At 52.5% G+C, this 57,671-nt stretch carries 54 protein-coding genes (2 of these 54 running past the window's edge); all 54 read right to left on the bottom strand.

Annotation, left to right across the window (positions count from 1 at the left end; all coding sequences use genetic code 11):
* Positions 1-521 carry the 5' portion of a dipeptidase gene (locus tag ACFVTB_RS16305; protein WP_387751061.1) on the bottom strand. Its footprint begins 424 nt before the window's first position, so only the first 521 of its 945 coding nucleotides appear in the window; its start codon is at positions 519-521; the stop codon falls past the left edge of the window.
* 177 nt (positions 522-698) lie between these two features.
* On the bottom strand, positions 699-959 hold the full coding sequence (locus ACFVTB_RS16310) for a stage V sporulation protein S (protein ID WP_005550495.1): 261 nt from the start codon (positions 957-959) through the stop codon (positions 699-701).
* Positions 960-1,127: 168 nt separating this feature from the next.
* Positions 1,128-1,925: a TIGR00282 family metallophosphoesterase gene (locus ACFVTB_RS16315; protein ID WP_387751064.1), complete on the bottom strand. Its 798-nt coding sequence runs from the start codon at positions 1,923-1,925 to the stop codon at positions 1,128-1,130.
* 107 nt (positions 1,926-2,032) lie between these two features.
* Complete coding sequence (gene rny / locus ACFVTB_RS16320) at positions 2,033-3,574, bottom strand: ribonuclease Y (protein ID WP_387751066.1); 1,542 nt, start codon at positions 3,572-3,574, stop codon at positions 2,033-2,035.
* A 185-nt stretch (positions 3,575-3,759) separates the two neighbouring features.
* On the bottom strand, positions 3,760-4,434 hold the full coding sequence (locus ACFVTB_RS16325) for a regulatory protein RecX (RefSeq protein WP_387751069.1): 675 nt from the start codon (positions 4,432-4,434) through the stop codon (positions 3,760-3,762).
* A 90-nt stretch (positions 4,435-4,524) separates the two neighbouring features.
* A complete protein-coding gene (gene recA / locus ACFVTB_RS16330; protein ID WP_387751072.1) occupies positions 4,525-5,580 on the bottom strand; it encodes a recombinase RecA in 1,056 nt (351 codons plus the stop codon).
* Between the two features lie 264 nt (positions 5,581-5,844).
* Positions 5,845-7,092, bottom strand: a complete 1,248-nt coding sequence (locus ACFVTB_RS16335; RefSeq protein ID WP_387751074.1) for a competence/damage-inducible protein A — start codon at positions 7,090-7,092, stop codon at positions 5,845-5,847.
* A 69-nt stretch (positions 7,093-7,161) separates the two neighbouring features.
* A complete protein-coding gene (gene pgsA, locus ACFVTB_RS16340; RefSeq protein ID WP_387751076.1) occupies positions 7,162-7,737 on the bottom strand; it encodes a CDP-diacylglycerol--glycerol-3-phosphate 3-phosphatidyltransferase in 576 nt (191 codons plus the stop codon).
* Positions 7,738-7,984: 247 nt separating this feature from the next.
* Complete coding sequence (locus ACFVTB_RS16345) at positions 7,985-8,476, bottom strand: YajQ family cyclic di-GMP-binding protein (RefSeq protein WP_387751079.1); 492 nt, start codon at positions 8,474-8,476, stop codon at positions 7,985-7,987.
* Positions 8,477-8,491: 15 nt separating this feature from the next.
* Entirely contained in the window at positions 8,492-9,403 is a 912-nt protein-coding gene (locus tag ACFVTB_RS16350) for a helix-turn-helix domain-containing protein (RefSeq protein ID WP_387751082.1), read from the bottom strand.
* Between the two features lie 19 nt (positions 9,404-9,422).
* Positions 9,423-10,190 carry a DUF3388 domain-containing protein gene (locus ACFVTB_RS16355; RefSeq protein ID WP_387751085.1) on the bottom strand — a complete coding sequence of 256 codons (768 nt, stop codon included), beginning with the start codon at positions 10,188-10,190 and terminating at the stop codon, positions 9,423-9,425.
* A gap of 184 nt (positions 10,191-10,374) precedes the next feature.
* Entirely contained in the window at positions 10,375-10,626 is a 252-nt protein-coding gene (locus ACFVTB_RS16360; protein WP_387751088.1) for a DUF3243 domain-containing protein, read from the bottom strand.
* 128 nt (positions 10,627-10,754) lie between these two features.
* Positions 10,755-11,501 (bottom strand): elongation factor P 5-aminopentanone reductase, encoded by a 747-nt coding sequence (ymfI, locus tag ACFVTB_RS16365; protein ID WP_387751090.1) that lies wholly within the window; start codon positions 11,499-11,501, stop codon positions 10,755-10,757.
* Complete coding sequence (gene yfmH, locus ACFVTB_RS16370; RefSeq protein WP_387751093.1) at positions 11,498-12,784, bottom strand: EF-P 5-aminopentanol modification-associated protein YfmH; 1,287 nt, start codon at positions 12,782-12,784, stop codon at positions 11,498-11,500. Before yfmH ends, ymfI begins: the two co-directional genes overlap by 4 nt.
* 7 nt (positions 12,785-12,791) lie before the next feature.
* Positions 12,792-14,066 carry an EF-P 5-aminopentanol modification-associated protein YfmF gene (yfmF, locus tag ACFVTB_RS16375; protein ID WP_387751096.1) on the bottom strand — a complete coding sequence of 425 codons (1,275 nt, stop codon included), beginning with the start codon at positions 14,064-14,066 and terminating at the stop codon, positions 12,792-12,794.
* A 157-nt stretch (positions 14,067-14,223) separates the two neighbouring features.
* A complete protein-coding gene (gene sleB, locus ACFVTB_RS16380) occupies positions 14,224-15,033 on the bottom strand; it encodes a spore cortex-lytic enzyme (protein ID WP_387751098.1) in 810 nt (269 codons plus the stop codon).
* Positions 15,034-15,232: 199 nt separating this feature from the next.
* A complete protein-coding gene (locus ACFVTB_RS16385; protein ID WP_483875113.1) occupies positions 15,233-17,992 on the bottom strand; it encodes a DNA translocase FtsK 4TM domain-containing protein in 2,760 nt (919 codons plus the stop codon).
* Positions 17,993-18,064: 72 nt separating this feature from the next.
* Positions 18,065-18,283 (bottom strand): YlzJ-like family protein, encoded by a 219-nt coding sequence (locus ACFVTB_RS16390; protein ID WP_387751101.1) that lies wholly within the window; start codon positions 18,281-18,283, stop codon positions 18,065-18,067.
* Entirely contained in the window at positions 18,283-19,047 is a 765-nt protein-coding gene (locus ACFVTB_RS16395; RefSeq protein ID WP_387751104.1) for a ClpP family protease, read from the bottom strand. The genes ACFVTB_RS16390 and ACFVTB_RS16395 overlap by 1 nt, the downstream gene beginning before the upstream one ends.
* Before the next feature lie 292 nt (positions 19,048-19,339).
* Complete coding sequence (locus tag ACFVTB_RS16400) at positions 19,340-21,019, bottom strand: ribonuclease J (RefSeq protein WP_387751107.1); 1,680 nt, start codon at positions 21,017-21,019, stop codon at positions 19,340-19,342.
* Between the two features lie 229 nt (positions 21,020-21,248).
* On the bottom strand, positions 21,249-22,124 hold the full coding sequence (dapA, locus tag ACFVTB_RS16405; RefSeq protein WP_387751110.1) for a 4-hydroxy-tetrahydrodipicolinate synthase: 876 nt from the start codon (positions 22,122-22,124) through the stop codon (positions 21,249-21,251).
* A 57-nt stretch (positions 22,125-22,181) separates the two neighbouring features.
* Positions 22,182-23,393, bottom strand: a complete 1,212-nt coding sequence (gene dapG, locus ACFVTB_RS16410; RefSeq protein ID WP_387751113.1) for an aspartate kinase — start codon at positions 23,391-23,393, stop codon at positions 22,182-22,184.
* Positions 23,394-23,531: 138 nt separating this feature from the next.
* Entirely contained in the window at positions 23,532-24,131 is a 600-nt protein-coding gene (locus tag ACFVTB_RS16415) for a dipicolinate synthase subunit B (RefSeq protein WP_387751116.1), read from the bottom strand.
* Positions 24,128-25,027 carry a dipicolinate synthase subunit DpsA gene (gene dpsA / locus ACFVTB_RS16420; RefSeq protein WP_387751118.1) on the bottom strand — a complete coding sequence of 300 codons (900 nt, stop codon included), beginning with the start codon at positions 25,025-25,027 and terminating at the stop codon, positions 24,128-24,130. Before dpsA ends, ACFVTB_RS16415 begins: the two co-directional genes overlap by 4 nt.
* An 850-nt stretch (positions 25,028-25,877) precedes the next feature.
* The gene (gene dut, locus ACFVTB_RS16425) at positions 25,878-26,321 is read right to left on the bottom strand and encodes a dUTP diphosphatase (protein WP_387751121.1); all 444 of its coding nucleotides are present in this window, start codon (positions 26,319-26,321) and stop codon (positions 25,878-25,880) included.
* Complete coding sequence (locus ACFVTB_RS16430; RefSeq protein WP_387751124.1) at positions 26,302-27,567, bottom strand: M16 family metallopeptidase; 1,266 nt, start codon at positions 27,565-27,567, stop codon at positions 26,302-26,304. Before ACFVTB_RS16430 ends, dut begins: the two co-directional genes overlap by 20 nt.
* A gap of 139 nt (positions 27,568-27,706) precedes the next feature.
* On the bottom strand, positions 27,707-28,717 hold the full coding sequence (locus ACFVTB_RS16435) for a polysaccharide deacetylase family protein (protein WP_387751127.1): 1,011 nt from the start codon (positions 28,715-28,717) through the stop codon (positions 27,707-27,709).
* 218 nt (positions 28,718-28,935) lie between these two features.
* On the bottom strand, positions 28,936-31,017 hold the full coding sequence (gene pnp, locus ACFVTB_RS16440) for a polyribonucleotide nucleotidyltransferase (protein ID WP_387751436.1): 2,082 nt from the start codon (positions 31,015-31,017) through the stop codon (positions 28,936-28,938).
* Positions 31,018-31,288: 271 nt separating this feature from the next.
* Positions 31,289-31,558, bottom strand: a complete 270-nt coding sequence (gene rpsO, locus ACFVTB_RS16445; RefSeq protein ID WP_042160574.1) for a 30S ribosomal protein S15 — start codon at positions 31,556-31,558, stop codon at positions 31,289-31,291.
* A 175-nt stretch (positions 31,559-31,733) separates the two neighbouring features.
* Positions 31,734-32,681, bottom strand: a complete 948-nt coding sequence (locus ACFVTB_RS16450; protein ID WP_387751131.1) for a bifunctional riboflavin kinase/FAD synthetase — start codon at positions 32,679-32,681, stop codon at positions 31,734-31,736.
* 92 nt (positions 32,682-32,773) lie between these two features.
* On the bottom strand, positions 32,774-33,676 hold the full coding sequence (gene truB / locus ACFVTB_RS16455) for a tRNA pseudouridine(55) synthase TruB (RefSeq protein ID WP_387751134.1): 903 nt from the start codon (positions 33,674-33,676) through the stop codon (positions 32,774-32,776).
* Positions 33,677-34,666, bottom strand: coding sequence for a DHH family phosphoesterase (locus ACFVTB_RS16460; protein ID WP_387751137.1), 990 nt, complete (start codon positions 34,664-34,666; stop codon positions 33,677-33,679).
* A complete protein-coding gene (gene rbfA / locus ACFVTB_RS16465) occupies positions 34,663-35,019 on the bottom strand; it encodes a 30S ribosome-binding factor RbfA (protein WP_387751140.1) in 357 nt (118 codons plus the stop codon). The genes ACFVTB_RS16460 and rbfA overlap by 4 nt, the downstream gene beginning before the upstream one ends.
* Positions 35,020-35,026: 7 nt before the next feature.
* Positions 35,027-37,762, bottom strand: coding sequence for a translation initiation factor IF-2 (gene infB / locus ACFVTB_RS16470; protein ID WP_387751143.1), 2,736 nt, complete (start codon positions 37,760-37,762; stop codon positions 35,027-35,029).
* Positions 37,731-38,084, bottom strand: a complete 354-nt coding sequence (locus ACFVTB_RS16475) for a L7Ae/L30e/S12e/Gadd45 family ribosomal protein (RefSeq protein ID WP_387751145.1) — start codon at positions 38,082-38,084, stop codon at positions 37,731-37,733. The genes infB and ACFVTB_RS16475 overlap by 32 nt, the downstream gene beginning before the upstream one ends.
* Entirely contained in the window at positions 38,071-38,385 is a 315-nt protein-coding gene (rnpM, locus tag ACFVTB_RS16480; protein ID WP_387751147.1) for an RNase P modulator RnpM, read from the bottom strand. The genes ACFVTB_RS16475 and rnpM overlap by 14 nt, the downstream gene beginning before the upstream one ends.
* 48 nt (positions 38,386-38,433) lie before the next feature.
* Positions 38,434-39,534, bottom strand: coding sequence for a transcription termination factor NusA (nusA, locus tag ACFVTB_RS16485; protein WP_387751149.1), 1,101 nt, complete (start codon positions 39,532-39,534; stop codon positions 38,434-38,436).
* A 39-nt stretch (positions 39,535-39,573) separates the two neighbouring features.
* Positions 39,574-40,035: a ribosome maturation factor RimP gene (gene rimP, locus ACFVTB_RS16490; protein ID WP_387751152.1), complete on the bottom strand. Its 462-nt coding sequence runs from the start codon at positions 40,033-40,035 to the stop codon at positions 39,574-39,576.
* A gap of 207 nt (positions 40,036-40,242) precedes the next feature.
* On the bottom strand, positions 40,243-44,559 hold the full coding sequence (locus ACFVTB_RS16495) for a PolC-type DNA polymerase III (protein WP_387751155.1): 4,317 nt from the start codon (positions 44,557-44,559) through the stop codon (positions 40,243-40,245).
* 59 nt (positions 44,560-44,618) lie between these two features.
* Positions 44,619-46,067, bottom strand: coding sequence for a proline--tRNA ligase (gene proS, locus ACFVTB_RS16500; protein ID WP_387751158.1), 1,449 nt, complete (start codon positions 46,065-46,067; stop codon positions 44,619-44,621).
* A 7-nt stretch (positions 46,068-46,074) separates the two neighbouring features.
* Complete coding sequence (rseP, locus tag ACFVTB_RS16505; protein WP_387751160.1) at positions 46,075-47,352, bottom strand: RIP metalloprotease RseP; 1,278 nt, start codon at positions 47,350-47,352, stop codon at positions 46,075-46,077.
* An 87-nt stretch (positions 47,353-47,439) separates the two neighbouring features.
* Positions 47,440-48,576, bottom strand: a complete 1,137-nt coding sequence (locus ACFVTB_RS16510; protein ID WP_387751163.1) for a 1-deoxy-D-xylulose-5-phosphate reductoisomerase — start codon at positions 48,574-48,576, stop codon at positions 47,440-47,442.
* 90 nt (positions 48,577-48,666) lie between these two features.
* Positions 48,667-49,458: a phosphatidate cytidylyltransferase gene (locus ACFVTB_RS16515; protein ID WP_387751166.1), complete on the bottom strand. Its 792-nt coding sequence runs from the start codon at positions 49,456-49,458 to the stop codon at positions 48,667-48,669.
* Between the two features lie 27 nt (positions 49,459-49,485).
* Entirely contained in the window at positions 49,486-50,250 is a 765-nt protein-coding gene (locus tag ACFVTB_RS16520; RefSeq protein ID WP_387751169.1) for an undecaprenyl pyrophosphate synthase, read from the bottom strand.
* Between the two features lie 91 nt (positions 50,251-50,341).
* The gene (gene frr, locus ACFVTB_RS16525; protein WP_387751171.1) at positions 50,342-50,896 is read right to left on the bottom strand and encodes a ribosome recycling factor; all 555 of its coding nucleotides are present in this window, start codon (positions 50,894-50,896) and stop codon (positions 50,342-50,344) included.
* Positions 50,896-51,624, bottom strand: a complete 729-nt coding sequence (pyrH, locus tag ACFVTB_RS16530) for a UMP kinase (protein ID WP_387751174.1) — start codon at positions 51,622-51,624, stop codon at positions 50,896-50,898. Before pyrH ends, frr begins: the two co-directional genes overlap by 1 nt.
* A gap of 158 nt (positions 51,625-51,782) precedes the next feature.
* Entirely contained in the window at positions 51,783-52,433 is a 651-nt protein-coding gene (tsf, locus tag ACFVTB_RS16535; RefSeq protein ID WP_387751176.1) for a translation elongation factor Ts, read from the bottom strand.
* A 197-nt stretch (positions 52,434-52,630) separates the two neighbouring features.
* Positions 52,631-53,329: a 30S ribosomal protein S2 gene (rpsB, locus tag ACFVTB_RS16540; RefSeq protein WP_387751179.1), complete on the bottom strand. Its 699-nt coding sequence runs from the start codon at positions 53,327-53,329 to the stop codon at positions 52,631-52,633.
* A gap of 184 nt (positions 53,330-53,513) precedes the next feature.
* On the bottom strand, positions 53,514-54,131 hold the full coding sequence (locus tag ACFVTB_RS16545; RefSeq protein ID WP_387751182.1) for an MltG/YceG/YrrL family protein: 618 nt from the start codon (positions 54,129-54,131) through the stop codon (positions 53,514-53,516).
* On the bottom strand, positions 54,124-54,726 hold the full coding sequence (locus tag ACFVTB_RS16550) for a DUF6115 domain-containing protein (RefSeq protein ID WP_387751184.1): 603 nt from the start codon (positions 54,724-54,726) through the stop codon (positions 54,124-54,126). Before ACFVTB_RS16550 ends, ACFVTB_RS16545 begins: the two co-directional genes overlap by 8 nt.
* 26 nt (positions 54,727-54,752) lie before the next feature.
* Positions 54,753-55,076, bottom strand: coding sequence for a hypothetical protein (locus ACFVTB_RS16555; protein ID WP_387751187.1), 324 nt, complete (start codon positions 55,074-55,076; stop codon positions 54,753-54,755).
* Between the two features lie 73 nt (positions 55,077-55,149).
* Entirely contained in the window at positions 55,150-56,556 is a 1,407-nt protein-coding gene (locus tag ACFVTB_RS16560; protein WP_387751190.1) for a flagellar assembly protein A, read from the bottom strand.
* Positions 56,557-56,571: 15 nt separating this feature from the next.
* Positions 56,572-57,342, bottom strand: a complete 771-nt coding sequence (locus ACFVTB_RS16565; RefSeq protein ID WP_387751193.1) for a FliA/WhiG family RNA polymerase sigma factor — start codon at positions 57,340-57,342, stop codon at positions 56,572-56,574.
* A gap of 4 nt (positions 57,343-57,346) precedes the next feature.
* Positions 57,347-57,671: the 3' portion of a hypothetical protein gene (locus ACFVTB_RS16570; RefSeq protein WP_387751196.1), read on the bottom strand. The gene runs 131 nt beyond the window's last position; the window shows 325 of its 456 coding nt (coding positions 132-456); its start codon lies beyond the right edge, outside the window; it ends in the stop codon at positions 57,347-57,349.

A 57,671-nucleotide genomic window follows, 5' to 3' on the forward strand; every position in this document is an offset into this window, starting at 1 on the left:
AGATGCGATACGTCGACAAGTATGCCTAAACGGTCGCATTCCGCTACCATCCTTTTGCCTTTCCCCGTCAAACCTCCGCCCCGCGGCTCCATGACGCCGTCCGCTGCCCAGTTGGTATAATTCCATGTCAGCCCGGCAGCTCGTACGCCAAGTTCATACATAATCTGTACCAGCGACAAATTCCCTTTTAATCCGTCTACCCCTTCCAGCGAAAGCATCGCGCCAATTTTGCCTTCGGACAAGCATTGGCGCAGATCGGATTTGCTCCGAACAAACAACATGTCCGGGCAAGCAAGCACATGCGAATGAAAACGGGATATGCTTTCTAATATAGGCTCGATCGGACCGTTCATCGATTCCGGCACGTATATTGCGAATACTTGCAACGCCGTTCCGGCTGCTTTCAAACGTTCATAGGTGACGTCCAGTTCTCCGTTGCTCGCGCCTTGAAAGGACAGATCGCCATTTAGCAGCAGCTTGCTAAGCGCGTCACAATGAAAGTCGACGACTCGTTTGTTCATCTTCCACACTCCTCTATTCTATGCGGCCGCTCTCCAAGCGGGGCCGAATCAAATGCCTATGCCGATTTCGCGGCTCACGCTGCCAGACCAAAGCAAAAAACCTGTTCACTGCGTAAACAGGTTTAACACCCTTAATAGGCAACCGCAACAGCTTTAACCTTCGTTAACGCGCTGCGCTTATCGGGGCTCGACAATCAATTTTATAGCAGTACGATCTTCTCCGTCGATGACAATATCCGTAAAGGCCGGCACACAAATCAAATCCACCCCGCTGGGAGCAACAAAACCGCGAGCGATCGCAACTGCTTTAATCGCCTGATTTAGTGCACCCGCCCCGATCGCTTGCAATTCAGCGGCGCCGCGTTCACGCAAAACTCCGGCTAGCGCACCTGCAACGGAATTTGGATTGGACTTTGCTGAAACTTTTAATACTTCCATGAAAAAGTACCTCCTCGGGAATATGGATGGATTCCACTATTAAATAGTATTCGAGAGAGGTTAAATAATTCCTCCTTTTATCGCTTGAATTTACCGATTGTTCTGAATTGCAAGACTTTTTGTCGATTGCTAGAATCGCAGCGAAAAAAAAAGGGCTGATCGCCCCTTTTACTGGAGCATCAGCCATTCGTCTTCCGTCAGTCTAATTTTCTCAATCTTTTTCGCTTTGCCTGTCGAATCGTCCAATTGGACGGAAACGGCGTGGAAATGCCAATCGCCTTCGTCAACAACGAACCTAGTCGGAAGCTGCGTCATGAACCGGTGAAGCACGGCGTTTCTTTCCATGCCCAAAACCCCGTCTCGCGGCCCGCACATGCCGACATCGGTCAAAAAGGCGGTGCCTTCCGGCAAAATCCGTTCATCGTTTGTTTGAACATGGGTATGCGTTCCGACGACGATCGAAGCGCGACCATCCAGATGCCAGCCCATCGCAATTTTCTCCGATGTCGCTTCTGCATGAAAATCGACTAAGATATGCTTCGTTTTTTCAGCAGCCTGCTCCGTTAACTCATCAGCCATACGGAACGGACAATCGATCGGCGGCAAAAAGGTCCTGCCTTGCAAATTGATGATCGCAAGCTGCTTTCCATTCGCTTTGATGAACGCCATTCCTTGACCGGGAGCTCCTTCCGGAAAATTAGCCGGCCGCACAAGCCGCGGCTCCTCGTCGATCCACTCGAATATATCTTTATTGTCCCACGTATGATTGCCCATCGTAATGCCGTGAATACCCCATTCGAAAAACTCCTTCGCAATGGAGGCCGTTATTCCCCGGCCGTGCGCAGCGTTTTCGCCGTTGGCAATAATAATGTGGGGATTGTATTTGCTCTTCAACGCGGGCAGCACCCGTTTAACCGCGGCGCGTCCAACGCTGCCAACGATATCGCCGATAAATAATACGTTCATTTCAGTTGTCCACTTCCTTCTATCCTTGCTAAAGGGCCATGCAGACGGAAAAGTGGCTGACAAGCAGCCACTTTTCGTAAGTCTTGCATATGCGTTTATTTGAGATGCTATTTCGCGTATTCAACCGCGCGAGTTTCACGAATGACCGTAACTTTAATATGTCCCGGATAATCGAGTTCGCTCTCGATTTTTTTCGTAATATCGCGCGCGAGGCGAAAGGCTTCCGTATCGTCAATCTTCTCCGGCTGCACCATTACGCGAACTTCGCGGCCGGCCTGAATGGCGTACGACTTCTCAACGCCTTCAAACGACTCCGAAATGTCTTCCAGTTTTTCAAGCCGTTTGATGTAAGTCTCGAGCGTCTCGCGACGGGCTCCCGGACGGGCTGCCGACAAGGCATCCGCGGCTCCGACCAGCATCGCGATAACGGAAGTCGCTTCAACATCCCCGTGATGGGATGCGATACTGTTAATAACAACAGGGTGCTCTTTGTATTTCTTGGCCAATTCAACGCCGATTTCAACGTGCGAGCCTTCGACCTCATGATCGAGCGCTTTACCGATATCATGCAGCAAGCCAGCCCGTTTCGCGAGCGTAACTTCCTCGCCGAGCTCCGCTGCCATCAAACCGGTCAAGTACGCAACCTCCATCGAATGCTTCAGCACATTCTGACCGTAACTTGTCCGATACTTGAGTCTTCCCAAAATCTTAATCAAGTCCGGATGCAAGCCGTGAACGCCAACTTCGAAAGTAGCCTGCTCCCCGTATTCACGGATCCGTTCATCGACTTCTTTACGAGACTTCTCGACCATTTCTTCGATGCGCGCCGGATGAATACGTCCGTCAGCCACAAGCTTTTCAAGAGAAGTGCGGGCAATTTCCCTGCGAATCGGGTCGAAGCCGGATAGAATGACCGCTTCCGGTGTATCGTCGATAATGAGATCGATACCGGTCAATGTTTCCAATGCGCGGATATTCCGTCCTTCGCGTCCGATGATACGACCTTTCATTTCTTCGTTCGGCAGAGCAACGACCGAAACCGTCGTCTCTGCTACGTGATCGGCCGCACAACGCTGGATAGCCAGGGAAATAATATTACGCGCCTTTTTGTCGGCTTCTTCTTTCGCTTGCTGCTCCATCTCTTTAATCATTTGAGCCGTCTCTTGACGTACTTCCTGCTCAACATTCGACAAAATAATCGACTTTGCATCCTCCATCGTCAAGCTGGAGATGCGTTCCAACTCGCTAAGCTGCTGCTTATAAATGGAGTCAATTTGTTCTTGCGTCTCGTCGATCCGTTTCTCTTTGTTGGCAACTAACTCTTCTTTGCGTTCTAGTGTTTCTAATTTTTTATCCAGCGACTCCTCTTTTTGGAGCAAGCGTCTTTCCTGACGCTGCGTTTCATTACGCCGCTCACGAATGTCTTTTTCAGCTTCCGTACGGAGCTTGTGGACTTCGTCTTTCGCTTCCAGAACGGTTTCCTTCTTCTGCGCTTCCGCTTCTTTCTTTGCATTTTCTACAATCTGAACAGCGGCTTGCTCAGCGCTGGAAATTTTCGCTTCAGCAATCGACTTTCGAGTGAAATAACCAATCCCAAAGAAAATAACGCCAACAACGAGACAGATCAACACAGTCAAGATAGGGTGCATCTTGTTCACCTCCTCGTTGCATACACCAAGGCAAATGCTTGGGATGATATTAAGTTGTTTAAGCCGGTTTTCATACCGATTAATCTTCTAACAAATTGACGAAAATGATCGGTTCAAATCAACTTTTGGAAGGAAAATTGATTTGAATGTGAACGAATACATGTTCATTTTATCTTTTGACAAATTCAATTGTCAAGCATTTGACCATCGTCTTCCTCGTCTTCCGTCATTTCCGATTCGCGGACTGCTGCTTGAACCGCCTCGCGAGCGACACTTCCGGGAAAACCCCGCCTCAACAAAAAGGCGGTTAGCTTTCGCTTGCGATCATAGTCCTCGCCTTTTAGCGTCCGCCATTTTTTTCTAGCGGCGCTTAACGCTGCATCCAGCTCCGATTCCTTGTCGATCGATTCGGCCGCTTGCGCAGCCGCCTGCTTGGACACGCCCCGCTGCTGCAGCTCTTGCTTTATCCATAAACGTCCTTTTTGAGAGTAGCGGATCTTTTGCATTGCGAATTGTTTCGCATACTCTTCATCATCCACAATATGTTCCGTTTCTAAACGTTCCAATACGTATTGAATCGAATCCGCTTCCAGCTCCTTGCGCTGCAAATATTGTTCGATTTGTCGTCTGGTGCGCGCTTTCATGCCAAGATACGCGACGGCGAGCGCGTATGCGCGGTACCTCTCGTTCTCGGCGCCAATATCGTCCAGCTCCGAGCGGGTCAGGACGCGCCCCTTCAGCAAACGATGCCTGACCAGCAAATCCTCGTGAACGGTCAGCACCGGCTCCTCTTCCCCGTACACATAGAGGATATAGCTTTTGCGATCGTCCTTATCCTGCTCAACCGCTCTAATTTCCATGAGCGCTTCCCTCCGTTACTGCATCCCTCTTTTGCAAACAACATCGCCGTCCTCTGTCAGAGGACGGCGATAAGCGTCAAGCTATTCGGTTTAGTCCAGCTCGGACTCGTCGAAATCGTCGTCGTCATCCGTCGAGAGCGATTCCACCGGCTGCGCCGTCGTAGACAAATTGCTCGCATCGCGAATTTGTTTCTCGATGACAGCAGCCATTTCTGGATGATCCTTCAGAAACTGCTTCGCATTTTCCCGGCCTTGGCCTAAGCGGTCGCCGCTATAAGAGAACCACGCGCCGCTCTTCTGAACGATATCCATCTCTGTACCGATATCGACCAGACTGCCTTCTCTCGAAATGCCTTCGCCGTACATAATGTCGATCTCGGCTTGTTTGAACGGAGGCGCCACTTTGTTCTTCACGACTTTGATCCGCGTACGGTTGCCGACCATATCATTGCCCTGCTTGATCGTCTCAATGCGACGCACTTCAAGCCGCACGCTCGAGTAGAACTTCAACGCTCGTCCGCCTGGCGTTGTCTCCGGGTTGCCGAACATCACGCCGACTTTCTCACGCAACTGGTTGATGAAGATCGCAATCGTCTTCGACTTGCTGATCGCACCGGAAAGCTTACGCAATGCCTGCGACATCAGCCTTGCTTGCAAACCGACGTGGGAGTCGCCCATGTCGCCTTCGATCTCGGCCTTCGGCACGAGCGCCGCGACGGAGTCAATGACGATGATGTCGACCGCGCCGCTGCGCACGAGCGCTTCAGCGATTTCCAGCGCCTGCTCGCCCGTATCCGGCTGGGACAGCAGCAGCTCGTCGATATTGACGCCCAGCTTGCTCGCATAAAGCGGGTCAAGCGCGTGCTCAGCATCGATGAAAGCGGCTTGTCCGCCGACGCGCTGCACTTCGGCGATCGCATGCAGGGCGACCGTCGTTTTACCGGATGATTCCGGCCCGTAAACTTCGATAACGCGTCCTCTTGGCAAACCGCCGATGCCAAGAGCGATATCTAAAGCAAGCGAACCGCTCGGCACGATTTCCACTTGCATATGTGTCGATTCTCCCAATTTCATGATGGAGCCTTTACCAAATTGTTTCTCAATTTGACGTAAAGCCATCTCTAAAGCAGCTTTGCGATCCGACAATCAACTCACATCCTTCATTATTTATAATGTAATGATAACTCTTTTTCTATCGGTTGCCAAGTGTTTTTTCGAACATACATTCGTCTTTTTTTTGTAACATCCCTCCAATTAACCTTTTGCCGGGCATAAAAAAACCGCAGCAAAGTAATCTTCGCCACGGTTCTTCCGTCTACGGACTATTATAGACAAGCGCGTCTTTTTACGCAACCCTTATTTCGGGCCGTTTCAGGCATTTTCGGGCGGCGCAATTCACACCCAGCATTTTTATTTCGTCAGCGCTTGCCATAGCCGGTACAGCAGCGATTTAACGGCACGCACGCGGATAATGGTCCGGCTGCCGCTCAGGTTCGTCGTATACACGACCGTTTCCTTTCCCCGCTCGGCAATACCGAGATAAACGAGGCCTACCGGCTTGCCCTCTGACTCGGCCGGTCCCGCCACGCCGGTCACCGAAACGCCGAAATCGCTATCCGCCAATTCCCGTACCCGTTCCGCCATCATCGCCGCCGTCGATTCGCTGACGGCTCCTGGCGCGCCAATGCCCTCCAGTTGGGACATCGGAATGCCGAGCAGCTTATGTTTCATTTCGTTCGTATAGGTAACGACGCCGCCCGTGAACTCGCCGCTGCTGCCAGGCACGCTTGTAATAAGCTCGGCGAACAAGCCGCCGCTTGCGCTCTCTGCGCTCGCCAGCTTCCGTCTCGACGCCCGGAGCAGGCGGACGACCTCCTCTTCCAGCGTTGCGTCTTGCTGGGCGTACAGAAACGTTCCGACGCGCTCCTTGATTCGTTCCACCGTCGCGTCGATTTTCCGGTTCGCCTCGCTTTCGGTCGGCGCCTTCGTCGAAACGCGAATCGCCACCTCGCCTTCCTTCGCATACGGGGCGATGGTTGGATCGCTCTGACCTTCAATTAAATCAATCAGTTGTGCTTCCAAATTCGATTCTCCGATACCCGCAAACTTGAGCAGCCGCGAATAAAGCGGATCGGAATGCCCCAGCACGGAACGGAGCCATTCCTTGCCCGGCCCCTCCATCATCGGCTTCATCTCGCGAGGCGGTCCCGGCAAGAGCAAATAGTGAGTGCCGTCCTCGGACAATCCATTCCCAACGGCCAGCCCGGCCTCGTTGAATAATGGAACCGCTCCATCGATCGTATGCGCCTGGCGAATATTGCTTTCAACCATATGAATGCCGCGCGAGCTGAATAAGGTTTCAATCTTTTCCATCGAAGGCTTGTCGATCGAGATGCCGCGATTCAAATATGCAGCCAGCACATCCTTGGTTAAGTCGTCCTGAGTCGGCCCAAGTCCTCCTGTAAATACAAGCAAATCGGCTCTTGCTCTCGCAGTCTTAATCGCACTGCGAATTCGGTCCGGATTGTCGCCTACAACCGTCTGGAAGTAGACGTCTATACCAAGCGCCGCCAGCTCCTGCGAAAGGAACTGCGCATTCGTGTTCACGATTTGGCCGAGCAGAAGCTCGGTGCCGACGGCGATAATTTCTGCTTTCATGATTCATTCCTCCTGCTAATATGAATGGAAAAGCATCCCTCCATATTCGGAAAGATGCTTTCTAAATCCTTATTCAATCGGGATAAGATGTTTGTTTTTCAAGAAATAATCAAGGCCGGAATAGATCGTAATCGCCACTGCAATCCAGCTAATAACCGCATCGAATGGGAAAGCGATAAAATGGAACGGAAAATTGTTCAGCAGCAGCGAAATGATCATGGTGATCTGTATCGCCGTTTTCCATTTCCCCCATTTGCTCGCCGCCATGACGCTTCCTTCGAGAAGCGCAACTTGACGAAGGCCGGTTACCGCAAACTCGCGGCTGATAATAACGATTGCCATCCAGGCGTCCAGCTTATCCATCTGCACAAGCGAAATGAGCACGGCTGCGACAAGAAGCTTGTCTGCGAGCGGATCGAGCAGCTTGCCCAAATTGGTAACTATCTTGTTCTTCCTTGCGATGTACCCGTCCAGCCCGTCCGTGCTTGCCGCAATGATGAATATAAGTGCCGCAATGATCTGATTGTATGTAATGGAATAACCGCTGAATTCAAGCGGCGCTACATTGATATTGACAAGTAGCACGACCATAATTATCGGCACTAAAATAATTCTGACCAGCGTAATTTTATTTGCCAGGTTCATCTGCTTGCCTCCCCTGCCAAATCCCGGCTGTTCGCTGAAACCGTTCTCTGCCCGTTGTTTGCTACCCATTCCGTCATCTGTAAGTCCCCCAGATCTCTGTACACCGTTTCCTACTGGCCTTCCGGCTATCCTCAAGTATAATACATGGCCCATGCCCTGTCAAAATAACGGATAACGGGAAAATGCCCACTCGAAACGGGAAAATGCAAAGGCTGCATTTCCGCCTCGAGCGGGCTGAATGTCTGCTCTATCGATAGTTCAAAAATTGCAATTCGACTTTAAGATCGGCGCCGCGCAGCAAGCTGATAACGGCTTGCAGATCGTCGCGGCTCTTGCCGGTTACGCGAATTTGATCGCCTTGAATTTGGCTTTTCACCTTGAGCTTCGAATCGCGGATTAAAATATTGATTTTTTTCGCATGCTCCTGGTCGATGCCTTGACGAAGCTTGACGCGCTGGCGAACCGTATGGGCCGACGCTGACTCAATTTTGCCATAGTCCAAATTTTTAATCGGCACGCCTCGTTTCATCATTTTCGATTGCAATATATCGATTACGCTGTTCAGCTTGAAATCGTCGTCGGAGACAATGACAAGCTCCTCTTTTTCGAGCGCAATGCTGCTTTTGCTGCCCTTGAAATCAAAGCGCGTTTCGATCTCTCGCTCCGCTTGCTGAATCGCGTTGTTCAACTCCTGCATATCCACTTTCGATACAATATCAAATGAACTTTCCGAACTCATCGTCCAATCTCCTTCCTATTGCTGTGCGCCTTCGTCTCCGCCAGCGGCGTCGCCTGCGTTCCCGCCGGCCGTATCTTCAACCTTCACCGGGTTAAGCTGCACTTTTTTGGATCTTGCCAGATCTCCGTCGTTTACGACGATGCCATCGACCGAAATAACCGTCAAATCGGCACGTCCGACGTTGACGTAAAGCGGCTCTGTAATGTCATAGGATTTTGTTTCGCCATCCTGAATCGTACCCGAATACAGCTTTTCACCGGTCGAACCGCCTTTCCGAACCTCCGTCCAGCTCGGTCCTCCCGACACTTTTATTTCCAGCTTATGCGGTACGTTTGCCGGAGCTACATCATAATGGTCGACTTTGCCCTGCTTGGTTGTAAACGTGAGCGTCGTTTCGGCTGCTGGAGGCGGCGTTGACGGAGGCGGCGTAGTGCTGCCCCCCGCACTGTTCGGATCTGGGGTAGAGGCTGGAGCCTGCGAAGCCCGATCCGTCATTTTTGTGTCGTCGATCTGCTTGGAATCGTCGCCTTTTTGATTGACAAAATAAATCCATACGACAACGACGATCAGAATGAGGAACAGCCACATCAGCAGATTGAACCCCAGTCTGCCAAAGCGCTCAGAAGAACGCGATTGCACTCTGCGCGGCGCTCTGGCCGCTACCGGCTCGACATTGTTCTGTTCCGCAACGACGGCCGGCACTTCATGTTGGTATAAACGGAGCACTTCATCAGGATCAAGCCCCACGGCTTCACAGTAGTTTTTGACAAAAGCCCTCAAATAGAAAGAGCCGGGCAAAATGCTGTGATCGCCGCTTTCGATCGCTTCCAAATAACGTTTCCGTATTTTTGTTGTTTCCTGTATGTCTTCTAGCGAAAGCCCATGTTCCTCTCTCGCTTTCCGAAGCAATGCTCCCAAATCCGACATCTAAGCGTTCTCCTCTCTTTTAAAAATCGTCCGAATAATTGGCCGTAAACGATTCGTACGAAATTTCTTCATCCGGCGTATTGCGAAGCTCGATAATCATATCGAAATGGCTGTAATCGTATTGCGACTCGCGAATAAAAATATCCGGGTGCTCGATCACCTTCGTGGAAGGCATCGCCATAATTTCCTGAAGCAAGGCGTAATGCTTTTCATTGGAACGAATGGTACTTACGATTCCGTCAATAATAAAAATGTTGTTCTCGCTCGTTTCATCCTCGGAAAGCTGACTGCGTACCGTTTGGCGAAGCAGCGTTGAGGATACGAACGTCCATCGCTTATTGGAGCACACGCTTCCCGCGATAATGGATTCCGTCTTGCCGACGCGGGGCATACCTCGCAGACCGATAACTTGATTGCCCTCCCGCTTGAACACTTCTCCCAGGAAGTCAACCAAAAGGCCCAGCTCGTCGCGCGTAAAACGGAACGTTTTGCGATCGTCGGAATCGCGTTCGATGTACCTTCCGTGCCGAACAGCCAAAATATCGACAATCGTCGGTGTTCTGAGCTTGTTTACCGTTATATTGTCGACCTTTTGCAGCATTTTACCGAGCAAAACGATTTTCTCCTCGTCGTCGGTCTGGAGTAGCATTCCCCTTGTCCGGTCTTCTACGCCGTTGATGGTCATAATGTTAACTTCCAGCATACCGAGCAGTGAAGCAATATCGCCTAGCAGTCCGGGCCTGTTTTTATGTATTTTGTATTCCATATAATATTGTTTGATTTCCATTAAATGGTCACCGCCCCAAACCTGTTGTTATCGCCTTCATGCAATATAATAAAGCCGTCGTATAAACGATACTATACTTTAAAAGCTTATTCTACAATTTTCGGCACAATCCTGCAACCGCAACAAAAACATCGCAGAAAAGCCTCCAGATATGGGAGGCTTTCCTGCGGATGCGCTACATAAGTTAAGAATGCTGGACGAGTTTAATCATTAAGTTGGCGATCGTTTTCTTCTCCGACTCGTCGCCGACGTCCCAAAGCTGCTTCAGCACGCGTTCCTGTTCGTTTTTCGGATCGACCTTCTCGTCGAGAAACGAACCGATTTCGTAAGCCAAATTGGCGATTGTTTCCTCGGTCATGCCCATTTCCTTCGCATGCTCAACCTTATCGGACAAAAATTGCTTCCATGTCGAAAAGTTAGTCAATACGGATGACATCGCTTATTCGCCTCCTACGGATTGAAAGAATGAACAACAGTCCTTATTCTTTCTCCCGGTCGAAGCAATTATGCATCCGACGGCTCGTCCTGGATTACGGCGATGCCGATTGGCGGAGAAAAACTCAGTTACGTGTGCCAGCCTCCGTTCGGACTAATGATTTGTCCGGTAATATAAGATGATTCGGGTAGAGACAAAAAGTAAACAAGCGATGCAATTTCATCAGGCTGGGCAAACCTGCCAACCGGAATTTCCTGTTCGAGAGCAGCCTTCTCCTGATCGTCGAAGCCGCTCATCATCGCCGTATCAACGACGCCGGGCGCGACCGCATTCACCGTAACGCCGGATGGCGCAAGCTCCTTGGCAAGCGCTTTCGTGAACGCATTCATGCCGCCTTTCGTCGTCGAGTACAGCACCTCGCAGGAGGCGCCGGACAATCCCCATACAGACGAGACGTTGACAATGCGGCCGAACCGGCTGGCGATCATATGCTGCATAAAGATTTGGCTGCACAAAAACATCCCTTTTAAGTTAACCGCCATAACATCGTCCCATTCCTGCTCCGTTACGTCGGCCAGCATGCCGTAATGTGAAATGCCGGCATTATTGACGAGTACGTCGGGCAGGAGCGCGCTTGCCTCCAGTTTCTCGCGCATGCGCAGCAGCTGTTCCTTGGAGCGCAGATCAGCGCTAACTGTCATCACTTCGACGCCGTGCCTCATGCAAGCTCTTGCCGTTTCATTTGCCGCTTCGTGCGAGCCCAAATAATGGATAACAATGTTGATGCCCTCCGCGGCGAAGCGCTGCGCGATGGCAGCGCCGATGCCGCGGCTTCCCCCGGTAATCAACACCGTTCTAGGTCTAGCAATCGTCATTCGGACGGCTTCTCCACGATCGACACGGCCAGCTGCTCGAAATCGAAATGCTCGCGCAGCCTCTCGTTCACATCCTCAAGCGTGCTGCTTTCATACAACGGCAGCAGGTCGAACATGTCACTGTCGCGGAAGCGGTACCGCGTAAACTCGCCGGCGATCGATTCGGGGGAATTGAGCATGCGCAGATAACCGCCGATTTTTTTCCGTTTGGACCGTTCGAAGGATTCCGCCGGAATGCCTTCCTTCAGCGCCGTTTCGACCGCTGCGCGAACCCGCTTCAACAGCTCTTCAGGGTCAGGACTGTCGCCGCCGATAACGGAAAATGCGTACTGTTCGCTCGAATTGAATTCGGAGCCAAAGGAGTCGGTAATGACGCCGCTTTCGTACAGCTCCTGATACAGCGCCGAGCTTGGACCGAACAGCGCGTCGAGCATCAGCTTGGAGGAAACCTCCTGCTTCAGCAGAGCATTTCCAGACAACCCAACCTTCTTTTCCTTGAAGCCGAACATGACCTTCGGTAAAGAAACGGGCAGATGCGTAACTTTGCGCGCTATTTTCACCGTTTCCGGCTCCGGCTCGAAATAGCGGTTAATTTGGCCTTGCGGCTCAAACGTTTTTGCTGATTGATTGCGACGAACGAGCTCGAAAACTTCCTCCGCCTTCACGCCGCCTACAACGAACAGCAGCATATTGGACGGATGGTAAAACGTTTCGTAGCAGCGGTATAACGTTTCTTTATCGATTTGGTAGATCGACTCCACTGTTCCGGCAATATCGATGTGGATGGGATGCTGATGGTACATCGCATCAATAACGCCGAAATAGACGCGCCAATCTGGATTGTCTTTGTACATGTTAATTTCTTGCTCGATAATCCCTTTTTCCTTATTGACGTTCTCATCGGTAAAATAAGGATTTTGCACGAAATTGACGAGCGTTTCCAAGTTTTGCGAAATGTCCTCGGTCGCGGAAAATAAATAGACCGTACGGTCGAAGCTGGTAAACGCATTGGCCGAAGCGCCGTGCGAAGCAAACGTGGCAAAGATGTCGCCGGTCGGTTCCTCGAACATTTTATGCTCCAAAAAATGGGCGATGCCGTCCGGCACTTTAACCGGCTGTTCGCTTCCTACTGAGAAGCGGTTGTCGACTGACCCGTATTTGGTCGCAAAGGTGGCGTACGTTTTCTGAAAGCCTTCTTTCGGAAGCACGATCACTTCCAGGCCGTTCTCCATCACTTCACGGTACAGCGTTTCCTGCATCCCTTTGTATTCAAGCGTTTCCATGATGTCCTTACGCCTCCTTCCGGTCACGCAAATAATAAACCGTGTCCAGCTGCGCCTTATTCGCAACGCGTACGATATCCTCTGCCGTTGTCGCCTGCACTTGCGCCAGCAAGTCGGATGCGGTACGTTCCTTGCCGGACAGAACGGCGTTGAAATCATAGGCAATCATCTCGTAAGCGCTGTCCTGCAGCTCACGCAGATGATTGGAAATCATCGCCTTTGTTTGCGACAGCTCCAGCTCGCTTAATTCGCCGTTACGCATACTTTCCAACTGCTCTTTGATAATGACGACCGCACGCTCGTAGTTGGCGATCTCGATGCCTGATTGAATCGTGCAAATGCCCATATGGCCATCCAGACGGGATGCCGAATAATACGCCAGACTCTCTTTCTCGCGTACGTTGAGGAACAGCTTGGAATGCGGATAACCGCCTAAAATGCCATTGTACATAAGGGAAGCGGCATAATCGTCGTCGCCGTAACGAATCCCCGTGCGCAGGCCGAGATTCAGCTTGCCTTGACTGACATCCATCCGTTCGACGATCGTCTTCACCTCGGCAACCTCTCTCGTTACGTCCGGAAGCGAATAGCCCGCCGGTTCGCCGTCGGACAAACGGAACGATTGCTCTACAAGCTCAGACACTTCTTGAAGAGTCGTGTCGCCGACAACGTACAAATCAAAAGCGGCGGTACGAAGCCAGTTCTCGTACGCAGATTGCAGCGATTGCGGTGTAATGGACGGAATGGCGTCAAGCTTGCCGAGAGGATGCAGGCGATAGGGCTCGCCTTCGCACATTTCCTCGAGGCAGCGCTCCGCCGCATAACGTATTTTGTCATTGACGATCGCTTCAAGCCTCTTGACGAGCGTTTGCTTCTCGGCTTCCACGTACTTAGCACGGAATATTCCGTTTTCTTGGTACGGGTCGGTGACGACTTCACCGAGCAGCTTCAGCGACTCGGCAAGCAAAGACGTATTGGAGGAAACGAAGCGGTCATTAATGACGTCCATTCGAAATTGGACGATTTGCGACTCGCCTCTTTTATACACATCAAAGCCGAAGCCCGCGCCGTATAGGTCGTCGAGCCTTTCTCGGAAAGCTTTCGTTTCCGGCGTATTCGCCGTACCGCGGCGCAGCACGAACGGAATTAAGGCGGTTTCTGTCACGGAAGCCTCGGAAAGCGGTAAGCCTGAAAACAGCGAGACGGCAAACGTTTTGAACCGATTGGTCGGCAGCACGTGCAGTCTTATCCGCCCGATTTGCCCTCTTTCAAATAAAGTCACCGGTGTTTGCTCCTTCCTCTAGTCAGCTGGTTGGGTGGTGCCATCTTGCAGTAAATGTATTCCATACCGTTAATGTCTATACCATTCTAACCGATGCGAAATGGAAGAAGCAACCGACCTCGCACAGGGCAAAATCGGCTGCTTCTTTTCGAGCAGGCTACATGCAAAAAATATGTTTGCCGATCGTTTTGACTTGCGGCCGCGTCCAAATCCACTTGGAGGTGGCGGTCACGGGATTGAAGTAATAGAGGCATCCGCCAGACGGGTCCCAGCCATTAATGGCGTCCTGCACCGCCTGTGCCGCTTTCTCGTTCGGAGTTAAGTATATTTGTCCGTCCGCTACGGCTGTGAACGCGCCGGGCTGGAATATAACGCCCGATATTGAATTCGGGAAGCTAGGTGACTTTAGCCGGTTTAAAATAACAGCAGCCACTGCCACTTGTCCCTCGTACGGTTCGCCGCGCGCCTCGCCGTAAACGGCGTTCGCCATAATTTGCAGATCGGCTTTGGAAAGTCCAAGCTTGTTCGATTGCTGAAGCGAACTGCCGGCCTTGCCTCCTCCTCCGGAGCTTGTTCCGCCCCCAGTACTTGTATTGCCTCCTCCGCCTCCGGCGGTTCCTTTGCCCATCTCCTCAGCTGTCGGCTTCCAGTTTTTCGTCGCTTCCCAAAGCTTAAGCTTTGTTTTGGCTCCGACGACACCGTCCGCCTTCATGCCAAACTTCCATTGAAACCAGGTAACGGCGTTTCTCGTGGTCCAACCGAACTGGCCGTCTATTTTGCCATTGAAGTACCCCAAATATTTGAGCCTTCCTTGCAATTCGTATACGTCCTTGCCCGAGGAGCCGACCTTCAGCGTTGCATTGCTGAACGTTTCCGATGTCCTGCCGTTCATAAATTGCTGAAGCGAGTACATGCCTAGCGACAGCATGACGATTAACGCTGTCATCACAATTAAACGATTTCTCATCTGGGATCTGCCTTTCTCTTGCAAGTTAGTCCGCTTATTACAGCGTTACCTAACTTTAGTATGAGAAAAGCATCCTTCTTCTATGCATCGTATTGTCAGTATAGAATCAATGGCGCCGCTAGAAGCAAAACACCGCGTGCAGATCGCTGCACGCGGTGTCAAACCTGAATCTGTCTTTCAAATCCGGTCTTCTTGTTTGTCAGGACGGAATCCGTCCTTGATATTGATCGGCAGACATGAGAACCTCACGCGGCTTGCTTCCTTCGTAAGGACCTACGATGCCTTTTGCCTCCATTTGATCGATAAGCCTTGCCGCCCGTGTATATCCGATGCGCATGCGGCGCTGCAGCAACGATACCGAAGCTTGTTTCGCATCCAGTACGATTTGCACTGCCTGATCGAACAGCTCGTCTAAAATCTCATCAGGATTCGTCGAATCCTCCTCAATTTCTGGCACCAGATCTTCCTTGTATTCCGCTTCCGCCTGGTTCCTTGCGTATTCGACCAGCGCTTCCACTTCCTGATCGGAGAGAAACGCGCCCTGCACCCGAATCGGCTTAGACATGCCGACCGGCAGGAACAGCATATCGCCGCGCCCGAGCAGCTTCTCCGCGCCGACCATATCAAGTATGGTCCGGGAATCTACCTGCGAGGAGACGCCGAACGCGATACGAGACGGAATATTCGCTTTGATGACGCCAGTTATGACGTCAACAGAAGGACGCTGCGTCGCGATAATCAAATGAATGCCGGCCGCCCTTGCCATCTGGGCCAGACGCGCAATCGAATCCTCGACGTCATTCGCAGCAACCATCATCAAGTCTGCAAGCTCGTCTACAATAACGACGATATATGGCAGCACAGCCTTCGGATTCTCGGCCATTAACGTATTGTAGCCTTCAATATTACGAGTGCCCGATTTGGAGAACAGCTCGTAGCGTTTCTCCATCTCAACGACGATTTTTTTGAGCGCAAGCGAGGCTCTCCGCGGATCGGTCACGACTGGAGCGAGCAAATGCGGAATGCCGTTGTAAACGTTCAACTCGACCATCTTCGGATCGACCATTAGAAATTTCACTTCGTCAGGCTCAGCCTTGTATAAGATGCTTGTAATGATGCCGTTAATACAGACCGATTTACCGGAACCGGTTGCGCCGGCGACAAGCAAATGGGGCATCTTCGCTAAGTTGCCAACGATCGGCTGGCCGGAAATATCGCGGCCGAAGGCGACAGACAGCTTTGAAGGGGCATTCTGAAAAGCTTGCGTCTCCATAACCTCGCGCATCGTCACGACGGACACTTCCATATTCGGCACCTCGATGCCGATCGCTGATTTTCCAGGAATCGGCGCTTCCATACGAATATCTTTAGCAGCGAGCGCAAGCGCGATATCATCCGTCAAGCTGACGATTCGGCTCACCTTGACGCCTGTCGCCGGCTGCACCTCATAACGGGTTACGGCAGGACCGCGAACAACGTCAAGTACTTTGGCCCGGACGCCGAAGCTTTCAAGCGTCGCCTCCAGCTTTCGCTTCGCATCGATAGAATCGGTGCCGTCGCCCCCTCTTGCGAGCAGGCTTGGCTTCGACAGCAGCGAGAACGGCGGCAGCCGGTAAGGCTTCACTACAGGTTCGCTGCTGTCGCTGGCAGCCGCCTTTGCAGCGACCCGCTCTTCGCCGTCGACGCTTTTCGCCGCTTGTACGGCCGTGTCGACCGATTGCAGCGGCTCGTCCGCGTCATGGTTATCTTCATTCCCTGTCGCCGTATGAACGGCCAGATCATCGATTTCCTCCGGCTCGTACGGATGAGACGATTCCGGCGCTTCAACTTCTGGATCGGGCTTGTCCGATTCTGCATCGGCATACTCAGCCGATTGACGCCATGGCTCATCCCAATGCTCACTTTTATCAGTCGCCGGCTGGAGGTCTCTTTGCTCCTCCTCTTCAACGGAGTTCTCGCTTGTCCAAGGCGCTTCATCGTCTTGAGCATTGGAAGAATGCTCGTCAAGCGGCTTATCGTCCTCTCCGTGCTGCTCCCAATCCTGCTCAAGCTCTTTCGCCCAATGAGGACTAGGCTGACCTTCGGCCTGCGACTGGAAGGAAGGCAGCTCGTCAAGCGACCATTCATCATGGGGCGTCTGCTTCTCCGGCTCTTCCGTCTTGTTCTGTTGTCGCCAAGCGAAAAATAACGAGCGTTTCTTCCGGCGAGGCGTGTGTTCATAGTCGTCGTCTTCAATCGTATCGTCGTCATTATAATCATCCGCTTGGTCTGCAGCTCCGCTATTCGCGGCAGTGCTTGCTGCTGCGGCGGCCGAACGCTGTGCAGAGTGCTGCGACCGTTTGGCCGCTAGCAATTTGACCAAATGAAGCAGCCTCTTGCGAACGATGCTTCCCAGCTCGACATACGATTTGCCGGTCATCAGCATCAATGAAATCGCGAACATGACCCACATCATCAGCTGCGCTCCGAAATAACCGAATAGTGCGTACAGCATCGAATATTGAATGGCCCCGACGTAACCACCGCTGATCGCCCGCTCAGTCATCGGCCGGGAGTCGGTAGCGTCGAAGACTAGCAGCTCCTGCCTTATATTTTCGTTTAAGGTGGACAATATCGAGCCGCCCGTCAATTCTGCCGCCGGTCTCAAGCTTTGATCAACATCCGCAATTGAACTATAAAGCGTTAAGGCCAGCACAAACAGCAAAATGCCTGTTCGCCGGTTGCTCCAGCCTTTAGGCCACGCCCGCTTTACCATGACGGCCAGACCGACATAGACGCCGACCAAAGCGAGCGCAAAGTACCATTTGCCAAGAAACAACCCAAACAGCTTGGACAATGACCGTCCAACCGCCGCTTCTCCGGACATTGCAATTATAGAAACGGTAATAAGCAGGATACCGTAAACTTCGTATTTTAAATTAGCCGCAATCGACTTACTCTTTCTTCTTTTTTTTGCCAACTCGCGTCACCTCTGGTTTAACATTATACCATAGGTGGACAAATGTTCCTATTGCCAACCGCCATTCGGCGATTATTTCGGTCCGTAGCGGATGATCGAGCCCGGCGTAAGCTGCGGGTTCAAGTAATCGTTTAATTGACATTGCAACAGCCGAACCACTTGCCCGATGCCGGGAGCAAGCGGTCGGACTTCCATGCAGACGCCGTCCAGCCAAATTTCGTGACTGTCATTCCCTTCGTTGTGGATGCCGTCCAGTACCAGTTCGAGAGGCATAATCGTATAAAGTGTCATCAGTTATACACTCCTGTCCCTGCCGCCTCTTTCTTCCGATCGGCAATAAGCCGGTTGAGCTCCTTCAGCGCTTCTCCCAAACCGCCAGTCCGGTCGATCAGCCCATGCTTCACCGCATCCGCGCCGATCACTGTCGTGCCAATATCGCGCGTCAGTTCGCCCGTTTTGAACATCAGCTCCCTAAACTTTTCATCCGTCACATTCGAGTGGGACGTTACGAAGCGAACGACCCGCTCCTGCATTTTATCCAAATACTCAAAGGTTTGCGGCACGCCAATGACGAGTCCGTTCAACCGGATCGGATGAATGGTCATGGTCGCCGTCTCGGCGATAAACGATACATCTCCGGAGACTGCAATCGGAACGCCGATTGAATGGCCGCCGCCCAAAACGAGTGTGACGGCCGGTTTCGACAGCGAGGATATCATTTCGGCTATTGCAAGACCGGCTTCGACGTCTCCACCAACCGTATTCAATACGATTAAAATGCCTTCGATTTTCTGATTCTGCTCCGCTGCTACAAGCTGTGGGATCAAATGCTCGTATTTCGTCGTCTTGTTCTGCGGAGGAAGAACGATATGGCCCTCTACCTGTCCGATAATCGTCATGCAATGGATATTCGATTCCATCTGCGGAACATTCGTCTGACCGAGCTGCTGAATCGATTCTACGATGGCGTTGGCCTGCTTCTTTTTATCGTCGGGAGCGATTTCGGGCTGCGGCTGCTCGTTGACGGCGCTTCCCAGCCAATAGGAGTCGTGCATTATATAGAATCCCTCACCTTCCGGCAGCATAGGCTGCTGCATTATAGTTATGGCTCGTCATAGTATGGGGTGGGGTTGGAAATTTATACGGGATCGGCATTAGCAAAAACGGCTCGATTTTCGGGCTGCGGCTATCCAGCTACGTCCGGTGTACGGCGTCGTCTCGTCGCAACCAAATGGTTTGAGTCTAGAAAGGAGAGAAATTGCGACATACAAAAACAGCCCGCTGCCGGCTTTGAGCCAGTAGCGAGCTGTTCCTTAACGTCTTCCAAAACCATACGGCTTGCGTAGGTTACACTTCCATTATAATAGGCAGTATCATCGGACGCCTGCGTGTTTGCTCGTAGAGAAAACGGCCCAGCGCTTCCTTGACGCTCGTCTTTAGCGAAGCCCATTCATTTACTTTATCGTTCATAAGACGATTTAGCGTATTGGTCACCAGCTTGTTTGCTTCTTCAAGCAACCCTTCCGCTTCTCTTACATAAACAAAACCGCGGGAAATGACATCCGGACCAGAAATAATGCTGCCGTCCTGTTTGCTAAGTGTGACGACAACGACTAAAATACCGTCTTGCGACAGCAGCTTGCGATCGCGCAGCACGATATTGCCGACGTCTCCAACTCCGAGTCCGTCGATCAAGACGTTGCCTGCCTGCACTTTCGATCCCTTCCGGGCTGCGCCATTCTGAAACTCTACCGTATCGCCGTTATCGAGCACGAAAATATGGGATTTGTCGATGCCGACTGAAACAGCCAAATCCGCATGCTGCCGCAGCATCCGATATTCGCCGTGAATCGGAATAAAGTAGTCGGGCTTAATCAGATGAAGCATCAGCTTCAGCTCCTCCTGGCTGCCGTGTCCGGAAACATGTACGCCGGATACCGAGCCCGGTCCGTAGACCACATGAGCGCCCAACCGGAATAGCTCGTCGACCGTTCTCCCCACATACCGCTCGTTGCCTGGGATAGGCGTAGCTGCAATAATGACCGTATCGCCCGGCAAAATATCGAATTTCCGATGCATCGAACGCGCCATTCGCGTAAGTGCCGACATCGGCTCCCCCTGACTGCCCGTACAAAGAATAACAATCCGGTCAGCCGACCATTTGTTAACTTCTTCTGGCTCGATCATCGTATCTTCCGGCACCTGCAAATAACCGAGCTCGGTCGCAATACCGACGACGTTCACCATGCTTCGTCCGACGACAACAACCTTCCGGTTCGAGGCTGTCGCCGCGTCGATCACCTGTTGAACGCGATGCACGTTGGACGCGAACGTTGCGACGACAACCCGTTGCGAGGCGGCGAGAAACAGATCCTCCAACTCCTCGCCTACCTGTTTCTCCGAAGGGGTATAGCCGGGACGTTCGGCATTCGTGCTGTCCGACAGCAGAGCCAATACACCGCGTTTGCCGATTGCCGCCATACGCTGCAAATCAGCATATTGTCCGTTCACCGGCGTATGGTCGAATTTGAAATCTCCCGTGTGAACGATCAAACCTTCCGGCGTTTCCAGACATACGCCGACAGAGTCGGGTATGCTATGATTCGTCTTGAAGAAAGTAGCGGTTATCGCCCCCAGCTGGATCTCCGAATCGGCGTTTATAAGAACACGCGTCGTTTCGCCAAGCAGCCCAGCCTCCTTCAATTTGCCCTCGATGAGCCCAAGTGTTAGCTTCGTTCCGTAAACCGGAACGTTCAGCTGCTTCAAGACGTAGGGCAAGCCTCCAATATGGTCTTCGTGGCCGTGCGTAACGAGAATACCGCGAACCTTATCGCGGTTGTCCAACAAATAGGTAATGTCGGGAATCACGATATCAATGCCCGGCATGTCCTCCTCCGGAAATTTGAGACCTGCGTCGACAATGACGATATCGTTGGCGTACTGGATCACGTACATATTTTTGCCGATTTCACCAACGCCGCCTAACGCAAATACGAGCAATTGATCCGCACCGTTCTTCTTGGACAAGCGACTGCCTCCTTTTCCGCTGCGGCTCCATCATTCGTAATTAATCTGGAGTGCCGCAATCGCTGAATTGCACGACTAAATTGTCAAACTTTTCCGAACTAGTCAACTTCTTCTCATTATACATGATCAAAAAGCGGTAGCACAAGCGATCGACGAGCCGTTCTCCCCGCTCATTGGCACAAAAAAAAGCTCTGCGGACTAGGACATCCGCAGAGCTTTTTGCCTATAGCTATTGAAACAAACTTCTAATAAATTCCTCTTCACCTGCTGTTGCTTCGATAAGCGGCAGTCTGACTCCTCCGACCTGCAAGCCTCGCAGCGACAAAGCGTACTTGACGGCTACCGGATTCGGTACCGGATGCGGACATTCGAACAGACCTTTAAACACCGGATAGCATTCGAGATTCAGCTTCGCAGCAAGTGTAACGTCGCCGCTCGTATAGGCTTCGATCAGCTGCTTCATTTTCGCGCCGATCACATGGGCTGCCACGCTGATAACGCCATAACCGCCGAACGCCAATGTTGTTAACGTTGTGCTGTCGTCGCCTGTGTATACTTTAAAGCTCTCTGGAGCGGAAGCGATAATTTTCGCCAATTGATCCTGTCCCGCGCATTCCTTCGTGCCAACGATATTATCGATTTCCGCGAGGCGAAGCGTCGTTTCGGCCGACAAGTTGATCCCCGTACGACCAGGAACGTTATACAGTAATACCGGCAGCTTCGTCGATTCAGCGATCGCTTTAAAATGCCGATACATTCCCTCTTGATTCGGTTTGTTATAGTAAGGAGCGACCAGCAGTATGCCGTCCACGCCGCAAGCTTCCGCTTCCTTCGTCAACTGGATGGAATCGGCGGTATTGTTGCTGCCGGTGCCGGCAATAATTTTGCATCGGCCTCCTGCACGATCTACCGCAAAGCGGAACAACGCCGTCTTCTCTTCGTCGGACAGCGTAGGCGATTCGCCCGTTGTGCCCGAGACGACAAGGGAGTCGTTCTTTTGTACTTCAATTAAATCGTCGATCAGCCTGCCGGTTGCTTCCCAATCGATCTGACCGTTTGCGTCGAATGGCGTGACCATTGCCGTAATTAATCTACCAAAATCCATCCTGAAACCCTCCTACGAAAACTTTGCCGGCGAACGGATACCGTACGGGCCAGCCGCTTAAAGATGAAGTTCGAATTTGGCGTGCAGCGCTTGCAGCGCCGACTCCATATCTTCGTCCTTCACCAGCACCCATATGGTTGTGTTCGAATCCGCCGATTGCATAATGGTAATGCCTTGTTCCGTTAACGCTTCCACAATTCTTGCCATAACGCCCGGAACGCCGTTCATTCCGCCTCCGATAACCGACACTTTGGCGCAGCCGCTAACGGCCGCCGGCTCGAAGCCGCCGTCCTTCAAAACGGATACGGCCCGTTCGGCATCGTCATCAAAGACGGTGTACACCGCTCCGCTTGGCGTTACATTAATAAAATCTACGCTAATATGATTGCGTGCCATCGCCTGAAAAACTTGAAGCTGCATATCGTTGCGGCCATCATTGGCCTGCACCGATATTTGCGTAATACCGGTCACATGCGCAATCCCGGTCACATGCCGATCCCTGACGTAGCCAGGAATAGTCTCCGGACGATCGGTTACTAGCGTTCCTTCGTCTTCCGTGAAAGTCGATCGTACGCGGATCGGAATACGCGCCTGTTGCGCGATTTCAACCGCTCTCGGATGAATGACCTTCGCGCCTTGCCGGGCCATGTTGCAAATCTCGACGTATCCTACCACCGGCAGCGGCTTGGCATCCTTGACAAAGCGAGGATCGGCCGTCAATATTCCGTTGACATCGGTGTATATGTCGACCATCTCGGCACGCAGCGCAGCGCCGATTGCGGTGGCGGACGTATCGCTTCCGCCTCGGCCAAGCGTCGTCATATCGCCATTCGCCGTACTTCCTTGAAAGCCCGTTACGATAACGACCGAACCTTCCCGAAGATGCGCCAGCATCTTCTCCGGCTGCAGCTCGACAATCCGGGCATGACCGTGTTGATCGTCGGTCAAAATGCCCGCCTGTCCTCCCGTCAGAACGACCGACGGAACGCCGGCCGCCTGCAGCAGACTGCAGAGGACGGCTGCGGAGAGAATCTCCCCGCAGCCAAGCAGCATATCCCGCTCGCGGGCGGGCAGACGATCGCCATTGTCCCGGATAAGCTGCAATAGCGTATCCGTGGCGTAAGGCTCGCCCTTTCTCCCCATCGCCGATACGACGACGACAAGCGCGTAGCCGTTGTTGCGTTCTCTAACAATATGATTCATACAATAGCTTCTTGCATGGTCGGTCGATAATGAAGTGCCTCCGAATTTTTGAACCAGGATGCGCATAAGGACAATCCTCCGTTACCTGCTCGCAACAAGTCGACACAGCCGTTCTCGTCCGGAATCGCTAGGCGGCCCCTAGTGTCTTGGCGACGGCGTTCCGGCAATAAGCATCGGTCTGACGTCAGTCCCGAGCTGCTTGGTTTACGACGAGTAGTTAAAACGTTCGATAAGAAGAGGCTGCAGTTGCTTCCCTTGCAGGGCAGCCTCGCACGTTTCAAGCGCCAAATCCATTCTGGCGACAAGCGAATTCGGCTTCTGCTCCGGATTATCCTGACCGAAAGGCACAAAATAAATATGTTTAGCCACCAGCAGCTTTGCGATGTTAGCGGCATTCAACCCAAGTCCGTCATTCGTAGAAATAGCCAATACGACCGGCCTTTGATTGCGCATTTGCGCCTTAGCCGCCATCAATACGGCGCTGTCCGTCAGCGCGTTTGCCAATCTGCTTGTCGTATTGCCGGTGCATGGAGCGATCAATAGAACATCGATCAACTTGGATGGTCCAAGCGGCTCCGCCTGCACGATCGTCGAAATAATTTCATTGCCCGTAATCGCCTTTAACTGCGTCTGCCATTGCTCCGACGTTCCAAATCTCGTATCCGTCGTCATGATCGTGTTCGAGACAATCGGCACCACATTCGCCCCCGCGTCAACGAACCGCTGAATTTGCGGCATTATCTCGGCCAGCGTGCAATGCGAGCCCGACAGCGCGTATCCGACAGTCAATCCTGACCAGTTCATTGCCCATTCCCCCGCTTTATGGAATCGTCCATAATCAATTGTGATAAACAATCGGCTATGATACGTCCAGCGGTTTTAGGTGCGACGATTCCCGGCAGTCCGGGCGCGAGCATCGCCTTGATTCCACGCTTCTCGGCGAAGCGGAAATCAGTTCCGCCAGGCTTCGAAGCCAGGTCGATAATAACGGCTCGCGAGGGTAATTTAGCTATAATTTGCGCTGTGACTATCATAGTCGGAATTGTGTTAAAAATCAAGTCAATATTGCCTGTAAAAGCCAGCAGATTGCTGATATAGAAAGGCTTGAGGCCCATTTCCGCAGCCCTTGCGAAGTGCTCGCTGCGCCTCACTCCGACCAGTACTTCGGCTCCCAGACCCTGCAGCGTCCGGGCCATTGTAAAGCCGGTTCTGCCGAAGCCGAGCACCATCGATTTGGAGCCGTGAATGGTAATGTCCGTGTGTTGAATGGCCATCATCAGCGCGCCTTCAGCGGTCGGTATGGAGTTATAGATCGCTACATCGTCACGATCGAACAGTTCTACCAACTCAATTTGGTTCTGCTCGCATAAGCTTCGTAAATAAGGCTTCGCCATACCCGCATAAACTTTGCTGTGCTTCGGCATACGGGCGATATGTTCGTCAAGCAGCCGCATTTCGCGATCGCTGAAAACGGCATGTATGACGCCATGGTCGTCAGTTCCGACCGCCGGAAGCAGCAGCGCGTCGATCCCGTCGAACAGCTGCTCGCTGAATTCCGCTTGTACGGCGCCATCGAGCGGCGTATGCAAGCCGTCGAAGCCAGAAACAGTAACGGCTGCGTCGAGTTCCGACAGTTTGCGGATGACCTCGAGCTGTCGCGCGTCGCCTCCCAGCAGCAGCACTTGAACGCCTGTAAGCATGCAGGCTCCACTCCTTTCTGCGCACGGGTTATAAACCATCTTATGCCGATGCCCAGAATGGGTGAAAAAAATGAAGGGGGCTACAGCTCAAGCAAAAACACGTTGCGATTAAGACTTGTAAACAAATTAAATTAAACGAAATGAACAAAATCGAACTAGACAGTCGAGACTAAAAGTAATAGACGAAATGCAATAGATGAAATGCATTAGACGAAATGCACTAAAGATAATAAACAAAACAAAAAACCGCCCCGGCAGCCTTTTCAGGCACTCGGGACGGTTCGGTATCATTTCAAATAGACGGACGCTTCAACAAATAACTGCTTTTCTGCAGTTATTTCCTCGCCAGAGGCTTGTTGTAGCTGCAATAACGTCCTTCTGGCAGTTATTCCTTGCTACTTCCAACCGCACAGCCCATACGTCAACCAATAACTGCTTTTCTGCAGTTATTTCCTCGCCAGAGGCTTGTTGTAGCTGCAATAACGTCCTTTTGGCAGTTATTCCTTGCAACTTCCAACCGCACAGCCCATACGTCAACAAATAACTGCTTTTCTGCAGCTATTTCCCCACCAGAGACTTGTTGTAGCTGCAATAACGTCCTTTTGGACGTTATTCCTCGCTACTTCTGACTCGCACAGCCCATATGTCAACAAATAACTGCTTTTCTGCAGTTATTTCCTCGCCAGAGGCTTGTTGTAGCTGCAATAACGTCCTTTTGGCAGTTATTCTTCGTCTCTTCCATCGCTTGCCAAGCCGAGTAGAACGCGACTTAGGGGATCAGATCAGCCGTAAGCCGCATCGGCACCATACGATATCATACATTACGATGCCGTCCTTGCTAAGCTCGCTCTTAAACGCCGGTATGGCCAAATCCGCCCGCGCCGCGGACAGTTTCCGGCAGCTCGTCCGTTTCGACGATCGTGACGACCGGCACCACTTGAAAGACCATTTGCGCAATGCGTTCGCCGCGCGTAATGGTGAAAGCCTCCTGGCCATGGTTGATCAGCAGAACCTTCACCTCGCCGCGATAATCGGCATCGATCGTTCCGGGCGAGTTCAGACAGGTGATACCGTGCTTGAATGCAAGCCCGCTTCTCGGGCGGATCTGCGCTTCCAGTTCTGCTGGCATAGCCATCGAAAGTCCCGTCGGAATAAGCTTTCTTTCGCCCGGCCCGAGCACGACAGGCTCGGATACGGCGGCTTGCAGATCGAAGCCAGCCGCCCATTCCGACATTTTGCTCGGCAGTTTAATATCTTCGTTTCCTTCTAGTCGCTTAAATAATACTTGATACAAATTGATCCCTCCTGAGTTCGGCTGCAGCTTTGTCGTTCGTGCCGACCATTGCCGCGGAGAATGGAACGGAGAGCATCCGTTTCGTCATTTCGCGCACGTCTTCCATAGTAACATTCTCGATGCGCGTCAGCATATCGTCCAGTGTGTAATGGCGTCCCAGCATGAGTTCATTTTTACCGATTCGGTTCATTCGGCTGCTCGTGCTTTCCAGACTTAAAATCAAGCTGCCCTTCAGCTGTTCCTTGCCCCGATGCAACTCTTCCTCGGTCAAACCTTTCACCGAAAGCTCGCCGAGCTGCTCCATCGTCAAATCGAGCACTTCTTTTGTCTGCTTTGGCGCCGTTCCCGCGTACACGGTGAACAAGCCGCTATCCGCATACGACGTATGGTAGGAATAGACGGAGTAGGCCAGTCCCCGCTTCTCGCGAATTTCCTGGAACAGCCGTGAGCTCATCCCCCCGCCCAGCGCGTTATTGAGCAAAATCATTGCATACAGCTGCGGATCGGAAATCGAGCAGCCAGGGAACGAAAGACAAAGATGATTCTGTTCGGTCTTTTTCTTGAAGAAAACATAGTCGCCATGGAAGACCGGAGCCGAGACAGCAGACGTGCGTCCTTTGTTGGCGAAACGGCCAAAATGCTTCTCCAGCAGCTCAAGCAGCTTGCCGTCTTCTACGTTTCCGGCAACGCTGATGACCGTATTCTCAATCGTATACGTGTCGTTCATGTATCCGCGCAGCGCGTTCGAATCCATCGCTTGAAGTCTTTCCTCCAAGCCTAAAATCGAGTAGGCGAGCGGATGATCGCCGTAAGCGGCACGCGACGCTTCGTCGTGAACCTTATCGTCCGGCGTGTCCTCGTACATCGAGATCTCTTCTAAAATAACGTTTTTCTCCTTCGCCAGCTCTCCTGAATCGAGCTGCGATTCGAAAAACATATCGGACAGAGCGTCCACTGCGATCGGCAAATGCTCGTCAAGCACTTTCGCGAAGTAACACGTATATTCCTTCGACGTAAAGGCATTTACATTGCCCCCGATGCCGTCGAATAAATCAGCGATGTCTTTAGCTGAACGGGTACTCGTTCCTTTGAACAGCATGTGCTCGACAAAATGAGAAATCCCGTTGTTGTCCGGCGTTTCGTTGCGCGAGCCGGTCTTTACCCAAATGCCGAACGATACGGAGCGGAATGTCGGAATTGGCTCGATAACGACGCGCAGACCGTTGCTTAGCGTATATTTGTTCACATTAGTCCTCCTAAACGTTTCTCCTGCAGATATACGGATGGACGGCGCGGTTTGCAATCAGTTAAATGACAGCGATCCGTAACGCCTAATCCGTGTCGAATCCATACCTATATGTATATGCTGTTCTATTCTAACAAAATTAAAGATTAGGCTCAACAGAAGACGGAATACGCGACGGCGAAAGCGTATCGCTGACCGTGCCAAGCGCATACCCTTGTTCTTTAACATAACGAATGATTCCCGGCAGCGCGTCCCGTGAGGAGGCGGTCGGATGCATTAAAATGAGCGCTCCCGGCGTGAGCTTGTTTGCCACTCGCCTCAAGATGGTCTCCGGAGGCGGCTTTTGCCAATCGATCGTATCGACCGTCCACAGCACCGTCATCAAGCCTTGCTCGGCGGCCACCTGCAGCGTCGTCTGGTTAAAATCTCCCGAAGGCGGAGCAAACCATCTGTTGCTGGCGCCAAGCGTCGATTTCAACAGCGCTTCCGTCTTTGAAATTTGTTCGTATGCGGCTTGTTTCCCCAGCTCGCTCATATTTGGGTGCGAATAGGCGTGATTGGACATTTCATGACCTTCCGCCTGAATCCGCTTCGCCGTCTCCCCGTTTTTATTGAGCCACGAGCCGTCCAGAAAAAAGGTTGCCTTCACATTTTCTTTCGCCAGCGACTCCAGCATCGAAGGCAAGTACTCTTCACCCCAAGCAACGTTAATCATAATAGCGGCCATCTTTTTTTCCGGATTGCCTCTATAGACGGGGTATGTGCCGAGACTCTGCAGCGAAATCTTCGGCGGCACTTCCTTATAGACAAACTGTATTGGCGATAGCGCTCCTGTTGCAACCGTACGGTCGAATGTCGCCTGCGCGTCCACCTCTATGCCATTGTATCCAGGAATCGCTTTCCAGATCCGATCAATTCGCGCATCAATGGGAGCGACGCGATGTTGCTCGGCTTCGGCGGCAATCCGCTCGCGAAGGCCGGCAAGCTCCGCTTCCGGCAATGCGGCTGGTTTTCGCGGCTTAGCCGACGCCGTCTCCGCTCCTTGCTTTAATTCCCTCACGTAAGCCCGCAGGCCGCCTTCGGAAAACGCCAGCGTAAACAAGACCGCCATACAAATGACGACTGCGGCTAGTTTGGTTCGGTTTCCCATCCGTTCAGCCCCACCTTTGCGCTTGATTGCGCCTTGCACCGGCCGGCGCTTTCCAGCACCCTGCCGCCGTTCCATCGACGCTTGTTCTATCTGTATGACAAGCCGCTCCACAATATGCGGCCATAGAACGCGAAGAAAATAGCGTCAGAAAAAATAAAAAAGAGACAGATAAAATCTGGCTCTTTGCGTTCAAGCAAGCTATGCGGTTAAGTTCCGGCTTATTGGGCCGGAACTTGTGGATCGAGTACAGCTTTACGGGACAAATTGACGCGGCCCTGCTGATCGATTTCCGTAACTTTAACCGTAATTTGATCGCCGATCGCGATGACGTCTTCCACCTTCGCTACCCGTTCGTTAGCAAGCTGCGAAATATGGACAAGACCGTCCTTGTTAGGCAAGATTTCGACGAATGCGCCGAACTTCTCGATTCGTTTTACCGTACCGAGGTAAATTTCGCCGACAACGACTTCCTTCACGATACCTTCGATAATCGATCTCGCTTTTTGGTTCATTTCTTCGTTGGACGAAGCAATGTACACCATACCGTCTTGTTCGATATCGATCTTCACGCCGGTTTCTTCGATAATTTTGTTAATAATTTTGCCGCCGGAACCGATAACGTCACGAATCTTATCCGGATTGATGCGGAGCGTCAAAATTTTCGGCGCATATTGCGAGAGGCTTGTCCGCGATTCGGACATAATTGCCGTCATTTTGCCGAGAATGAACATGCGGCCTTCGCGCGCCTGTTCCAATGCCTGCGACAAAATTGCGCGGTCGATGCCGTCAATTTTAATATCCATTTGAATGGCTGTAACGCCTTTCGCCGTTCCTGCCACTTTAAAGTCCATATCGCCGAGGTGGTCTTCCATCCCTTGAATATCGGACAGGATCGAGAAATGATCGCCGTCTTTGATAAGCCCCATTGCAATGCCTGCTACCGGCGCTTTGATCGGCACCCCTGCGTCCATCATTGCAAGCGTACTTGCGCAAATACTCGCTTGGGACGTCGAACCGTTCGATTCGAGAACCTCGGAGACAAGGCGAATCGTATACGGGAATTCTTCCTCCGAAGGGATAACCTTCGACAATGCCCGTTCGCCCAATGCGCCATGACCGATTTCGCGGCGGCCTGGAGGACGGAGCGGTCTAGCTTCGCCAACGCTGAACGGCGGGAAATTGTAATGGTGCATAAAACGTTTGGATTCTTCCGGACTGATGCCGTCCAAAATTTGCACATCGCCCAGCGCGCCAAGTGTACAAATGCTAAGCGCCTGCGTTTGACCGCGAGTGAACAAGCCGGATCCGTGCGTACGAGGAAGCAGCGCCACATCGCATTCGATCGGGCGGATTTCGCTCAATCCGCGTCCGTCCGGACGTACCTTGTCATGCGTAATCAGGCGGCGAACTTCTTCCTTTACGATGTCGTACAGTACTTCTTTCACGTCGCTGAGCAGCTCAGGCGTTTCGGCATAAACGTCCTCGAAATGAGCAACGGTATCGCTGTTTACGGCGTCGATCGCTTCCTGGCGAGCATGTTTCTCCTCAATGCGGATCGCTTCCACCAGACGGATGGACGCATACGTGCGAACCGCTTCGTTCACGTTGCCGTCAACGGCATGCAGCTTCACTTCCATCTTCGGCTTGCCAGCCGCTTCTTGCAGCTCTTCGATCTTCGCAACAATATTTTTGATCTCATCATGTCCGAACATGATCGCTTCGAGCATAATTTCCTCGGACACTTCGTTGCCTTCCGCTTCCACCATCATAATGGCGTCTTTCGTTCCGGAGACGACAACGAAAATTTCCGTATTTTTCTCTTGCTCTACTGTAGGGTTAATAATAAACTGTCCGTCAATACGGCCTACGCTTACGCCGCCGATCGGTCCATTGAACGGCACGTCGGAAATCGAAAGCGCAGCGGAAGTACCGATCATCGCCGCAATTTCCGGCGGGCAGTCTTGGTCTACGCTCATGACGATATTCGCAACTTGTATATCGTTCCGGAATCCTTCCGGGAACAGCGGACGAATCGGACGGTCGGTCAGTCGGCTCGACAAAATAGCTTTCTCGCTCGGTCTGCCCTCACGCTTAATGAAACCGCCCGGAATTTTGCCAACGGCGTACAGACGCTCTTCGTAATTGACCGTTAGCGGGAAGAAATCGAGATCTTTTGGCTCTTTGGACGCGGTAACCGTACACAGCACGACAGTATCGCCGTAGCGAACCGTTACGGCTGCATTGGCCTGCTTGGCAAGGCGCCCCGTTTCGAGTACGAGCGGCCTGCCGCCCAGTATCATTTCTACTCGTTGCAACGTAATCCCTCCTGGTTTGTTATGTAACGTATGGCTTACTTACCATTCGCCAACTGTGCATCCATATCCTGCACAGCTTTTGGGTATAAGCATAAACGGCTGTCGCCGAATCGGCAGAGCAGTCGTTTCGCATCGATATATAAGGGAATTTATAGGGTTGCTTATAAAGTCTTATATATTTACAAAAAGCAACCCGTATCTGCCATCCGGTAGCCCGGACGGCAAGACAACCAGGTTGCTTTCCTTGTAGCTTGTTTTAGCGGCGAAGGCCGAGTTTTTCGATCAATGCGCTATAACGTCTAACATCTTTGTTTTTCAAGTAAGCCAGCAGCTTGCGGCGTTGACCTACCATCTTGAGCAAACCACGACGGGAATGATGATCTTTCTTGTGCTCCCGCAAATGTTGCGTCAAGTTCACGATGTTTTCCGTCAGGATAGCTACTTGAACTTCCGGAGAACCCGTATCGCTCGCGTGCGTTTTGTGCGTTTCAATCAGCTCTTGCTTGCGCTCTTGCGTAATTGCCATCCCAATTCACCTCCTTATACTTTTGAAAAATAATCGCCGTTAGCCTAGCCGCCGCCGGTGATAGCAGTCAACCAAGCTAAGGTTCTGCGCGACGCTCTCCGGCCTTTACGGCGGTTCGTGTCGCAACGCTATTCAGTATAGCACAATGAATATAGCAAGTAAATGCCGGCCGCGGTCAAACGAGGTTGAACAATCGCTTCGTCTGCTCGACATCAGCCGCAATTTGCGCGATCAGTTCGTCCACGGAGCCAAACTTCTTCTCCGTGCGGACAAAGGAATGAAACTCGATTCGAATCGGTTCGCCATAAATATTTTGATGAAAATCGAATAAATGGGCTTCCATTACCGGCCGAATCTCTTCTTTATTAAAGGTGGGCTTCATTCCATGGTTGACGATGCCGTAATAGCTCTTGCCGCCAACGACAGCCGTAATCGCGAATACGCCGAGTCTTGGCGACACAAACCCGTCTCCGAGTCCGACGTTCGCGGTCGGAAAGCCGATCGTATGGCCGCGCCCATCGCCGTGCACAACAATTCCTTCCACAGCGTAAGGCCTTCCAAGCAGAAGCGCAGCAGAAGCCACGTCTCCTTGCTGCAATAGCTCGCGGACGAGCGTACTGCTTACCTTCTCGCCGTTCTCGTAGAGCGGCTCGATGATGTCGACGCCGATATCCGGATGTCCTAATTCGCGCATCGTATCCGCTTTACCTTGTCCTTTATAACCAAACGTAAAATCAAAGCCGACGACAACCTGCGTCGCTCTAAGCGCCCTAAGCACTTCATCCACGAACTGCTCTGGCGATATCGACGAGAAGCTGCGGTCGAAACCGATGACAAGCACGACATCGACGTTCATCCGCTTGAACAGCTCTACCTTCTCTTCAAAAGGAGTCAAGCTTTTATAATACTGATCGCCTTGTCCAAGCACTTCCTTCGGATGGGGATGGAACGTCATGACCGCGGACAAAGCGCCCTTCTCAGCCGCACGCGAAACGGCCTGATTGATCACATTTTGGTGACCGCGATGAACGCCGTCGAAATGGCCAATGGCAATTGAGAGCTGCTTGCCCTTCAGCTTTTCCGGCAATTCGATATGCGGATAATGAAGCTTTACGATTTCCAATCTGCATACACCTGCATTTCCTGATCAGACTTTCGCTTAGGGCGAGCCCCGATTAATAATTCCTGTGAGCCGGAGCTCGCGATGCATTCGTTTTACGAGAAAACCTTCACCGGTTTCAATAGCGATTCAGAGCCGGACGGCTCAAATATTCCGATAAACGTATCGTCCTCGCCGTACAACCGAATCAGTTTCCCATCCTCGGGCGTTTCCGGCAGGAGACGATAAGGAAGCTTTTGACCAAGCAGCGCTTTCTCCCCGGCAGGTTTAGCCACTTGAAGCTTTACCAAATGGGAAATAGCCATTTCGGGAGGCAAAATGCGAGCTTCAAGCTCTCCCGCCTTCTGCAGCTCTTCGATTTGTTCCAGCGTCAAACATTGCGGCTCCGTAATCCCGCCCGACATTGTGCGGGTCAGCTTCGCCATTGCAGCCGGAACGCCTAGCTCCTTACCGATATCGACGCATAGCGTGCGAATATAAGTGCCTTTGGAGCAGACAACTGAGAATGTGAACGTCGGCTTATCCCGATCCAAGTCGCTGGATAGCAGCTCAATCTGATGGATATGCGCCTTACGCGCTTTTCGCTCAACCGTCTTCCCTTCCCGAGCCAGCTCATACAGCCGCTTGCCGTCTATTTTAACCGCGGAGAACATCGGCGGAATCTGCTCGATTTCTCCGACGAAGCCGCGTAACACGCGCAGCACTTCGGCTTCCGTTACGGTAACGTCCGGCCGTTCTTCAATGACCGTGCCGGTCAAATCCTCCGTATCGGTCGCAACGCCGAGCTGGATAACCGCCTCGTACGCCTTCGGCCTCTCTTGCAAATACTCTACCATCCGGGTAGCACGCCCTAGACATAACGGCAGCACGCCCGTCACCATCGGATCGAGCGTACCGGAATGGCCAATCTTTTTCATACGAAGCAGCCTGCGAACCTTCGCGACGACGTCATGAGACGTCCATCCTTCCGGTTTCCATACGGCAATAATTCCATCCACCTATTGATTCAACGCCTTTCTAACCGCCTCAACGATCTGTTCGGCCGCCTCAGGCAGCGAGCAGCCAATTCGGCATCCGGCAGCTCTCACATGTCCCCCCCCGCCAAAGCTTTGGGCGATTGCCGCCACATCCGCCTTGCCCGCGGAGCGCAAGCTGGCCTTCACATGTCCGTCCTCGGTCTCCTTGAACAAAATACCGACCTCTACGCCGTCGATATTTAGCGCGTAGTTGACGATGCCTTCAATATCTTCCGGCACCGCCCCCGTTTCACGCAGATCGTCCTTGGCTATGTAAAGCCAGCCGATCTTCTGGTCTTCCGTGAACGTCAGCCTGCTTAAGCTGTTTTGAAGCAGCTTGAGCTTCGGCATCGTCATTTTCTCAAGCAAATGATCGGCAAGCTGATGGCCGGACACTCCATATTCCAGCATGCGCGAAGCGATGCGAAGCACAGCGGCGCTCGTATTGGAATAACGGAATCCCCCCGTATCAGTCAGCAGACCGGTATAAATGGCAGTCGCGCATGCCAAATCGGGCTCAATGCCGGCCCGTTCAAGCAAGTCGTGTAAAATTTCAACCGTAGCGGCTGCATTCGGCCGAATGACATTGACCGAACCGAAACCGTTGTTCGTCGGATGATGATCGATGTTAAGCAATTCGGCATCCGGCTCGAACAGTGCAGACACCTCGCCAATTCGTTTGAAATCGGCGCAGTCCACCGTTATGATTCGTTTGAACTTCCGAGTCGGAGGCTCATTGCGATAGTTAACGATATGATCGTAATAAGGCAAGTACTGAAGACGCGACGGCGACTCTCCCTCGTTGATCAAGACAGCCGACTTGCCTAGACGCTCCAGCAACCAATGAACAACCGAGGTCGAACTGATGGCGTCGCCGTCCGGCTGAACGTGAGAGACGACCAGAAAGTCGTCTCCCTCCTTCATAAACGCCAGCGCCGCATCCAAATCGCGCTCATAAAAGAGCTCCGTCATTGTGCATCGTTCCCGCGGTTGATTTGATCCAGTATCCCTTCGATCCGGCTGCCATACTCGATACTGCTGTCGAACTTGAACAGCAGCTCTGGCGTATGGCGAAGCCGCATGCGCTTGCCCAGCTCGGTACGGATGAATCCGTTTGCCCGGCCAAGCGCCTTCAGCGTCTCTTCCTTTTGCTCTTCGCTGCCAAGTACGCTCAAGTATACGCGCGCCTGCGACAAATCGCTCGTCGTTTCTACGCCGGTTACCGTAATAAATCCGATACGAGGATCCTTCAACTCGGTTTGGATAATTTGGCTCAGTTCCTTTTTAATCTGTTCGCCTACCCGGCCAACCCGTATTTTTGCCACGGTTTAATCACCTCTCTACCGATTCCATCACAAAGGCTTCAATAACGTCGCCTTCCTTAAAGTCGTTGAACCGTTCAAGCGTAATGCCGCACTCGTAGCCTTGCGCGACTTCCTTCACATCGTCCTTGAACCGTTTGAGCGTATCCACTTTACCTTCGTAGATGACGATGCCTTCACGCACAATGCGCGCTTCGGCGGAACGGGTTACTTTGCCGGAAGTAATCATGCAGCCTGCGATAGCGCCGACTTTGCTCACTTTGAATACGTTGCGCACTTCCGCATGACCGATTACAACTTCTTTGAAAATCGGATCAAGCATGCCTTTCATCGCTTGCTCGATTTCCTCGATGACGTTGTAAATAACGCGGTGCAAACGAACATCGACCTTCTCTTGCTGTGCGGCCAGGTCAGCCTGCGGTTCTGGACGGACGTTAAAGCCTACCACAATCGCGTTCGATGCCGAAGCCAGGTTGATGTCGGATTCGTTGATCGCGCCGACGCCGCTGTGAATGATTTTAACGCGGACGCCTTCAATATCGATCTTGGCCAGCGAGCCTTTCAAAGCCTCAGCCGAGCCTTGAACGTCGGATTTGATGATGACGTTCAGATCTTTAATTTCGCCTTCTTTAATATGCTTATACAAATCGTCAAGCGTAACGCGGGAATTTGCTCCCAGCTCGCTTTGGCGCTGCTTGATGGAACGACGCTCGGAGATTGCTCTCGCTTTGCGCTCGTCCTCGAACACCATAAATGGATCGCCTGCGAGCGGCACTTCCGTCAAACCGGTAATTTCGACCGGTGTGGAAGGACCCGCTTCTTTGAGACGACGGCCTTTGTCGTTGACCATTGCGCGAACGCGGCCGAAACAGTTGCCGGCTACGAAGGCGTCGCCGATTTTAAGCGTACCGTGCTGTACGAGCACGCGCGCAACCGGACCTTTGCCTTTGTCGAGCTCGGCTTCGATCACCGTACCGCGGGCGCGTTTATCCGGATTCGCTTTAAAGTCGTTCACTTCCGCTACGAGCAAAATCATCTCGAGCAGATCTTCCAAACCGATGCGCTGCTTCGCCGATACATTAACGAAAATCGTATCGCCGCCCCACTCTTCCGGTACGAGCTCATACTCGGTCAAAGCTTGCTTGATTTTGTCCGGATCGGCTTCCGGCTTGTCGATTTTATTAACCGCGACGATAATCGGCACGCCTGCCGCTTTCGCGTGGTTAACCGCCTCAACCGTTTGCGGCATTACGCCGTCATCAGCTGCGACAACAATAATCGTAATATCTGTTACTTGGGCGCCGCGCGCACGCATCAGCGTAAACGCTTCGTGGCCCGGTGTATCCAGGAACGTAATTTTCTTTTGTTTAATTTCTACTTGGTACGCGCCGATGTGCTGCGTAATGCCGCCCGCTTCGCCGCCGGTAACATTCGTTTGGCGGATAGCGTCGAGCAGCGTCGTTTTACCATGGTCAACGTGACCCATAATGGTTACGACCGGCGGTCTCGTCATGAGATCAGCCTCTTCGTCAACCTCTTCAACCGTTTCGAAAGAGTCTTCTTCGACCGGAATTTTCACTTCTACTTCAACGCCGTACTCGCCGGCGAGAAGCAAAATCGCATCCATGTCGATTTCTTGGTTGATTGTGGCCATAACGCCGAGGAAGATCAGCTTTTTAATAACTTCGGACGCGTCCTTATGAAGCAGCTTGGCAAGATCGCCAACTGTCATCGTACCGCGTACGATAATTTTTTTCGGTGTATTGTCGATTTTTTCACGGCGTTCCTGCTGCGGCTGGTTGCGGCCATTGCGGCCTCTGCCGCCGCGATTGTTGTTGCCTCCGCGGTAATTGCCGCCTGGTCTGCCGTCGTCGAAACGTCTTCCGCCGTTCGAGTTCGGGCCGCCTTTCGATTTGTTCACTCCCGGTTTGCCGGCGCCGCGGTTGGCATCGTTGCCGCCCGTGCGCGGCGCAGGTGCAGTCGCACGCGATTCAAATGCACGGCCTGTACTTTGTTGGCCCCCGCCTTGCGGACTACGGTTGCCGCCTTGGCCACCCTGTCCGCCGCTTGGACGATTGCCGCCTTGGCCGCCCTGTCCGCCGCCGGATGGACGGTTGCCTTGATAGCCGCCGCCGGATGGACGATTGCCGCCTTGGCCGCCATGTCCGCCGCCGGATGGACGATTGCCTTGATAGCCGCCGCCGGACGGACGATTGCCGCCTTGGCCGCCCTGTCCACCGCCGGATGGACGATTGCCTTGATAGCCGCCGCCGGATGGGCGGTTGCCGCCTTGTGCGGATGAACCGCCTTGACGATTGTTAGAATTGCCAGATCCGCCTTGTGCGGTAGGCTGCGATTGTGCTTGACGTTGTTCTTGTTGCTGTGTTGGTTGTGGTGTGTTCGTTTTAATAGAATTCATAGGCCCCTGTCTGTCCTGAGATATAGTTTTGTTGGCTGGTTGAGGCTGCGACTGCTGCGGCTTACTCGCCGCCTGCGAAGCTGCGGATACGGTCGCGCCGGCCGATTCCTGCGCGCGTTTGGCCGCTGCGTTCGCCTTGATGTCGCGGAAAAAACCCTCCACTTTCTGCACCATTTCATTTTCCATAACACTCATATGGTTATTGACGGGCAGATTCAGCCGCTTAAGAATAGTTATAATTTCTTTACTGCTCATGTTTAGCGATTTGGCGTATTCGTATACGCGCGTTTTATCTTTATTGTCCTTGCTGTCCTGTTGTTTGCTCAATATGATCCACCTCCGAATTTTGACTCAGATGACCTGCAATCATTTTTCCGAACTTTGCGTCAGTAACCGCCAGTACGACTCGTTCCGGCTTCCCAATGGCCTTTCCAAGCTGATCGCGGTCAAATGCTTCGGCCAGTTCTATCCCGTAGGTGCCGCATTTGTCGCGAAATTTCTTCTTCGTATTCGGTGAAGCGTCGCCGGCGATAATAACCAGCTTCGCATCCCCTTTACGTACCGCCTTGAGCACAATTTCATCGCCGGTAATTAGCTTGCCGGCCCGCATCGCCATGCCTAGCGAGGATAAAGCTTTATTCGTCTTCATCACCCTTCAGCTCCTTGGTTGCGAGAAACTCGTCTTCCACCGCGATGAAATCCTGTTCAAGCTGGTCGTAAATTTCCGTTCCGACGGATTGCTTCAATGCCCGGTCGAGCGCCTTCGTTTTTTTGGCTAGTTTAAAACAACTCACTTTGCCGCACAAGTAGGCGCCGCGACCCGCTTTTTTCCCTGTTAGGTCGACTAGCACTTCTTCTTCTGGTGTCCGAACAACGCGGACCAGCTCCCGTTTCGCCTTCATTTCTTGACAAGCTACGCATTTGCGCAGCGGTACTTTTCTCGGTCTCACCGTACATCCCTCCTCTGCCCGATTGTGGACGCACCAGCTGTTGGCCGATTAGGTATCGATCGAAACGGAATCCTGGTGCATCGTGCCGGTCAATGATTTCGGACGGCCGTATTCCTGCTCCGCTTGCGACTCGCTCTTGATATCAATCTTCCAACCGGTCAACTTCGCCGCAAGCCGAGCATTCTGTCCTTTAATGCCGATCGCCAGCGAGAGTTGGTAATCCGGCACGATAACGCGTGCCATCTTCTCCTGTTCGAAGACGATAACTTCCAGCACCTTGGACGGGCTAAGCGCGTTCGCAACGTACTCTTCCACGCTTTCCGACCAGCGGACAATATCGATTTTCTCGCCAGTCAGCTCGTTCACAATCGTTTGCACGCGCATCCCTTTCGGACCTACGCAAGATCCGACCGGATCGACTTCCTCGTTGCGAGAATGAACCGCGATTTTCGAACGGAACCCGGCTTCGCGGGCAACGGAACGAATTTCGACGACGCCGTCGTAAATTTCCGGCACTTCCAGCTCGAACAGCCGCTTCAGCAAGCCCGGATGCGTACGGGACAAAATGATTTGCGGCCCTTTCGTCGTATTCTCTACTTTCGTAATATACGATTTAACGCGGTCGCCGTGCTTGAATTTGTCAGTCGGCATCAGCTCGGTCAGCGGCAGCACTGCCTCTACTTTGCCCAAATCGACGAATAGGTTGCGGACATCCTGACGCTGCACGATGCCGTTGACGATGTCTTCCTCTTTATCGATGAATGCGTTGTAGATAAGGCCGCGCTCCGCTTCGCGAATACGCTGAGTGACCACTTGCTTGGCCGTTTGAGCGGCAATCCGTCCAAAATCGCGAGGCGTCACTTCGATATCGGCGATATCGTCCAACTGATAATGCGGGTTGATTTCTCTGGCGGCGTCGACCGTAATTTCCAAGCGCGGATCCAGCACTTCGTCAACAACCGCTTTGCGCGCGTATACTTTAATGACGCCCGTGTGGCGGTTAATATCGACACGCACGTTTTGCGCCGTATTGAAATTGCGCTTGTAGCTGGATATTAAAGCAGCTTCAATCGCGTCTAGCAGCACTTCTTTCGTAATTCCTTTATCCCTCTCGATTTCCGATAGCGCTTCAATAAAATCCATGCTCATTGGAATGGAGTTCCCCCTTTCGATATTAAACCGCCTGTTTTAGAACACGATAGCGAGACGGGCGCTTGCCACTTTCGCATAAGGGACGGCATGCTCCTTCTTGCCGATCTTGATCACCGCTTGCTCGCCGTCGAATGAAAGCAATTCGCCTTCGAACTCTTTCAATCCGTCTACCGGCTCGTAGGTCGTTATATAGACATGCTTGCCTACTGCTTTGTGCACGTCTTCCGGTTTTTTGAGCGGGCGTTCGGCGCCCGGCGAGGATACTTCGAGAAAGTAAGCATCGGTGACTGGATCGTTTTTATCGAGCTGCTCGCTCAAAAACTCGCTGATCCGCCCGCATTCGTCGATATCGATGCCGCCTTCCTTGTCGACGAAGACGCGTAAGAAATAATGGCTGCCTTCTTTGACATAATCGATATCAACAAGCTCAAATCCGTTGCTTTCAAGAAAAGGAGTAACCATTTCTTCAACGGCGGTTTTGATTTTGGATTTGCTCAAATTGCTGTAACCTCCTGTGTTATCTTACGTCTGAATCGACCCCGTATAGCGAAAAAAGCCGAATACAAAACGTAAAGAGTGGGTTTCCCCACTCTCTGCTTCAAAGTCTCTATCCACATCATTGCCACAAAAATTATATCATAATCGCATTAACAGTGACAAGAAATCTTTTCATGTCCGCTGCCCATCGTTCTCCCTTCGTTTCCATTAAAAGAGAGAAAGCTGATTCGATTCTGGAAGGCCGCGGAAACACCCCATCCCGTTAAGGACTTCGACGATTGTTTTACTCGCTTTCGATTTTTGCTGAAAGTCTTCGATCGACAAGTACTCGCCTTCCTCGCGGGAAGCCGCGATATTGCGCGCCGCATTGTCGCCGATGCCGGCGATCGCCGCGAACGGCGGAATGAGCGTCTCGCCGTCTACGATAAAGCGCGTTGCGTCTGAACGGTATAGATCGATCGGCTTGAATGCAAACCCGCGCGCCGTCATCTCGAGCGCCATCTCCAGCAGTGATATGCTGTTCTTCTCCTTGGTCGTCGCGCTGAAGCCTTTCTCCTCGATTTCGATCAGTTTCTTCAAAATCGCGTCGTAGCCTTGACACAGCAGCTCCAGATCGAAGTCCTCCGCACGTACCGAGAAGTATGTCGCATAATACTCGATCGGGTGATACAGCTTGAAAAAGGCGGTCCGCACAGCCGAAATGACGTAAGCGGCGGCATGCGCCTTCGGGAACATGTACTCGATGCGCAAGCAAGAATCGATATACCATTGCGGTACCTTGCAATTTTTCATCTCATCGATCCACTCCGGTGTAAGACCCCGGCCTTTACGAACGCTCTCCGTAATTTTGAACGCGAGTCCGGCGTCCATGCCCGCTTTGTAGATCAAGTAAAGCATGATATCGTCACGACAACCGATAACAGTCTTAATGTTGCAAGTGCCCCTCTTAATCAGCTCTTGCGCGTTGCCGAGCCATACCCCCGTTCCGTGCGAAAGACCGGAAATTTGCAGCAGATCGGCAAAGGAGGACGGCAGCGTTTCCTGCAGCATTTGCCGGACAAATTTCGTACCCATCTCCGGCACCCCGTAAGTAGCGACCGGCGTCCGAATTTTCTCGGGTGCGACACCGAGCGCTTTGGTCGAGTTGAACATGCTCATTACCTTTGGATCGTTCATCGGAATCGTCGTCGGATCGACGCCAGTCAAATCCTGCAGCATCCGCATCATCGTCGGATCGTCGTGGCCCAGTATATCGAGCTTCAGCAGGTTCGCTTCAAAGGCATGATAATCGAAATGGGTCGTCTTCCACTCGGCGTTCACGTCGTCTGCCGGAAATTGCACCGGCGTCACGTCTTCGACCTCTATATAATCCGGTACGACGACGATACCGCCCGGATGCTGGCCGGTACTGCGCTTCACGCCAGTCACGCCGTTGGCGAGACGGGACAACTCGGCGCCGCGCCATTTCTTGCCATGCTCTTCCTCGTATTTTTTGGCGAACCCGTATCCGGTCTTCTCCGCAACGGTGCCAATAGTACCGGCCCGAAACACGTTTTTATCCCCGAACATGATCTTCGTGAAGTTATGGGCCGTCGGCTGATATTCGCCGGAAAAGTTCAAGTCGATATCGGGAACTTTATCGCCTTTGAAGCCGAGGAATGTCTCGAACGGAATGTCCTGCCCCTCGCCCTTCGTCGGCTGGCCGCATTTGGCACAGTTTTTCGCCTGCAGGTCGAAACCGCTCATAATGCTGCCGTCCAGAAACCACTCGCTGTGCCGACAGTCCGGGTTCAGACACATGTAATGCGGCGGAAGCGGGTTAACCTCGGAGATGCCAAGAAACGTCGCCACGACGGACGAGCCTACGGATCCCCGTGAACCGACCAAATAGCCGTCCTCGTTCGATTTTTTCACAAGCCGGGCGGAGATCAGATAGTTGGCCGAGAAGCCATACTTAATAATCGGCACCAGCTCTTTCTCCAAGCGATCGATAACAACCTGCGGAAGCTCCTCGCCGTACAGCGATTTCGCTGTGTTGTAGCAGGTTGTCCGAATCTCGTCATCCGCGCCGTCAATAATCGGCGTGAACAGCTCGGCCGGAAACATGTCGAACGGTTCGAAGCGTTCTGCGAGCTCATTCGTGTTCGTTACAACCACTTCGTACGCTTTGTTCTCTCCCAGAAAAGCGAATTCCGCCAGCATCTCGTCGGTCGTGCGCAAGTGGGCGTCCGGCTTCTGCATGCCTTTGAGTGGGCTGAAACCGGTAATGCCGTGTATCGCGATATCACGGAACATCTTGTCTCGCGGACTCAAATAATGGACGTTGCCCGTTGCGATAACCGGCTTGCCCAGCTCCTCGCCAATTTGGCATACGCGGCGAATTGCTTGCTCCAGCTCGGCGCGGCTGCCAACCAGCCCTTTCTCGACCAGATGCATATAGAAGCCGATCGGCTGAATTTCGAGCACATCGTAAAAACCAGCCACCTCGACGGCTTCTTCGTACGATTTGTTCAATACCGTTTCGAAAAACTCGCCCTTCTCGCAGCCGGAGATGACCAGCAAGCCTTCGCGCATGTCTACTAACTTGCTCTTCGGAATGCAGGCCACACGCTTGAAATGCTCCGTATGCGACAGTGAAATAAGCTTGAATAGATTTTTTTTGCCGACGGCGTTAAGGGCATAGACGCCGCTGTGAAACGGACGAGAGTTGGATAAATCCAAGCCTACATAATCATTTAATTGATGAAGTCCGGTGACATTGCGTTCCGCCGCGTCCCCGATCAAACCGTACAGTATGACGCCGAGCGCGATCGAGTCGTCGATTGCGCGGTGATGATTTTCCAGGCTGGCCTTATACTTGGTCGATAATGTGTTCAGCCGATGGTTTTTCATTGTCGGATGGAGGAAGCGGGCCAATTCCAGCGTATCGAGCACCGGGTTGCTCACCTCCGGTATGCCGAACGCTCTACAGCTTGCCTGAATAAAGCCGATATCGAATCGCGCGTTGTGGGCGACCAGTACCGCATCGCCGATAAAATCGATAAATTCGCGAAGCTTAGGCTCCAGCTCCGGCGCGTCCTTTACCATATCGTCGTTGATGTTGGTCAGCTGCTGAATATGATAAGGGATTTTTTCATGCGGATTGATGAAGGTGGAGAACGTCTCAACCTGTTTGCCGTTCTTCATCTTCACGCCCGCAAGCTCGATAATTTTATTGTTTATAATAGAAAGACCCGTCGTCTCGATATCGAATACGACGTATTCGGCATCGGCCATCGCTTCCGTCCGGGAATTGATGACCATCGGAACCGCGTCGTTCACAATATTCGCTTCCAGCCCGAAGAGCACTTTTATACCGTGCTTTTTCGCTGCTTTGAACGCTTCCGGGTAACAATGAATGTTGCTGTGATCGGTAATGGCGATTGCCTTATGACCCCATTTTGCCGCCGTTTTAATATAAGCGTCAGCCGGCGTTACTGCGTCCATCGCGCTCATCGTCGTATGCAGATGAAACTCGACTCGTTTCGTCTCGGCCTTGTCCGTACGGTCCGGCGGCGAGGCGATCTCGTTCAAGTCATTCGGCATCATAACGAGCTCGGGCTCCTGCATAAACCTGTCGTAATCGACGCGGCCTCTTGCCTTAATCCACTTGCCGTTCTCCAGCAGACTGAACATCTTGACGTCTTCCTTCGTCTTAGCGAACATTTTCATCGCCATCGAGTCCGTGAAGTCGGTAACGTTGAACGTAAACAGCGTCATACCGTTGCGAAGCTCCTTCGAGTCGAGACCGAACACGACGCCTTGCACGGTGGCTTTCTTCTCTTCCTCGCGGATGTTCATCAGCGGAACCGGCTCGTCCTTTATGTCGTAGCCGACCGCCAGCTTCGCCGGAGCCTCGTTGCCGTCGCCATCTGCTGGCTCGGACATCGCGCTCTCGATAATTTGCTGAACCGCTTCCCGTTCCTCCTGCACAATCTTCTGCTGGAATTCCTCATATACGTCTTGACGAGGCTGTTCGCCAATCGCCAGCTTTACACGGTAGGACAGCGCAAAATGGCGCTCATAGAACCGAATGATTTCCTCGTCGATTTTTTTCTTGCGGGCCAGCTCCAATCCCATGCCGTCCAGCAGCGAGACGGTGATCGCCTCTCCTTCGGCGTCCATGCCGGCTTTCGCCAGCCAGCCATTGACCGAAGCGATCTCCTGCTGCGCCCAAGAGATGAACAATCCCCAATACTCTCTGGCGATGTCTGCGGGAGCAACCGGATTGTCGTATTGAAAGACGAAGGAAACGTCCGCGATATGGGCGAATTTCTGCTTGATCGCTTGGGTAAGCGCCGAATAAGCTTTAGAAGGCACCAAGGACGTTTTGCGGATGCAAAACGTCCATGTGCGGTTCCTTTGTCCGACGATTACCTGATCGATATATCCGTCCTGATAATAAGGATGTATAAGTTCGTGAGGCAGCTCCGACTGCTGCAGCAGCAGTTCGAAGCGTTGCCTTTTGTCTCCGGTTTGGCTCATCGTTATTTATCACTCCTAACCGACCGAATCCTAAGCGAACCGTCGTTTGTGTTCTTTAATTAATAGGCTCGCGCGAAAACGGTCGTATGCTCCGCATGCTCGCCGCATACGAGGCAAACGTTTTTCTTCTTCTCCGGCTCGAACGGAATGTTGCGGCTCGTCGCGCCGGTCTCTTCCTTCACTTGCTTCTCACAAGCGGCCGATCCGCACCAGCCCGCAAGCACAAAGCCGCGCTTCTCTTCCATTGCCGCTTTCATTTCGTCCAGCGTCTCCACGTCGTAGAAGTTGTCGGCGCGGAATTGCTTCGCCTTCTCAAACATCGCCTGCTGCGTCTCTTCCAGCATTTTCTCGACTTCAGCAGCCAGGTTCTCTTGGCTTACGATGCGCTTCTCGCCGGTAATGCGGGACACGAGCACGACAACGCCGTTCTCCATATCGCGCGGTCCAAGCTCCAGACGAAGCGGAACGCCGCGCATTTCATACTCATTGAACTTCCAGCCCGGACTAACGTCCGAACGGTCGTCTACGCGAACGCGAATGCCAGCTTTTTTCAACTCGGCGTACAGCTCGTCCACCCGGCCGACCACCTGCTCGCGCGTTTTGGCCGGACCAATCGGAATCATAATGACCTGTGTAGGCGCAACCTTCGGAGGCAGCGCAAGCCCACGGTCATCTCCATGCACCATAATAAGTGCGCCGATGAGCCGCGTACTGACGCCCCACGAAGTGGTGTGAGCGAATTGCAGTGTATTTTCGCGGTCCAAATATTTAATATCGAACGCAACGGCGAACTTCGTGCCGAGGTAATGCGACGTACCGGCTTGTACCGCGCGGCCGTCCTTCATCATCGCTTCGATCGAATACGTGTTGATCGCACCCGCGAACCGTTCCGATTCCGTCTTCTCGCCGACGATAACCGGAATGGCTAGAAACTCTTCGACGAACTGGCGGTAAACCTCCAGCATCTTCATCGTTTCTTCGCGCGCGTCCTCCTCGTTCTCGTGAGCCGTATGGCCTTCCTGCCACAGAAACTCGCTCGTCCGCAGGAACGGAAGCGTCCGTTTCTCCCAACGCACGACGTTCGCCCACTGGTTGATCAACACCGGCAAATCACGGTACGACTGAATCCATTTGGCGTACATATGCCCGATCATCGTCTCCGAGGTTGGGCGAATGGCCAGCCGCTCCTCCAGCTTCTCGCCGGCCGCTTCCGTTACCCACGGAAGCTCTGGATTAAAGCCTTCGACATGATCCTTCTCCTTTTGAAAGAAGCTCTCCGGTATGAACAACGGAAAGTATGCGTTGCGATGCCCCGTTTCCTTAAAACGACGATCCAGATCGCGTTGAATATTCTCCCACAGCTCGTAGCCTTCTGGACGGAACACAATGCAGCCTCTGACCGGCGAATAATCCATCAGCTCGGCTTTTTTGATCACATCGATATACCATCTGGAAAAATCTTCGCTCTGCGGCGTAATTTCGGATACAAATTGTTTATCCTTCGACATAGCCTACTTACTGCTCCCCTCGTACCAATCGCAAAATATCGTTGTATGTTACCACAACCATCAATAGCATCACCATCGCAAAACCGATAAAATGAACCATGCTCTCCTTGTTCGGGTCGACGGGACGTCCTCGCACCGCCTCCAAGCCAAGGAAGATAAGCCGGCTCCCGTCCAGCGCCGGAATCGGCAGCAGATTGAAGATGCCTAAATACAAACTTAACAATGCGGTCCACGATGTCAATTGCGTAATGCCCTGCTTTGCGATCTGACTCGTGTATTCCGCTGTGCGCACCGGACCTCCGATATCGTCGAGCTTGAAATCGCCGGTAATGATTTTTTTGAATCCTTGGAAAATGCCGATCGTCATCGACTTCATCAGCTTGCCCGCGCCCGTAATCGTTTCGCCTGCCGTAGCCGACCTTGTAGGCAGCGCCGCCGAGATGCCGACCTTCCCGACGCCTTCTGCGTTCGGAACCGGCACGATCTCAATTTGATGTCTCTTGCCGTCCCGGATCAAATCGATCTTAACAGGCACATTCGGCGATTTCCCGATAATGTCGATCATTTTATCGAAATCGGAGCCGATCTTCGTTCCGTTCACCGCTTCGATAACATCGCCCTTCTTAATGTCGGCTTTCTCTGCCGGCATATTGTCCGTTATGGTGTTCACGAACAATTTGTCAGGGTTCTCTTCAGGCACGCCCGACATTTGTATGTAGGCGGCGAACAAGACGAAAGCCAGTATAAAGTTCATCATCGGTCCGGCGAAAATCGCCATCGCTCTCGACCGCACCGGCTTGCTGCCGAATTGCCGATCGATCGGCGCGATTTGCGTTTCGCGGCCTTTGGCGATCATCAGCGCCTGCGGATGCACCTTGTACTGCTCGGTTTCGCCGTCTAAGTCCAGCGTAATGCGGAGCTGGCGCTCCAAATCCATTTGAATGACTTCGCCACGGATAACCCCGCTGCGCTCGTCGAGCCGATCCAAGTAAATGCGGGTAACCGCCCCGTCCTTTACTCGAACGGCAACCGTCTGCCCCTCGCTCACTTCCACGATTTCCGGATCTTCTCCAGCCATCCGAACGTAACCGCCGGCTGGCACGAGCCGCAGCGTAAATCTAGTCTCGCCGCGTTTGATCGAAAACAGCTTCGGACCAAAGCCGATGGCAAACTCCCTAACCAAAATACCGGCCCGCTTCGCAAAATAGTAATGTCCCCATTCATGAATAGTGACGATTACGAAAAATACGAGCACGGTCAAAAAAACGACCTGTATCATCTCCATAACGAGCCTCCTGTTCGTAACGGCCTGTACATAGATTATCATTATTCTCACGTACGATACAAGAGAACCGCCCGTTCGAGAGAAAAGCTAGATCAAAGCCGCTTCTCTTCTCGCCCAAGCGTCGATGTCTGCGATCGCTTCCAAGTTCGCCACATCCGTAACATCATGGCGCTCCAGCACCTTCTCCAGCACCCGCTCAATCGTGAGGAAATCGATTTCCCCGTTCAAGAAACGGGCAACAGCCACTTCGTTGGCCGCATTGAAAACGGTCGGTGCCGACTGGCCGGCTTTACCGCAATCAAACGCCATTCGCAAGCATGGAAAGCGTTCGTAATCCATCTCGCGGAAATGAAGCGTACCGAATTTCGCCAGATCAAGCCTTCCTGTCGGCGTCGGCAGCCGCTTTGGATAGGTTAATGCATATTGAATGGGCACACGCATATCGGGCAGGCCGAGCTGAGCGATCACGCTGTTGTCGACAAACTCTACATACGAGTGGATGACGCTCTCCGGATGCAACAGCACATCGATCTGATCGTAATTAACGCCAAACAGCCACTTCGCTTCGATCACTTCCAGTCCTTTGTTGACCATCGTAGCGGAATCGATCGTGATTTTCGCGCCCATCGACCAATTCGGATGGTTGAGCGCCTCCTCGACGGTTACGCCTGCCAGTTGTTCACGCGTACGATCGCGGAACGATCCGCCCGACGCCGTCAGCGTTATGCGGCCTAAGGACTTGCTGTCTTCGCCGTTCAAGCATTGAAAGATGGCGGAATGCTCGCTATCGATGGGAATAATAGCAACGTTATTCCGTTTGGCCTGCTCCATCACAATATGACCCGCCGTTACGAGCGTTTCTTTATTGGCGAGGCCGATCGTTTTGCCCGCTTCAATGGCGGCAAGCGTCGCCGGTAGCCCTCGACTGCCCATGACGGCTGTCACGACCGTATCAGCGTCCGTGCCGGCTGCTGTTTCAATTAAGCCTTCCTCACCCCACACGACCTTGATGGAAGAAGGGAGCGCCTGTCTTGCTTGCTCAGCTGCTTCCTTCGTCCCTAGTGAAACGACGGACGGCTTGAATTGCAGCGCTTGCTCGATCAACAGATCGACGTTGCCCCCAGCAGACAGGCCCACAACTTCATAGCTTTCCGGATCGCGGCCAACGACATCGAGCGTCTGCGTGCCGATCGACCCAGTCGAACCGAGTATCGAAATTTTCAATTACTCTTTCCTCCCCCAAAGTAGCAAGAAGGCAACCAACTAAGAAGCTGGCCGCCGTTAAAATCGTTGTGTGTAGAATGCCGATTGCGATTACACTGGCAGCAGGCCGAGCAGCAGCACAAGCGGGAACACGATGATCCAGCTGTCGCATCGGTCCAAAATGCCGCCATGACCAGGCAGCAGCTTGCCGCTATCCTTAATATTCCGAACGCGCTTATAGGCGGACTGGATTAAATCGCCCATCTGGCCGGCAACGGCGCAGACAAGTCCGATCAGCACCGCTTTGGTCACAGACAGCGTTCCCGGAGCAGCAAGCGCGAACGAGGCCGCAACGGCGATCGAAAGAATAACGCCGCCAATCGCTCCCTCTATCGTTTTGTTCGGGCTGATCGACGGCCAAAGCTTATGACGTCCGAAAGCTTTGCCCGCAAAATAAGCGCCCGCGTCGGAAGTAACGATGCAGCCGAACAACACGAAGGTCCAGAACAGACCTTCTTCCGTCTGGCGGATCGTATTCATAGCTCCAAAGCCATAGCCTACATATAATGCGCCCAACAGCAAAAGCGAGGCGCCATCAATTGTCGTTTTGTTCTTGGTCACTACCGTCAGAGCCAGCAGCAAAAAAGCGAGTATCCACATGACCGTCAAGGCCGATGGCGCTTCCGCACCCATTAAAGACCAAGGCAGCACGAACATCAGCACGCCGGCGTAGCCAAGCAGCGATGCCGGATGATTCCAGGCAAAGCCGTTCATCTTGGCGTACTCGGTATATCCGATAATCGCCATCAATACTAGCAGCACGGAGTAATACCAGCTTCCGGCCAAGGCAAGCGCGATGAAAAAAGCGGCGGCCAGCACGCCGGTTACGATTCTTTGTTTCAAGCTTTACGTCACTCTCCGTTAGGAAGCTCAAAGTCCGCCGTATCGCCGTTTTCGGCGTTGATATTGCATAACCGCTTCTTGAAAATGAGCTTCATTGAATTCCGGCCAATATACGTCGGTAAACCAAAGCTCGCTGTACGCGAGCTGCCAGAGCATGAAGTTGCTGAGCCGGAGCTCCCCGCTCGTCCGAATCAGCAGATCCGGGTCGGGTATGCCTCCAGTCAGCAGCCTTGCGTTCATTAGCTGCTCGTCGATGTCTTCAGGGGACAATCGTCCCGCCTTGGCGTCCTCAGCAATTTCCTTGACCGCGTCGAGCATTTCTTTGCGACTGCCGTAGTTAAGAGCAAAATTAAGTACAAGTCCGGTGTTGTCCGCTGTTCGCGCAATGGCTTCCTCCAGCGCATCTATGGTGTAAGACGGCAAATCCTCTTTGCTGCCCATCATTCGTACTTGAACGTTTTTCTCGATTAACTCGTCTAACTCAAGCGCCAAAAACTGCTGCGGCAGCTTCATCAGGAAATCGACTTCATCCTTTGGCCGCTTCCAGTTTTCGGTCGAGAACGCATATAGGGTCAAATATTTGACGCCCAGCCGGTCGGCTTCCTTGACCGCGCGTTTGACGGCTTTCATGCCGGTATGATGGCCGGCAATCCTTGGCAAGCCGCGTTTTTTGGCCCATCGCCCGTTGCCGTCCATAATAATGGCAACATGCTGCGGCACACGGTCCGGTTGCGGCGATTCAGCCGTTTGAGGGGACGGTTTGCCTATTTTAGCCCAAAGTCGACTGATCATCTTGCGTTCCTCCCACCCGGAAATGCCCCTTTATCCTAAAAAGGTATAAACGGAAACCAAACCCCACCTGACGGAGGGGCTTTAGGCTTGCTTATACTTCCAAAATTTCTTTCTCTTTAGCGGCCAGTACTTTTTCGACTTCCGCGACAAAACGGTCGGTCGCTTTCTGGATATCGTCTTGATGACGGCGCGATTCGTCTTCCGAAATGTCCGTTTTCTCCAGCTTTTTAATATCGTCGTTCGCGTCGCGGCGAATGTTACGAATCGCCACTTTCGCTTCTTCGCCGAATTTCTTCGTCATTTTGACCAGCTCTTGACGACGCTCTTCTGTCAACATCGGAATAGTGATGCGAATCGAGGAACCGTCATTGGACGGCGTCAAGCCGAGATCCGACTTCAAAATCGCTTTCTCGATCGCTGCGATCGACGTTTTATCCCATGGCTGAATGAACAGCGTGCGGGAATCCGGCGTATTCACGTTCGCCAATTGCGTTACCGGCGTCGGAGCGCCGTAATACTCAACCTGCACGCGGTCAAGCAGCGCAGGATTGGCGCGGCCCGCACGCAGTGTAGCCAGATCGCGCTTCAACGATTGAATCGCTTTGTCCATCCGTTCTTCCGCGTTTTTCTTAATGGCTTGAGGCATTATTTCGCACTTCCTCTCACAATCGTTCCGATTTTCTCGCCTTGCACGACTTTCTTAATATTCCCTTTCTCGGTAATCGCGAACACGACGAGCGGGATATTGTTGTCCATGCACAACGAGGAAGCGGTGGAATCCATGACGCCCAGATTTTTGCTGATGACGTCCATGTAAGTCAACTCATCGAATTTTTCTGCTGTCGAATCTTTGAACGGATCGGCTGAATAGACGCCGTCCACTTTGTTTTTCGCCATCAAAATAACTTCCGCTTCGATCTCGGCAGCGCGCAGGGCGGCAGTGGTGTCCGTCGAAAAGAACGGATTGCCTGTGCCAGCCGCGAATATGACGACGCGCCCCTTCTCAAGGTGGCGAATCGCCCGGCGTCTGATGTAAGGCTCGGCGATTTGTTGCATAGCGATGGACGTTTGTACGCGCGTCGGCACTTCGATTTGCTCCAGTGCATCCTGAAGCGCGAGCGAGTTCATAACCGTCGCCAGCATACCCATATAATCGGCCGTCGCACGGTCAATTCCTTTCTCCGTCCCGGCAATCCCGCGCCAAATGTTGCCGCCGCCAACGACGATGGCAACCTCAACGCCAAGCGCAATAACTTCCTTCACCTGCTCGGCAATTTCCGAAATAACGGACGCTTCAATACCGTAACCGTTATTCCCCGCCAACGACTCGCCGCTCACCTTCAATACTATCCGTTTATACACTGGCTGTCCCAACGTTTCTACCTCCATCTTGAACTGCATGTAATTGCTTTAAAATACGGCCTATCCGTTACCGGTTGCCGATTATCGTCTTCACAGCTCCGCCTTGATGCAAATCAGGCGGGGCGGAGACCCCGCCCCGCCTGTGCGTTCGGCTTGTTTTGTTGTTTAACTTACAGTTTCGCTTGCGCCATAACTTCTTCAACGAAGTTATCGACTTTTTTCTCAAGGCCTTCGCCCAGCTCGTAACGAACGAAGCGACGGATCGAGATGTTCTCGCCGATTGCGCTTACTTTCTCGTTCAGCAGCGCGGAAATCGTTTTGTCCGGATCTTTTACGAAGCTTTGCTCAAGCAAGCAATATTCTTCGTAGTATTTCGCGATACGGCCTTCGACCATTTTGTCGACGATTTTTTCTGGTTTGCCTTCGTTCAGTGCTTGAGCGCGAAGAATTTCTTTTTCTTTCTCAAGCTCGTCGCCAGGAACCTCTTCACGTTTTACGAACTTCGGATTCGAAGCCGCGATGTGCATCGCGATATCTTTCGCGAAAGCGCGGAATTGATCCGTTTTCGCAACGAAGTCAGTCTCGCAGTTGATTTCAACAAGCACGCCGATACGGCCGCCTGCATGGATATAGGATTCTACAACGCCTTCCGTTGCAATACGGCCAGCTTTGTTCGCTGCCGCGGAAAGGCCTTTCTCGCGAAGCAATTCGATTGCTTTCGTAATATCGCCGTTCGTTTCGTCCAGCGCTTTTTTACAATCGAGCATGCCTGCTCCCGTTCTTTCACGAAGTTCCTTTACTGCACTCGCACTTACCGCCATGTTTAGCCCTCCTGATATTTATCAATATAAAGTTGTCGCCGCGCCAGGCGCAGCCCGCTAACTTAGCTTTCAATTTCAGTACGGATAGAGAAGCGATCGACAGTATCTCTCGGGCGCTTCTTATATCCAAAAAAAGGGCGGTGAGAGAGGCTTTCACCTTCTGACCACCCTTTGTTGACTAGCAAGACCTGTTGCAATTAAGCAGTTGTTTGCTCGCCTTGGTTAGCTTCAACAATTGCGTCAGCCATTTTGGACGTAAGCAGCTTAACCGCACGAATTGCGTCGTCGTTGCCCGGAATAACATAGTCGATTTCGTCCGGATCGCAGTTCGTGTCAACGATGCCTACAATTGGGATACCCAATTTGCGAGCTTCGGCAACCGCGATGCGCTCTTTGCGAGGATCGATGATGAACAGCGCGCTAGGCAGGCCCTTCATACCTTTGATGCCGCCGAGGAATTTTTCCAGACGGTCTTTTTCTTTGTTAAGAATGATTACTTCTTTTTTAGGAAGCACTTCGAACGTGCCGTCTTCCGCCCATTTCTCAAGCGTGCGAAGACGCTCGATACGTTTTTGAATCGTTTGGAAGTTCGTCAGCGTACCGCCGAGCCAACGTTGGTTGATGTAGAAGTTGCCGCAACGTTCCGCTTCTTCTTTCACGGAATCTTGCGCTTGTTTTTTCGTGCCGACGAACAGCATAGTGCCGCCTTCAGCTGCGATCGAGCGAACAAAGTTGTAAGCTTCCTCAACTTTTTTCACTGTTTTTTGCAAATCGATGATGTAAATGCCGTTTCTTTCGGTGAAGATATAACGATCCATCTTAGGGTTCCAACGACGAGTTTGGTGACCGAAGTGTACCCCAGCTTCGAGAAGCTGTTTCATGGAGATAACCGCCATTTCTTCAACACCTCCTGTTATGGTTTTTTGTGTGTTCTCCTCCGCCGACGTCATCTCTCGCTAAAACTTCCGGCTGCCGGAAGCACCATTAGCGAAATTAATCGACGTGTGTTTTTAACACCGTCAATTACTATATCATATTCGCCCTCCCGGTGCAATAAGCAACTGGATGCTTGCGCAACAATTATTCGACGCCGCGTTTGGCCAGCTCCTCCCGCTCTTCCTTCGTCAGCGGCTGGCCTGTAATTGTCCGAACGACATCCGCCAGCTCCGGCTGACCGGTAAATAAGAAATAGCCGGCGCGAACCCGTTTGTTTTTACGTTTCATTTCCGCAATTAGCGACGCTTGCTTGTCGATTACACCTGCATCTGCAAGCCGTTTGGCCGTTTGCGTCAAATTCATGCCTCCTTCGATCTGCACGACCCGCTCAAGCGGCGGCTCGTCCTTAGAAGGCGCTTCGGTCTGCGGCGGCGGGGATGTCGCGTCGTTTGGCGACGGCTTTGGCGTTTCCGTACTCGTCCCTTGTTCTTTTCCATCCGCATCGTCTGCCTCTGGTTTGCCCGCTTCTCCTCCGGCTTTAGCGCTGTCCGATGGAGCGGCCGCACCTTGCGCAGCAGCACGCTCCGCCGCAATCGCGTCGTCAAGCTCGCGCTGCGTGTACACCTTCTCCTCCGCACCGCTCCCCAGACGCTCGCCGAGCGAAGCCTCGCTGCGCTCGCCAATTAGCATCAATTGCAGCAGCAAGGCGCCGATCATGATGCCGACGCCCAGCCCTGTAAGAAACATGCGATTTTTAAACACGGGCTGCCGCCTCCTCCTGCTTGACCAGTTGCAGAATCAGCTGCACCTCGCCCTTGTTCATGCCGAGCTTCTTGGCGATCGTCTCGATCGACTTGCCTTCTTTGTACAGTGCAAGCAAATCGGCGTATCGAGATTGAATCGTCGGCTTGACGGCAGCGGATACAGCTGCCGGCGGCACTTCATGCGTTGTCTCCGTTTCCTGAACGTGAAGCTGCGCCGCCGTTCCTGCAGGCTGCTGCGGTGCAGCGGCGTAAGCAGGTACTGCAGGCTGCTGCGGTGCAGCGGCGTAAGCAGGTACTGCGATCCGCCGCGATTCTTCGAGCCCTCGCTCCAACTCGCTCACTTTGCGCTCGAGCTCGGCGATGCGCTGCTCCTTGCGTTCGTCCTGCGCTTTCGTTTGCTCGCGGAAATCGGCAACAAGCTTGACCAGCTCTTTCTGGTCAAGCTCCATATTTTCCATAAATTGTTCCAGCGCAAGCTCCATGTTGCTCACCGACTGGCCGTTCGAATCCCCATCCCTCTTCGGTTTCGGGACGAAGAGCGCCGCGACAAGCACGACAGCTCCGACTAGTACCACATAGGTCCATTCATTCATTTTTGCACCTGCCTAACCTGATTAACTTACAGCGTGATGTCGAGATGGCGCCCTTTGTACGGATGCTCCGGCTCGGAAGGCTGCGGCTGCTCGTTCTCATCCGCATCCTTTCGGCCTGACTGTTTGCGTTTATAAGGTGACTGTTGCCGTTCCTGATCCCCACGCACGTTCAAGCCGACGCTCTGCTCGACATGCTCGTTCTTGCTGCGCATCATTTCCGTCCGTTTCGCTTCTTCATCGGCCAGCCTCATCTGCTGGTCAACCGGCCTATGATTCGCCTGTCCCTGCATACCGCTCAATTCAGGGGTACGCGGAATCGAGATTTGCAGATCGATCGGTTTGAACGCCATATGAATCATCTCCTTTATTCGCTTCTACCGTTTGCCGTACCGAGCCGTACATTCCATTACAGTCAGCCTGCCATTAGGCAAAATAGGGAAAATGAACGATTTCCCCTTCCGAATAGCGGAAGGAAACACGCTGCACCGAATCTTTTACAAATTTGGTATAGCGGCCTATGACGATTTTTACACCGCCGTAGATTGTGTGGCTGATATCGACCTTTGCCTTATCGGTATCTTCAAGCATTCTCTCGATCTCCAGAATGCGCTCCCGGTGCTGTTCGATTTCGGAGACCGCCATTCGTTTCGTCGCTCCAAGCTTGATTCGCAGTCCGAGCTTCTCTTCTGAGAGTTGGCCGGCAGCGGCCATCTGATCGAGCAGCGTCAGCGCCTTATCGGTTTTATCCAAGTTCTCGCTGTGGGACTTCAGGCTGACCCGCAAATCGCTCAGTTCATGCCGCAGTTCGGGAACGACGCCAACTTCAATGACCGTTGCGGTCGACATCGTGTTGCCAATAACGCGCGCGGAAACAAGCTCTCCGGACTGTATGACACCGCCGACGATCAGCCCTTTCGTTCCGCTGCAGATGACAGCTCTTCCGGCACGGACATTCGAATGCATAATGCTTTGCGAGACAAGCACGTCTTCTCCCGCGATGACGTTGCCGTCCTGAATGAAAGAGCTTTTGAGCGTCTTGGCTGCTTTGACATAGCCTTTGTTACCCGCCATAATGCCGCCGGTAATTTCAATCGAGGCTTCCGACTCCAGCTCCGCCCCTTCTACGCCGCCAACGATGCGAATATCGCCCGCTGCCTTCACCCGAAAGCCGCTTAACACATTGCCGCGGATGACGACAGTGCCGACAAAATCGATATTACCGACGCGATAATCGACGTCTCCATTCACTTCATAAACCGGAAAAACGTTAATTTTGTCTTTGTCCGTCATCGTTATCAAACCGTCGATCGCCGCGTACAAAGCGGTTTGCTCGCCGTTCAGCACAACGTTCTTACCGACCTTGAACCGTGCCTGACGGCCTTGCTTCGGCGGGATTTCCTCGCCTGTAACCGTCATGCCGGAAGGGCCGAACTGAGCCTCTACCCGTTCCGCAATTAACTGTCCGCGCTTTACGTTCTTCAGCTGCGATACTTCCTTATAATCGACCTTCCCGTCTTCCAGCTCTGCCGGACGGTGCTCGCGGTCTTTCATATCGTAAATAAATCGTATGTATCCGTCCTTGCCTGCTTGCGCTTCCTGTCCGAATGCGACTAGCGTCTGCTCCTTGCAGTAAGCAAGCACGTTGGAGCTTATTCCGTTCAGAACGTCCGTCCGGATGCCGTGCGTAATGCCTTTGCTTCTAATAAATCGTTCTAGCTCCTCGGGCTTGCATGCGAATTGGTCGTCGATCCGATTAAATGTAAGGAAGGCAGACAGTTTATCCAATGATGTCTGAATACGCAGGTAAGATTCCAATTGCCGATCGTCCACCTAGGTTCCTCCCTTCTAATGCTGCATTAATTGATCTTTATGCTTAGCCAGCGCGCCTCTTAGCCGTAATATGGCTTTCGAGTGCAGCTGGGAAATTCGCGATGGTGACAGCGACATTACTTCCGCAATCTCGCTCAAAGAAAGCTCCTCGTAATAAAAGAGAGAAACGACCGTCCGTTCTTTCTCCGTCAGCTTATCAATGCCGCTGACTAACGATTGTTTTAGAAAAAAGTCGTGCACGGTATGATCCGGATTTTTCGCCCGATCGTCTACAAGCAGGCTCAATCTCGTCTCCGACTCCTCTTCGCGAATCGGGTCCTCCAACGAGCAAACCGTCGTGATGGCGATTTCATGAAGCATCGTCGTAAACTCTTTCTCGCTTATGTCCAAATAACTGCTGATTTCGGCGTCGCTAACGGAACGCAAATAGTGCTGCTCAAGCTTCTGATAAGCCTCTTCGACTTTCTTCGCTTTTTCCCGAATGGAACGGGGAACCCAGTCTCCTTGACGCAAACCGTCAATAATCGCTCCGCGAATGCGCCAGGAAGCATACGTTTCAAACTGCAAACCCCGGCCGTAATCGAATTTCTCGATCGCATCGATCAATCCCATCACGCCGTTGCTGGCCAGATCGTCTTTCGATACATTTTTCGGGAGACCGATCGCCATCCGATTCGTCACGTAATCGACCAGCGGCAAATATTGCTCAATCAGCCCTTTTTTCGCTTCGATATCGCCGTCTACCCTCCAAGCCTGCCACTTTTGGATGTCTAAAGACGCATTCATCGTCTCAACCTCCCGTCATGTGACGCACCGCTTTGGCCAGTTGCTCGGGATCGGCATTCGAAGCCGACACGAGCTGAGGCGGATTCAACGGGCGAAAATCGCCGTTGCCCTTGCTCGCCGCATTCGCCTTATCGGCTGCCGGCGCCGCTTCGCGGGCTCCCGGCTCCAGTTGAGCCTTCAGCAGTTCATTCAAATCTTCGCTCTCATCCGGCGTCGACGCGTCGAATTGAGTTCCTTTGCCTTGAGCGTCTTCCGCTTCCGGCGTTGCTGCAATAGCCGGCGGCTGTAAAATAACGCCGAGCGCAAAGCGCAAAACAAAAGCAATAACA

The organism is Paenibacillus sp. NPDC058071, assembly GCF_042885235.1.
Classification (GTDB): Bacteria; Bacillota; Bacilli; order Paenibacillales; family Paenibacillaceae; genus Pristimantibacillus.

Coding starts and splice junctions, on each gene's coding strand:
- ACFVTB_RS16360 (WP_387751088.1), bottom strand. CDS start 10,626: ATGTCATCCGTATTGACTAACTTTTCGACATGGAAGCAATTTTTGTCC.
- ACFVTB_RS16520 (WP_387751169.1), bottom strand. CDS start 50,250: ATGATCAGTCGACTTTGGGCTAAAATAGGCAAACCGTCCCCTCAAACG.
- dapG (WP_387751113.1), bottom strand. CDS start 23,393: ATGCGCATCCTGGTTCAAAAATTCGGAGGCACTTCATTATCGACCGAC.
- sleB (WP_387751098.1), bottom strand. CDS start 15,033: ATGAGAAATCGTTTAATTGTGATGACAGCGTTAATCGTCATGCTGTCG.
- ACFVTB_RS16555 (WP_387751187.1), bottom strand. CDS start 55,076: ATGGCGTTCAAACCGATCGATCTGCAAATCTCGATTCCGCGTACCCCT.
- rpsO (WP_042160574.1), bottom strand. CDS start 31,558: ATGGCAATTACGCAAGAGCGCAAGCAAGAGCTGATTGAAACGCACAAA.
- ACFVTB_RS16395 (WP_387751104.1), bottom strand. CDS start 19,047: ATGCACGACTCCTATTGGCTGGGAAGCGCCGTCAACGAGCAGCCGCAG.
- ACFVTB_RS16310 (WP_005550495.1), bottom strand. CDS start 959: ATGGAAGTATTAAAAGTTTCAGCAAAGTCCAATCCAAATTCCGTTGCA.
- rpsB (WP_387751179.1), bottom strand. CDS start 53,329: ATGGCGGTTATCTCCATGAAACAGCTTCTCGAAGCTGGGGTACACTTC.
- ACFVTB_RS16325 (WP_387751069.1), bottom strand. CDS start 4,434: ATGGAAATTAGAGCGGTTGAGCAGGATAAGGACGATCGCAAAAGCTAT.
- dapA (WP_387751110.1), bottom strand. CDS start 22,124: ATGGATTTTGGTAGATTAATTACGGCAATGGTCACGCCATTCGACGCA.
- ACFVTB_RS16460 (WP_387751137.1), bottom strand. CDS start 34,666: ATGACGGAGCTCTTTTATGAGCGCGATTTGGATGCGGCGCTGGCGTTT.
- ACFVTB_RS16355 (WP_387751085.1), bottom strand. CDS start 10,190: ATGGAAATCAAACAATATTATATGGAATACAAAATACATAAAAACAGG.
- rseP (WP_387751160.1), bottom strand. CDS start 47,352: ATGGAGATGATACAGGTCGTTTTTTTGACCGTGCTCGTATTTTTCGTA.
- pgsA (WP_387751076.1), bottom strand. CDS start 7,737: ATGAACCTGGCAAATAAAATTACGCTGGTCAGAATTATTTTAGTGCCG.
- tsf (WP_387751176.1), bottom strand. CDS start 52,433: ATGGCGGTAAGTGCGAGTGCAGTAAAGGAACTTCGTGAAAGAACGGGA.
- ACFVTB_RS16335 (WP_387751074.1), bottom strand. CDS start 7,092: ATGAAAGCAGAAATTATCGCCGTCGGCACCGAGCTTCTGCTCGGCCAA.
- ACFVTB_RS16565 (WP_387751193.1), bottom strand. CDS start 57,342: ATGAATGCGTCTTTAGACATCCAAAAGTGGCAGGCTTGGAGGGTAGAC.
- yfmH (WP_387751093.1), bottom strand. CDS start 12,784: ATGGAAACGCTTGAATACAAAGGGATGCAGGAAACGCTGTACCGTGAA.
- ACFVTB_RS16415 (WP_387751116.1), bottom strand. CDS start 24,131: ATGAACTGGTCAGGATTGACTGTCGGATACGCGCTGTCGGGCTCGCAT.
- ACFVTB_RS16495 (WP_387751155.1), bottom strand. CDS start 44,559: ATGAGCCAAACCGGAGACAAAAGGCAACGCTTCGAACTGCTGCTGCAG.
- nusA (WP_387751149.1), bottom strand. CDS start 39,534: ATGAGCATGGATTTTATTGAAGCGCTATCGGAAATCGAGAGGGATAAA.
- ACFVTB_RS16550 (WP_387751184.1), bottom strand. CDS start 54,726: ATGAATGAATGGACCTATGTGGTACTAGTCGGAGCTGTCGTGCTTGTC.
- proS (WP_387751158.1), bottom strand. CDS start 46,067: ATGTCGAAGGATAAACAATTTGTATCCGAAATTACGCCGCAGAGCGAA.
- pnp (WP_387751436.1), bottom strand. CDS start 31,017: ATGATACTGGGCGGCAGGCCGCTCGTACTCGAAACGGGGCGCCTTGCC.
- dpsA (WP_387751118.1), bottom strand. CDS start 25,027: ATGCTTACAGGCGTTCAAGTGCTGCTGCTGGGAGGCGACGCGCGACAG.
- ACFVTB_RS16475 (WP_387751145.1), bottom strand. CDS start 38,084: ATGAAGACGAATAAAGCTTTATCCTCGCTAGGCATGGCGATGCGGGCC.
- ACFVTB_RS16390 (WP_387751101.1), bottom strand. CDS start 18,283: ATGACACTTTATACGATTATGCCTCTCGAACTGGTACTGGACGGCATC.
- ACFVTB_RS16350 (WP_387751082.1), bottom strand. CDS start 9,403: ATGTCGGATTTGGGAGCATTGCTTCGGAAAGCGAGAGAGGAACATGGG.
- frr (WP_387751171.1), bottom strand. CDS start 50,896: ATGCCTCAAGCCATTAAGAAAAACGCGGAAGAACGGATGGACAAAGCG.
- rny (WP_387751066.1), bottom strand. CDS start 3,574: ATGCACCCTATCTTGACTGTGTTGATCTGTCTCGTTGTTGGCGTTATT.
- ACFVTB_RS16345 (WP_387751079.1), bottom strand. CDS start 8,476: ATGAGTTCGGAAAGTTCATTTGATATTGTATCGAAAGTGGATATGCAG.
- ymfI (WP_387751090.1), bottom strand. CDS start 11,501: ATGACGATTGCTAGACCTAGAACGGTGTTGATTACCGGGGGAAGCCGC.
- ACFVTB_RS16435 (WP_387751127.1), bottom strand. CDS start 28,717: ATGGGAAACCGAACCAAACTAGCCGCAGTCGTCATTTGTATGGCGGTC.
- ACFVTB_RS16315 (WP_387751064.1), bottom strand. CDS start 1,925: ATGAACGTATTATTTATCGGCGATATCGTTGGCAGCGTTGGACGCGCC.